The following is a 44,427-nucleotide window of genomic DNA, read 5'->3' as shown; positions in this document are numbered from 1 at the left end:
GATTTTCAGGTGAAGTTGCGGGGGCAGCGGATCGAGTTGGGGGAGATCGAGTCGGTCCTGCAGACCGCACCCGGGGTGACCCAGGTCGTGGTGTCCGTCATGGAGCTGCCGGCCGGGGAACAACTCGTCGCACACCTGACCGGTCCGGACGTCGACCTCGACACCGTCCGGACCGTCGTCGAGAAACTGCCCGGCTACATGCGTCCGACCTCATGGGTGATCCTCGACGAGATGCCGTCGAACACCGCCGGCAAGATCGACCGCAAGGCACTCCCGCTACCGGAGTTCGCAGCGGACGAGTACGTCGCCCCCGCCACGCCCGTCGAGTCCGCCGTCGCCGAGATCGTCGCCGACGTCCTCGGCGTCGAAGAGATCTCGGCCGGTACGAGCTTCTTCGACGCCGGCGGGAACTCCCTGGCGGCAACCCGTCTCGCCTCGCGACTGGGACGTGCACTCGGTGTCACCGTGACCGTTCGTGACGTGTTCGACGACCCGACGGTTCGTGGTCTCGCGTCTCGCATCGAGGCGTCGGACGATTCCGTCGCGGCACCCGGTTTCGCGACGGACGAGCGGCCGTCCGGACCGTCGCCCCGGCCTGCGGTCCTGCCGCTCTCCGGTGCGCAACGTCGCATGTGGTTCATCAACCAGTACGAACCCGAGGTCGCGTCGTACGTCATCCCGTTCGGGTTCCGGATTCGGGGACGGGTCCGCGCGGAGAACGTGCGCGCCGCGATCGGTGATGTGGTCGCGCGGCACGAGATCCTCCGGACCACCTATCCGATCGGACCGGATGGCAGACCGCATCAACTCATCGCCGACGACGTGGAATTCGACTGGCTGGTCGTCGATTCCGACGCCGAGGCGCTGGCCGTCACCGCGGTGCCGTACGACCTGACCCGTGACCGGCCGCTGCGGGCGCGCCTGCATTCCGACGCGATGGATGGTGCGCTGCTCGTCATCGCAGTCCACCACATCGCCGCCGACGGGGCGTCCGGCCCTGTCCTGGCCCGAGACCTGCTCACCGCCTACGTCGCCCGGCGAGACGACCGCGCGCCGGACTGGGCGCCGCTGCGTCGCCAGTACGCCGATCACGTCCTGGTACTCGGCCACGGCGACGCGAACGCGGCCGCACGGCGGCAGTGGTGGGCGGACCACCTCGCCGGCGCGCCCGCGCTCCTCGATCTCCCGACCACGTACCCGCGACCGGCGACCCGCGAGACACGCGGCGCCACGGTCGACTTCACCATCCCGGGCCGGACCGCCCTGGCCGCCGGCGAGCTCGCACGTGCCACCGGGACCAGCACGTTCATGGTGCTGCACGCAGCCCTCGCGGCCCTGCTGGGCCGGCTCTCCGGGAGCGGAGACATCGTCATCGGCACCGCCACCGCGGGACGCGACGGCGAGACCGACGACCTGATCGGCATGTTCGTCAACACCGTCGCACTGCGCAGCCGGGTCGCGCCGGAAGCCGGTTTCGCCGACCTGCTCGGCGAGATCCGCGACGGCGACCTCGACGCCCTCGCGCGCGCCGACGTTCCCTTCGACGAGGTGATCGACGCACTGGGCGTCGCCCGTGCGGAGTCGTACGCACCACTCGTCCAGGTCCTTCTCACGACCTCCGACGTCGCCGACACCGCAACGCTGTCCGGCGACCTGTCAGCGGAACTCGCCGGTCTCGACATCAGCCCGGTGTCCGTCGCGGACGACTCCGCCAAGTTCGACCTCACCGTCGCGGTCCGCACCGATCCGGTGGCTGGCGCCCCGTGGCGCGGCACCCTCACCTACGCCACCGACCTGTACGACGACGCCGACGCCCGGCGTCTGGCCGACCGCTTCGTCAAGCTTCTGGTCGCGGCGGTGGTCGACACGACCACGCCGGTCGGCGATCTCGACCTGCTCGCCGGAGACGAGGACTCGGGTCCGCTGAGCTCCGGTGACCCGGACCCGATCGTCGTGCTGCTTCCTGATCTGTTCGCCGCCGCCGTCCGGTCGCGCGGCGACCACCCGGCCGTCATCGATGACCTCGGTACCTGGACATACGACGAGTTGGACAACGCCAGTTCTCATCTCGCCGCCGAATTGGTCGAGCAGGGCGTCGGCCCGGACGACGTCGTCGTGTGTGCGTTGGGACGGTCGGCACGGGCACAGCTCGCACTGTGGGCGGTCGCCAAGACCGGGGCGGTGTACTGCCCGGTCGATCCCCGCTATCCGGCTGAACGCATCGCCCGCGTGGTGAGCGCGGCACGTGCGCGGGTGGGTCTCACCGACGGCTCGGTGGAGACTGCCGGCGAGGACCTGGTCTGGTTGCGTCTCGACGCCGACCGTGCCGCCGCACTCCGGTCCCGAGATCATCGGCGCCCGCCCTCGATTCGACGCCCGGTGCACCCGGATGACGGTGCGTACATGATCTTCACCTCCGGTTCGACCGGTGTGCCCAAGGGGGTGCTGGTCACCCACCGTGGCCTGGCGGGAGTGGCCGCGCTGCTCCGCGACCGTCACGGCTCGGGACCGTCGTCCCGATGGCTGGGCATCAGCTCACCCGCCTTCGACGCCGCAATCCTCGAGGTCCTGGGCGCCTACGGCAGCGCGGCGACCCTCGTCGTCGTACCGCCGGAGATCTACGGCGGACGCGAACTGGCGGAGTTCATCACGACGCACCGCACCACGCACGCGTTCCTGGTGACCTCGGTGGCCGCCTCACTGCCCGATCCGGCGTCGCTGCCGTTCACCAACGTGCTCGTCGGCGGCGAAGCCGTCCCCGACGCCGAGAAGGACCGGTGGGCCGGCCACACCTCCTTCCACAACGGTTACGGGCCCACCGAGACGACCATCATCAGCGTCACCTCGCCGGCGATCGGCGTCGACGAGTCGGTCCGGCTGGGTCGTCCCGTACCCGGCGTCACCGCACACGTCCTCGACGGGCGACTCCATGCAGTGCCGCCCGGCGTCGTCGGCGAGCTGTACCTCGCCGGTGGTGAGCTCGCCCGCGGTTACCACGAACGGCCGGCGCTGACGGCGGAGCGTTTCGTGCCGGCACCGTTCGGATCACCGGGCACCCGGATGTATCGCACCGGCGATCTCGTCCGTCGTTCGCGCACCGGCGAACTGACCTACGTCGGACGGAGCGACTTCCAGGTGAAGCTGCGAGGTCAGCGACTGGAGCTCGGGGAGATCGAGGCGACCCTGACGGCTCACCCGGCCGTCCGCAACGCCGTGGTCGTCGGCGTGGGCGACCCGGTCACCGAGCTGGCGGGTTACGTCGAACCCGCCGATCCGGGCGTCGGCCTCGAGATCGCGCACCTCCGCGAGCATCTGGCCGCACAGCTGCCGCCGTACATGGTTCCCGCGCGTCTCTGTGTCCTCGACGAACTCCCGCGCAATCCCGTCGGGAAGATCGACCGCGGCCGGTTGCCGGAGATCGACACCGACGACGCGGCCGGCGCCCACACTCCGCCGTCGGGTCACACCGAGCGAATCCTCACCGCGATCGTCGCCGACGTCCTCGGCCTCGAGAAGGTCTCGGCCACCGCGGATTTCTTCGACATCGGCGGAAACTCGTTGTCGGCGACCAGGTTGAGCGCGCGTGCCGGAGATCGTTTCGGCGTCCGGCTGGGTGTCCGCGACATCTTCGAGTTCACGACGGTGCGCAGGCTCGCTCGCCGCATCGACACCGCATACGACTCCGAACCACCACCGGCACCACTGGTCCGAGTCGTCGATCGGCCCGCTCGGATCCCGCTGTCGTACGCGCAGCAACGTCTCTGGTTCCTCAATCGTTTCGAACCGGATTCGGCCGCCTACACCATCCCGATGGCCGTGCGGCTGCGCGGTGCGCTCGATTCGTCGGCGCTGTTCGACGCCGTTGTCGATGTGCTCGCGCGGCACGAGATCCTGCGGACCGTCTTCCCCGCCGACGCGGGTGAACCCTTCCAGCGAATCCTGACCGTCGACGACGCCCGCGCGGCGTTGCGGTGGGATTCCGACACCGTGGCCGCCGACGCGCTCATCTCTGCTGACATGGGGGAGCTGTCCACCATGCTCGGTCCGCCCGGGTTCGACATCACCACCGAGATCCCGTTGCGTGTGCGGCTTCTGGGCGTGGCCCGGGGTGGCGAAACAGACGACGCCGAACACATCCTGGTGATCCTGGTCCACCACATCGCGGCCGACGGCGAGTCGATGCGACCGCTGCTGTCCGATCTGTGGACCGCGTATCTCGCGCGCGCCGAAGGACATCCACCGGCCTTCACCGAACTCCCGGTCCAGTTCGCCGACCACGCTCTGTGGCAACGACAGACACTCGGCAACGTCAACGCGTCTGACTCGGTCCTCGGGACGCAGGTCGGGTACTGGGTCAACCGGTTGTCGGGCCTGCCCGACCTCCTCCCGTTGCCGACGGACCGTCCGCGGCGCCCGGTCGCCTCCCAGCGTGGGGGACGCGTGACCGCGGAGATCCCGGCCGACCTCGCCGCTCGCATCTCGGCCTCGTCCCGGGACCGCGGGATCACCGACTTCATGACGATCCATGCGGCGCTGGCGATCCTGCTGGCCCGGCTGTCGGCGAGCCGTGACATCGCGATCAGCACACCGGTCGCCGGTCGTGGCCACGCTCATCTCGACGACCTGGTCGGCATGTTCGTCAACACCCTGGTCCTGCGCAGCGAGGTCGACCCGGCCCTCGACGTCCGCGACTTCCTGGACCGCGTCCGCATCGACGACGTCAACGCGCTCGCGCGCGCGGATGTGCCGTTCGACTACCTCGTGGACCGGCTGTCCCCGGCACGGTCGGAGGCGTTCGCCCCGCTGAGTCAGGTGATGTTGTCGGTGCTGCACGCATCCGCCGCCCCGGCGACCGCCGGCGGAGCCGGCACCACGGCGACGGCCGGGGCGGACGATGCGCTCGGTGCACTCCGGCTGGACCCGATCGCGGTGTCCACCGGGACGACGCAGCTCGACATGACGGTGGCGGTCACCGTCGACACGGGTGGGGCCTGGCCGGTCGAGATCGTCTATGCCACCGACCTGTTCGACGCGTCGACCATCGAGGTGATGATCACGCGGCTGGTACGGGTGCTCGAGGCACTCACCGCGCGCGAGATCGATGATCGGCCGGTCGGCGAGATCGATCTCGCCGACGATGCCGAACGCGCACGGATCGCCGAACTGGTCGCCGGTCCGCAACTGTCCGTGCCCTGGTCGACCGTCTCCGATGCCGTCGACGTGGCGGCCCGACGTGCACCGGATGCGGTCGCGCTGGTGGCGGGCGAGCGGACCTTGACGTACGCGGAGTTCACCGCCCGGGTGTCCGCCCTGGCGCACCGCTTGGCGGACCACGGTGTCGAGCCGGATGTCGCCGTGGGCGTGTGTATCCCGCGGTCAGTCGAGCTCGTCCTGGCGATCCACGGCGTGGTCGCCGCCGGTGGTGGTTATGTCGTCATCGATCCGGCGACGCCACCGGAACGTCTTGCGGCCATGATCGACGCCGCATCGATCTCGGTGATCCTGGCCGCGGACCCGCGGCCCGAGGTCCTGGTCGGCGTCGCGCCGGAGGTGCTGGTCGTCGACTCGGAAACCCCGGTCGCGGAAGCCCATGTCGCCGAGGTGTCCCGCACCGCATTCCGTCGGGTGGTGAATCCGGACAACGCGCTCTACACGTTGTTCACCTCGGGTTCGACAGGAACGCCCAAGGGGGTCACGGTGAGTCACCGAGCGGTGCTCAACCGGCTCGCGTGGATGCACGTCCGGGAACCCCTGAGTGCCGACGACGTGGTGATGCTGAAGACCCCGGCCACCTTCGACGTGTCGGTGCCGGAGCTGTTCGCGCCGCTGATGGCCGGAGCCAGGCTGGTGATCGCCGAAGACGGCAGGCACATCGACCCGGCCTACGTTCTGGACGAGGTCCGGCGACGGCGGATCACGTCGATCCACTTCGTGCCGTCGATGATGGCGGCTTTCGTCGAGTACGTCGGAGACGACGTTCGGCGGCGTGCGGCCCTGGCGTCGTTGCGCCGTGTCCACGCTTCGGGTGAAGCGCTGCCCGCGGCCACCGCGCATGCGATGGGTGCCCTCGTCCCCGATGCGCGCGTGGACAACCTGTACGGGCCCACCGAGGCCGCGGTCGAGGTCACCGCACACCGGCTCCGGCCCGACGACGTGACGGTCCCGATCGGCCGGCCGATCGCGAACACCACGACCTGGGTCCTGGACGACCGGCTGCAGCCCACGCCGATCGGGGTCATCGGCGAACTCTACGTCGGCGGCGGCCAGCTGGCCCGCGGATACGCCTCCCGACCGGATCTCACCGCCGAACGATTCGTCGCGGATCCCACCGGCGGCCGGGGTGGCCGGCTGTACCGGACCGGAGATCTGGTGCGGTGGAACGCGACAGGCGAACTCGAGTACCTCGGTCGCGCCGACTTCCAGGTGAAGCTCCGCGGGCAACGCATCGAGCTGGCGGAGATCGAGTCGATCCTCGCCCGGATCAGCGGAATCAGCCACGTCGCGGTCACCGTGCGCAGCGGAGCCTCGGGTGAGGTCCTCGTCGGATACCTCGCCGGCGACGTCGACCTCGACGCGGTGCGGACACGCGTGGGCGAGACCCTGCCGCAGTACATGCGACCGACCCAGTGGGTGGTCCTGGACGAGGTTCCGCTGACGTCCACCGGCAAGCTCGACCGCCGGGCCCTGCCTGCACCGACCGCGGTGACGACCGAAGTCGTCCCGCCGGCCGACGGGATCGAACGTGCCCTCGCGGGGGTCTTCGCCGATGTCCTGGCGGTCGACGAGGTCTCGGTGACGGTGTCGTTCTTCGACCTCGGCGGACACTCGCTCGCCGCGATGCGCGTCGTGGCCGGCGTCGCCGAACGTCTCGGCGTCGACATCGACATCCGCGACATCTTCCGTGCACCGACCGTCCGAGAGCTCGCCCGGACGTTGACCCAGCGGCGACTCGCGGCTCAACCGCTGCGCCACCGGCCGCGTCCGGACCGGATTCCGCTGTCGTATGCGCAGCAACGGATCTGGTTCATCAACCAGTTCGACGTGACGTCGCCGGTGTACAACATGCCCGTCGCCTTCGATGTCCACGGCGACCCGGACCTCGACGCGCTGCGTGCGGCCCTGCTCGACGTCGTGGCACGCCATGAACCTCTGCGAACCGTGTACCCGATGTCGCACGACGGTGTGCCCGAACAGCTCGTCGTCGACGCAAGTGCGGCGGCCGCCCTTCTGCGGTGGGACGAGGCAACCGGGATCGACGATGCGATGGCCCTCTGCGGCGAGGGATTCGACGTCACCACCGAACTGCCGATCCGGGTCGCGACGGCCACCATCGAGGGCGGCTACCGCGTCGTCGTGGTGATCCATCACATCGCCGGTGACGCAGCCTCCCTGCAGATCCTGACCACGGAACTGTTGGGTGGATACCGACAGCACACGGCGGGAACCGACCTCCCGGTGCCGGACCCGCTGCCGGTCGGCTACACCGACCACACCCTGTGGCAGCGCGAGACCCTCGGCGACCTCGACGACCCGACCTCGCTGATGGCAGCCCAGTTCGACTACTGGTCCACGGTGCTCGGCGGCATCCCGGCGGCGCTCGATCTCCCCACGGACCGTCCGCGGCCGCCCGTGGTCGACCATCGGGGCGGGCGACTGCCGATCGATCTCGGCCCGGAACGCAGCAGCGCGGTCGCCCGCGCCGCACGAGCGTCCGGCGTGACGCCGTTCATGGTGTGCCATGCCGCATTCGCCGCGACCCTGGCCAGACTCGCCGACGTCGACGACGTCAGCATCGGTGCCGCGGTGTCGGGTCGTGGGCAGGCCGCGACCGCGCGGATGATCGGCATGTTCATCAACACCGTCGTCCTGCGCACGACGTTCGGTCCCGACGACACCGTCGCCGATCTGCTCGAGCAGGTGCGGGAGACGGATGCGGCGGCGTTCGCCCACGCGAACATCCCGTTCGAGACGCTCGTCGAGCGTCTCACCCCGGTACGGTCGACAGCGCACGCACCTCTCGTCCAGGTCATGATCAACTACCTCGCGGACACCACCGGCGGGTCAGCCGAACTGCCCCTCGCACAGTTGGGTGAGGTAGACGGGTTGCGTGTGCAACCGGTCGATCCCGGCCCGCCGCCGGCGAAGGTCGACCTGACTCTCGGACTCGCCGAGACGAACACCGTCGACGGGATGGTCATCGCCGGTGAGATCGACTACGCGGCAGGGCTCTTCGATCCGGAGACGGTCGCGGTGTTCCGCGACGTCTTCCATCGCATGGTCGATGCGATCACCGCGGACGTCCCGACCGCCACGGATCTGGGTGAGATCGATCTGGTCACCGACGACGACCGTCGTCGACTCCGTTCTCCGGATGCACCGGGCGTCGTCGTCGATCCCGCCGGGCGACTCCTGCCGCCGCGGATCCCCGGTGAACTGCGTAGATCCGACGCGACGTCGGACGATTCCTCGACCGGACTGCTCGCACGGTGGCTGGAAGACGGTGGCGGACCGCGGATCGAGGTTCTCGGCCGCCTCGACCGTCAGGCCCGGATCGGTGGGTTGCGGGTCGATCTCGACCAGGTCGAGAGGATGCTCGCCGATCTCGACGGTGTGCGGTCGAGTGGCGTCGTCTCGATACCGTGCGCCGCCGGTGTCGAGATCCACGGTTGGGTGAGCGTCGACGCCGACATCACGGCGGACGATCTTCGTCGATCTGCCGTGGAAAGCATTGCCCCGCATTGTGTTCCGTCGACACTGACGATCGTCGACGAGATCCCGGTCGATGACGACGGACGGCCCGACCATGCGCGGATGTCGACGATGATCGGCACTGCCGCTCGCGATGCGGATGTCCCGGAGCGGCCCGAGGCGCCGGTCGGAGAGTGGGAGGTGCTCGTCGCCGAGTGCATGTCCGGAGTCACCGGCGTCCCGGTCACGACCGCGGTCCAGGGATTCTTCGACGTCGGCGGAACATCACTGTCCGCGGTGCGGCTCGTCGCGGAACTCCGCCGCCGCACCGGCCTTCCGGTCGAGGTCGCCTGGGTGTTCGCCGGGCCGACTCCTCGCGATCTCGGTGCGCGGCTGGCCGCACACCGCGACCCGGAACGCGCCGGTGGCCCCACCGCTGCGGCAAACGGCGGAGTCGTCGTGCCGCTGCGCCGCGAGGGAAAGCGGAGCCCGGTCTTCTGTGTGCATCCCGCAGACGGGTTGGCGTGGTTGTTCGGCGGTCTCGCACCCCACCTCGACGACCGGCCGGTGTACGGACTCCAGGACCCGTACGTGGTGGCCGGCGACCTCCCCGACGCCACCGTGCACGACCTGGCCGTGCGCTACGTCGACGAGATCCGGCGCATCGCCCCCGACGGCCCGTACCATCTCGTGGGTTGGTCGATCGGCGGTCTCATCGCGCAGGAAATGGCCGTCGAACTGCGTTTGCGCGGTGCGGAAGTCGGCGTCCTCGGATTGCTCGACAGCTTCCCGGCCGACGATGCCGAGCCGGCGACCGTCTGGACCGACGACGGGGAGATGTCGCTGGACATCGATGCGCGTGAGCTGGCCGCCGAGCTGCTCGGCGGCTGGCGAGCGGTCATCGACGTGGACGAGCTCGTCGACCCCGCCCATCCGGGGTCCGTCGCGCCGGAGACCATCGCGGCCGCGATCCGGGACAAGGCCATCGGACTCGGCCTGCTCGACGCGGAGTCCTTCGACCGGATGCTGCAGCGTATGACGAGTTCTGCGGAACGCACCATCGCCCACCGGCCGCGACCCTACGACGGCGACGCGATGCTCGTCGTCGCCACCGACGGCGAGGAGGACTCGACCGACGAGGCGCCCAACCGCTGGGCGCACTACCTGAGGGGTGACATCACCCGCATCGACATCGACACCGACCACCTCGGGATCGTCGGCAGCCAGGCGCTGGCGGAGTTCGGTCCGCGGATCGACGCGGCGCTCAACGACGCGGAGTCACGGCGCCGGTGACGGCCGGCAGGTCGGAGAGCACCTTGGGAAGAGGGTCGCCGTGAACGACCACGAGTCGCTGCGTCGCGCGGGTCAGTGCGACGTACAGATCGCTGAGACCCCGCGGTGACTGCGCGATGATCGCGGCCGGTTCGACGACGATCGTGGTGTCGAACTCGAGACCCTTACAGGTCCGGACCGTGTAGACCTTCGGGGTCTCGACGTCAGTCGCGTCGAATGCGTCCGGGTCCAGCGCGGCGTTCACCGCATCGAGAAGGGCGTCCGGGACGACGACCGCCGTGAGCCCCTGGGGTTCGGCCAGGTCGACGGCACGCAGGACACCGGTCGCGATGCTCTGCGCATCCCCGGCATCGGTCACCGGGATCGCGACCGGCTCGACACCGTTGCTGCGCAACGAGGTCGGCGCGGTCTCACCGTTGCCGATCTCGTCGAGGACACGCGCGGCGTAGGTCATGATCTCGCTGGGCGTCCGGTAGTTCACCGACAGTTCCTTGAACTGCCAGCGCTTGGCGACGTAGGGCTCGAGCACGTCACCCCACGACCGGGTTCCCGCCTCGTCGGAGGTCTGTGCGGTGTCACCGATGATGGTCATCCATCGGTTCGGGATGCGGCGCATCACCATCCGCCACGCCATCGGCGAGAGCTCCTGTGCCTCGTCGACGATCACATGGCCGAAGGTCCAGGTGCGGTCGCCGTAGGCGCGTTCGGCGGTGGTGGCGCGCCGGGTCTCGGTCTGGCGCGACGCTAGCTGTTCGGCGTCGATCAGGTCGTAGGCCATCAGGATCTCGGGATCGAGCTCGTCCTCGAGATCCTGTGGGGCCGAACCGGTCAGGATGTCGAGTGCGTCCTGGGCCTCGGCGAGCCGGCGACGCCAGCGGGCGCGCTCGGCACGTTCGGCGTCGTCGGTGCCGTACCCGATGAGTTCGGCCAACTCGTCGAGCAGCGGCACGTCGGCGGGGGAGAAGTCGTCCCCGGTGGTCGAGTACGTGCGCGGTTCACGCAGCAGGGCCGCCCGGTCCGCGTCGGACCAGCCGGGCGTGGCCTTGCGGATCGCACGCTCGTCGGTGAACAGCTCGCGCAACATGTCCTGCGGAGTCAGGGTGGGCCAGTATTTCAGCAGCGCCGCGCGGATGTCGGGGTCGCCGCTCATGTCGTCGCGGATGTCGGAGATGTCGGCGGGGCTCAGGAGCTGAGAACCGTCGAGCAGACTGGAGCCGATGGTCGAGGCGTGCCGCGCCGCGAGTTCGGCGAGGCCGGCCTTCAGGAAGGCCCTCTGGGACTGGTTGTGTGCACGCCGGGTCGCACGGGCCTTGGCACGCGCCGCCTTGATCAGGGCGGAGTCGATCTCGACCCGATAGCCGTCGAAGTCCACCGGTTCGGGACGGGACGGCAACGACTGCTTCGCGCGCACAGCGCGTTTGAGGACGTCGACCATCCGGAGCCCGCCCTTGACGCCGGCGGTGAACCGCGGGTCCTCGCTCCGTGCCCGCACGCCGGGGAACAGGTCGCCGATCGTCGATAGCAGGACGCCGGATTCGCCGAGCGACGGCAGGACCTGGCCGATGTAGCTGAGGAAGTCGTCGTTCGGTCCGATGATGAGAATGCCACTGCGTGAGAGGATCTCGCGGTGCGTGTACAGCAAGTACGCGGCACGGTGCAGCGCGACGGCCGTCTTGCCGGTGCCCGGACCGCCCTGGATGACCGTCACACCGCGGTGTGTCGACCGGATGATGAGGTCCTGCTCGCGCTGGATGGTCTCGACGATGTCGGTCATCTCGCCGGTGCGCGCCGCGTTCAGGGCGGCGACGAGAGCGGATTCGTTGACGACGTCGCCGTGGCCGAAGTCGTCGAGCAGGGCGTCGCCGGCGGTCAGTGATTCGTCGCTGACCCCGCGGACCCTGCGGCTGCGGGTCCGGATGTGGCGACGGCGGGCGACGTCCTCGGGGGCGGCCGGCGTGGCCAGGTAGAAGGGGCGTGCGAGTGGGGCCCGCCAGTCGAGCAGCAGCGTCGCGTCGGTCGCGGTGTGGTCGTGCGTCCCGTCGTCTCCCAGACCGTCGTCGAGGACACCGATGCGACCGATCCGCCGGATCTCGCCGTCGTCGAGGTCGAGGCGGCCGAAGTACAGGTTGTGTTCGGCGGCATCGAATTTCGCGAGATCCTCGTTGTACATCCGCTCGTAGGACTCACGTTCCGACCGTGCCTGCGGGGTTCCGCCGCGCTCGCTCAGGGTCGACGACAGGCGCCGCTGGGTGGTCTGCCGCATCCGGTCGAGACGGCCGTACACCCGATCGAGGTGCTCCTGTTCCTCGCTGATCCGCGAGTCGGTGTCGGTGTCTGGGGACAAGGCGGTCACGCCACACCTCCGCGCGCGTCGACGGGCCACCCCGGCCGTGCCAGCCCGGCGTCCTTGATCAGCCCGGTGATCCGTGCCGCGTGGTCCGGGGTCGCCAGTCGCGCGCAGACCTGTGGCGTCGAACCCTGAAGGCCGGGGTCGTGCAGATGCTGGTCCAGCCATCCGACGACGCGTGCCTGGCTGCCGAACGGCAGCGGCGTTCCCGTCGCGGGGTCGGCGAGGACTCCGTGACGCGACACGTAGATGTCGAACTCGTCCGGAGTGGCGGGACCGTCGTGGGGCAGCCGAGGGTCTCCGAGAATGAGGGGATGGTCGTGCGTGTTCACTGTCCGTCGATCGTAGTTGGGTTCGGTCAGGTCCAGCGCCTCGGTCTGGAGCGGTGACAGCCAGGCCGCCACCGTTTCCCATGTGCCGTGAGCTGTGCGAACAGGTGCCGCAGGGATGTATCCGCGGACTGCGACGTGGGCGGAGTGACCGACTGTGATGTTGGCGACCCGCACACGCCGGAGGTGGAGGAGGCCGGCAGCGTCGAGGTGTCCGAGTTTGCGGCGGAGGACGCTCGGCGCCGCGTTCGAACCGACCGCGACCACCAGACGCGTACCCGGAGGCGGGAGCGATGGGACGTGATCGACCACAACGGACGCGGACACCCAGGGATAGTTCTCTGGAGGGTGTGCCGCGTCCGCGTGGTGATCGGTGGTGGTCAGCGTCGTACTCGCATCCGGCTACCGGGCAGGACGGTCAGCCGCGCGCCTTGCGCCAGCGCTTGCGACCTTCGTCCGCGGTGTGCGATGCGGTTTCCTCGGCGGCGGCCGCGAGTTGCCGTGCGGACTCGGCGAGTTCGGCCGAACGGGCGCGGGCGAGTTCGGCGAACTCGGCCGAGCGGTCCCGGGCGAGTTCGGCGAGTTCGGCCGAGCGGTCCCGGGCGGCGTCGGCGATCTTCGGGGCGTTCTTCTTCGCCTGCTTCGTAGCCTTCTTCTGGGCCTTCTTGGCCTGCTTTGCCAGCTCCGGCCCGCGTTTGCGGGCGGTCTCAGCCAGGTCTGACGAACGTCCCACCGCGGCATCGGCGAGCACTGGTGCGCGATCCCGGATACGTTCGGCGACCTCGGCGGCAGTATCGGCGGCCTTACCCGCGAACTCTGCGGAGCGCTTCTGCGCCACTTCGGCGATCTCCGGTGCATGCTCGCGGAACTTCGCTGCGGCGTCCACCGAACGTTCGGAGACGAGGTGTGCGCCCTTGCTCAGGAGTTCGCCTGCCTCCGCGGACCGCTCGCCGACGACCTCAGCCCCTTCGTGGGTGCGCTCGACGAAGGTCTCCCAGGCCGACGATCCGGCGGACGCGCCGATGGGCAGCGCAGCAGCCACCGCGGTGGCCTTCTGCCGGCCGCGCCACGCGAGCGACGGCTTGCCCTCGGTGTCCACCGCCGCCAGCAGCACGCCACCGAGCAGGCCGACGTTCTTGATGAATGCGTTGCGCTGAGCTTCCTTGCGGACCGGATCGGCCTCGTTCCAGAAGTCCGTGCCGGCGGCTGTCGTCGGGATCAGCGTGCCGGCCAGCACCACCGAGGCGAGACGCGGGAACTTGCCGGTCGCCAGCAGGATGCCGCCACCGATCTGCGCCGCGGCGTTGATCTGCACGAGGGTCTCGGTGTTCTCCGGGACCTTGTCCGCGACTTCCGGCGGGAGGGCGGTGCGTGCCTTGTCGACGAGCGGCGCCGCGGACTGCGCGATCGGTTTCGGGCTCCGGATGGCGTCGACGCCACTGGCGACGAACGCAGACGCGAGGAGCGGGCGGGCGATACGGCGGAGAATCATCGGTCACAACCTTCTTCGATCGAGTGCGGTTCGAGATCCGTCTGGGTACAGCGCGTTTGTGCCTGATCAACGCTACCCGCCCTCCGGATCCATGCAGGTGAATCGACTCTTCGTGATCCGGTCGGGAACTGCGGGAGGCCCGAGGTCACGTTTGACAGAGCGCTTCGAGAACCAGGTATCCGGAGGGGGCGGGGCTCAAACCCGGCCGTCCCGACTTGACGCCAAACCCAGCCTTTTTCGACAAAGCCAGCGCCCTGGCCGGGGGTGGAAATGTCGAAAAACGGTGGGTGTGCGGGTGAGACCGGGACCGGCCTACCAGCGGCGTTCGCGCCACTCCGGCACCGAGGCGCGCTCGGCGCCGAGTGTCGTGTCTTTCCCATGGCCGGGGTACACGACGGTCGAGTCGCCGAAGCGGTCGAACAGCTTGGTGGAGACGTCCTGGATGAGGGTGTCGAAGTCCTCGGGCTTCCAGGTTTTGCCGATGCCGCCGGGGAACAAGCAGTCGCCGGTGAACAGATGAACCGTGTCGCCGTCCGACCCCGTGTCGGTCAGGGCGAGCGCGATCGAACCAGGGGTGTGGCCGACGAGGTGGATCGCCTCGAAGCGGAGGTCGCCGATCTCGATCACGTCGCCGTCGTCGACGAGACGATCCGGGGTGACCGGGAGTTCGGGGGCATCGAACCGGCCGGCGGCGGTGGGCACCCCGGTGTGCTGGGCCACCGCGGCCAGCGCCTGCACGTGGTCGTGGTGCTGATGGGTCGTGAAGATCAGGGCCGGCTTCCCGCCGATGGCGTCGAGCGTGGCGATGATCGTGTCCGCGTCGTTCGCGGCGTCGATGATGAGCTGGTCGCCGGTGGCCTTCGAGGTCACCACGTAGACGTTGTTGTCCATCGGACCGACGGACAGCTTGACGATCGTGGCCGAGCCGAGGGTGCGGCGCTGCGGGGTCTTGGACCCGGAGAGATCGCCGGTGTAGGAATCGCTGATCGGTGTCGCTGAGGTCATGCGGCAAGGCTATGACACCGGGCGGCCGACGTGTGACGCTCGCGACGGTCGGACCCGTCCGGCGCGCGGGTATCGTGGACTATCGGTCCGATGGTGTATGGCTCCGATGGTGTATGGCGCGGATGGCGAGACCGATCGTCCGGCTCTCGGACCACGAATCCCATCCGGGCCGACGCTTCCGGAGCAGTTTTGTCGGTGCCTGTCGTTACGGTGCCCATGCGCCACCCGTGCGCCCCGGTGAGTTTGAGAAGACTCTGACTCGAGAAGAAACGTTAGGACTGCAGTGGTTGATCGTCTGATCGTCCGAGGTGCCCGCGAACACAATCTTCGGGGCATCGATGTCGACTTGCCCAGGGACAGCCTCATCGTGTTCACCGGGCTGTCGGGATCGGGTAAGTCGTCCCTCGCCTTCGACACGATCTTCGCCGAGGGTCAGCGTCGTTACGTCGAGTCCCTCTCGGCCTACGCCCGGCAGTTCCTCGGCCAGATGGACAAGCCCGACGTCGACTTCATCGAAGGTCTGTCGCCCGCGGTCTCGATCGACCAGAAGTCGACCAACCGCAACCCCCGTTCGACGGTCGGCACCATCACCGAGGTCTACGACTACCTCCGGCTGCTCTATGCCCGCGCGGGTAAGGCGCACTGTCCGATCTGTGGCGAGGCGATCGCCAAGCAGACCCCCCAGCAGATCGTCGACCAGGTGCTTGCCATGGACGAAGGCACCCGCTTCCAGGTCCTCGCACCGGTGGTCCGGACCCGTAAGGGCGAGTTCGTCGACCTCTTCGCCGAACTCCAGACGCAGGGCTTCTCCCGCGCCCGGATCGACGGCATCGTCCACCAGCTCACCGATCCGCCGAAACTGAAGAAGCAGGAGAAGCACGACATCGAGGTCGTCGTCGACCGCCTCGTCGTGAAGGCAAGCGCCAAGCAGCGTCTCACCGATTCGGTGGAGACCGGTCTGCGTCTCGCGGACGGAATCATCGTGCTCGACTTCGTCGATCTCGACGAGGACGACCCGAATCGCGAGCGCCGGTTCTCCGAGAAGATGGCGTGCCCCAACGCCCACCCGATCGCCATCGACGACCTCGAGCCGCGGTCGTTCTCGTTCAACTCGCCCTACGGTGCGTGCCCGGAGTGTGACGGCCTCGGCATCCGCAAGGAGGTCGACGAGGAACTCGTCGTGCCCGACCCCGAGTTGACCCTCTCCGAGGGTGCGATCGCACCGTGGTCGACGGGCCACAACGCCGACTACTTCCTGCGCCTGATGTCGGGTCTCGCCGACCAGATGGGCTTCGACGTCGACACACCGTGGAAGAAGCTGCCGGTGAAGGCGCGTCGCGCGCTGCTCAACGGCAGCGATCACCAGGTGCACGTGAAGTTCCGCAACCGCTACGGACGCACCCGCTCGTATTACACCGAGTTCGAAGGTGTCATGTCGTTCCTCGCCCGGCGGATGGACCAGACCGAGTCCGAGCAGATGAAGGAACGCTACGAGGGGTACATGCGCGACGTGCCGTGCCCCGCCTGCCAGGGTGCGCGTCTGCGTCCGGAGATCCTCGCCGTCACCCTGAACCACCCCGAGTACGGCCCGAAGTCGATCGCCGAGGTCTGTGCGCTGTCGGTCGCCGAATGCGCCGACTTCCTCGACAACCTCCATCTCGACGAGCGTCAGGCCGCGATCGCCGGCCGCGTGCTCAAGGAAGTGCAGGCCCGCATCCGCTTCCTGCTCGACGTCGGCCTGGAGTATCTGTCGCTGTCGCGTGCGGCCGGGTCGCTGTCCGGCGGCGAGGCGCAGCGCATCCGTCTCGCGACGCAGATCGGTTCCGGTCTCGCCGGCGTCCTGTACGTCCTCGACGAGCCGTCGATCGGTCTCCACCAGCGTGACAACCGCCGACTGATCGAGACCCTCACCCGCCTCCGCGACCTCGGCAACACGCTGATCGTCGTCGAACACGACGAGGACACCATCCGCGCGGCCGACTGGATCGTCGACATCGGCCCGCGTGCCGGTGAACACGGCGGACACGTCGTGCACAGCGGCAGCTACAAGGATCTGCTGAAGAACCGCAAGTCGCTGACCGGTGCATATCTGTCGGGACGGGATTCGTTGCCGATCCCGGAGATCCGCCGGCCGATCGACCGCAAGCGTCAGCTGACCGTCGTCGGCGCCCGTGAGCACAACCTGCGCGGGATCGAGGTGTCGTTCCCGCTCGGGGTGATGACGGCGGTGACCGGGGTGTCCGGCTCGGGCAAGTCGACCCTCGTCAACGACATCCTCGCGACCGTGCTCGCCAACAAGCTCAACGGCGCACGACAGGTCCCCGGCCGCCACACGCGGATCAAGGGACTCGACAACCTCGACAAGCTCGTACAGGTCGACCAGTCGCCGATCGGTCGCACCCCGCGCTCCAACCCGGCGACCTACACCGGCGTCTTCGACAAGATCCGCACGCTCTTCGCGGCGACCACCGAGGCCAAGGTGCGCGGCTACCAGCCGGGCCGGTTCTCGTTCAACGTCAAGGGCGGTCGCTGTGAGGCCTGCACCGGCGAGGGCACGATCAAGATCGAGATGAACTTCCTGCCGGACGTGTACGTGCCGTGCGAGGTGTGTCACGGTGCCCGCTACAACCGGGAGACCCTCGAGGTCCACTACAAGGGCAAGACCATCGCCGAGGTCCTCGACATGCCGATCGAGGAGGCCGCCGACTTCTTCGAGCCGGTCACCTCGATCCACCGCTACCTCAAGACCCTCAACGACGTCGGTCTCGGATACGTCCGTCTCGGACAGCCTGCGCCGACGCTGTCGGGTGGTGAGGCGCAGCGCGTGAAGCTGGCCGCCGAGCTGCAGAAGCGGTCGATGGGCCGCACGGTCTACATCCTCGACGAGCCGACCACCGGCCTGCACTTCGAGGACATCAAGAAGCTCCTCGCAGTGATCAACGGCCTGGTCGACAAAGGCAACACGGTGATCACCATCGAGCACAACCTCGATGTCATCAAGACCGCGGACTGGGTCATCGACATGGGTCCCGAGGGTGGCAGTGGGGGTGGCACGGTCGTCGCCGAGGGCACCCCCGAGGACATCGCGGTCGCCCCGGGAAGCCACACCGGCAAGTTCCTCGCCGAGATACTCAAGGTCGACGAGACGGTCGCGTCGGCGGGCTGACACACCCCAGAAAAATCGCCACTTCCGTTGCAGCAGCCCTACTTACAGTCAGCGCTTCTGGAACGGAAGTGGCGATTGTGCTCTGTCTGGTGGAGCGGGGCTCACTTGCCCATCGACTTGCGGATCTCCTCGAGTCGCTTCTTCGCGGCCTCGTCGCGCTTGCGCATCATCTCGTCGACGCTCTGCCCCTCGGCACTCGCCTCGGCGAGTTCCTGGGAACCGATCGCGGTGGTGATGCGGTTCTCGATCTTGTCGCGGACGAAGTCGAAGGTCGGGACACCGCTGTCGGTGTAGTCGGGGTCGGGGAGGGTCCCCGGCACCGGGCCCGTGTGCACGACCTCGGCGTCGACGATGTCGTCCGTCTCGGCAGGCTTGTCCTGATCCGTCATGTGCCCAGGGTACGGCGTGTGGGCTTCGACGCGGTGCCTCGCTGCGCTCGGTACCCGGCTCAGCCGGCGGGGCTCGTTGTCGTGTGCGCTCGGTACCGGCTCAGCCGGCAGGGGCTCGGCCTACTTCTTGGGAACCCGAACCGGGCCGGTGTACTTCTCGCCGGGGCCCTCGCCGGGCTCGTCGGGGTAGGCGCTCGCCTCCCGGAAGGCGAGCTGGAGGCCCTTCAGGCCGTCGCGGATCGGTGCGGCGTGGATGCCGAGATCGGCCTTCGCCGCGTCGACGAGGCCGGCCAGCGCGGTGATGAGCGTGCGCGCCTCGGGCAGGTCGATCCGGTCCTCAGGGGTGCCCTCGGCCAGTCCGAGTTTCTCGGCGGCGGCACTCATGAGCATCACGATGGAACGGGTGATGACCTCGATCGCCGGAATATCTCCCAGGTCACGGACGTTGTCGAATTCAGTGTGTGCCGCATCATCCGTGTCGGCGCCACTGCCCGTCGCACCCCCCTGGGGTTCCGGTGCTGGTGACGAATTGGGGTTCTCGGCCATGGCTGTTAGACTCCCATAGCACGACCGCCCTGGTATGCGCCGGGGTCGTAAGTGGAGTTCCGCTCCCACCGTTCGACGCAGTGCTCGCCTCGCGAGATCACCGCAGTTGCACGGTCCGGTTCACGCCGATCGTCGCAGATCGCATCCTCGTCGATGCGACTGAGAGATCGGCCGCGCTGTGCCCTTGGGCGCAGTAGCAGAATCGGTCGGTATCGGAGCCCCGCGGACATCTGTCCCGGGGCTCGTTTGCTGAGGTTTGCGCTCGTTCTCCTGCACACGACCCTCGCACGACGCGACGGTTACCACTGCAGGATTGAACTAGGAGGCCCCATCAGCACTGAGACCCGCATCAACGAGCGCATCCGCGTCCCTGAGGTCCGACTCGTCGGACCCAACTCGGAGCAGGTGGGCATCGTGCGTGTTGAAGATGCGCTTCGCTTGGCCTACGAGGCCGACCTCGACCTGGTCGAGGTGGCTCCGGACGCCCGTCCGCCGGTCTGCAAGATCATGGACTACGGCAAGTTCAAGTACGAAGCGGCCCAGAAGCAGCGCGAATCGCGCCGTAATCAGCAGATGACCGTCATCAAGGAGCAGAAGCTCCGCCCCAAGATCGACGACCACGACTACGAGACCAAGAAGGGTCACGTCGTCCGGTTCCTCGAGGCGGGGTCAAAGGTGAAGGTGACCATCATGTTCCGCGGCCGCGAGCAGTCCCGTCCTGAGCTCGGCTACCGCCTGTTGCAGCGCCTGGGGAACGATGTCGCCGATTACGGCTTCGTCGAGACCTCGGCCAAGCAGGACGGTCGCAACATGACGATGGTCCTCGCCCCGCACAAGGGCGCGAAGACCCGCCAGAAGGCGCAAGAGAGCCGCGAACGTTCCGGCGGCCCGAAGAACGCGCCGGACGAGAGCTGAGCCGATCGGCCGGACGCGGGTGCATGCCCCGTCCCGGCCGAGATCACGAGACGTGAACCCGGATTCCAGCCGGACCTGATCAGGTTCGGCTGCCCGAGTTCGCCCGACAGAAGGAAAGACATGCCAAAGAGCAAGACCCACAAGGGCACCGCGAAGCGGTTCAAGGTGACCGGCAGCGGCAAGATCGTCCGCCAGAAGGCCAACCGCCGTCACCTGCTGGAGCACAAGCCCTCCAAGCGCACCCGTCGTCTCGACGGCACCACCGTCGTCAGCGAGAACGACGCCCCCCGCATCAAGCGCCTGCTGAACCGCTGACGCGCGCGAACCCGGACATCTGACAAGCAAAAGGATCTAACACATGGCACGCGTGAAAAGGGCAGTGAACGCCCAGAAGAAGCGTCGGTCCACCCTCGAGGCCTCGAAGGGCTACCGCGGACAGCGGTCGCGCCTCTACCGCAAGGCCAAGGAGCAGCAGCTCCACTCGATGACCTACGCCTACCGGGACCGTCGCGCCCGCAAGGGTGAGTTCCGGAAGCTGTGGATCGCGCGCATCAACGCTGCGGCCCGCGCCAACGACATCACCTACAACCGCTTCATCCAGGGCCTCAAGGCCGCTGGTGTCGAGGTTGACCGCAAGGTGCTCGCCGACATCGCGGTGACCGATCCCGAGGCCTTCACCGGCCTGGTCGAGGTCGCCCGCAAGGCCCTGCCGGCTGACGTCAACGCCCCGGCTGCCTGATTGCGCCACACCACACACGACCCGCGAGTCGCACGACGGATGATCCGATGACGGAGATCCTGTCCGAGCGATCCTCGCGGGTCGTGTCGTATGCCAAGCTCCATCGCGCCGCCGAGCGGCGCGACCAGGGGCGTTTCCTCGCCGAGGGGGCCAACTCGGTCGGCTCGGCCCTCGCTGTCGACCGCGCCGAGGTCGTGCTGGTCGCCGACGAGGAGCGTCTTCGGCACCGTGAGCTCACCGACGCCGCGGCGGCCGCCGGCGTCCCGGTCCTCGTGATCTCCGCGCGGGCGGCGTCGAAGCTCGCGGAGACATCGACCCCGCCCGGGATCTTCGCGGTCTGTCCGCTCCTCGACGTGCCGCTCGAGAGCGTCCTCGCCGACGAGCCGAGGTTGCTCGCGGTCGCCGTCGAACCGCGGGAGCCCGGCAACGCCGGCACCCTGATCCGATGTGCCGACGCGATGGGCGCCGACGCCGTCGTGCTGCTCGGCGACGCCGTCGACCCACACAACGGCAAATGTGTCCGTGCGAGCGCAGGGTCGGTGTTCACCGTGCCGGTGGTGCGTCACCGTGCCCTGACCGAGGGACTCGACGCCATCGCAGGTGCGGGTGTCACGTTGCTCGCCACCGCCGCCGACGGCGAGGTGAACCTCGATCACGCCGCCGAGGTGCTGTCCGGCCGGGTCGGCTGGCTGTTCGGCAACGAGGCCCATGGCTTGCCCGCCGACATCCAGGCCGCTGCCGACCACCGGGTGTCGATTCCGATCCGCGGTCGCGCCGAGAGCCTGAATGTGGCCGCCGCGGCGGCGATCTGCCTGTACGAGAGTGCGCGCATCCACAGTGCGGTGGGTCGCGGCTGACAGCTGTCCGAGGCGGCCGGTAGGGTCGGCGATCGTGTCAGAAACTGTGCCACCCGTATCCGTGCCCCCATCCGAGTCCGCTCCCGCAGCCCCCGCCCAGTCGGCTGCCGCGCAGTCGGATGCCGTCACCCCGCAGACGGTGCCTGCCCCCGACCCCGCGGTCGTGAACGCTCGCATCGCGTCGGCCATCGCCACCGAACTCGGCGTCGGCGTCGGACAGGTCCGGGCCGCGATCGAACTGCTCGACGGCGGATCGACGGTCCCGTTCGTCGCGCGGTACCGCAAAGAGGTCACCGGCGGGCTCGACGACACTCAGCTGCGCACGCTCGACGAGCGTCTCGGATACCTGCGCGACCTCGAGGCCCGGCGGCAGGCGGTTCGTGAGTCGATTGCCGCCCAGGGCAAGCTCGACGCCGAACTCGACGCACGGATCCTGGCCGCCGACACCAAGGCGCGCCTCGAGGACATCTACCTGCCCTACAAGCCCAAGCGGCGCACCAAGGCCCAGATCGCGCGCGAGGCCGGGCACGAACCGGTGGCCGACGCGCTGCTGTCGGACCCGATGACCGACCCGTCGACGTTCACCGCCGAGCAGCTCGACGGCGCTCGCGCGATCGCCGTCGAGCGTTTCGCCGAGGACGCCGACCTCGTGGGTGAACTGCGTGAACTGATGTGGCAGACCGGCGTGCTGCGGACCACCGTTCGCGAGGGCAAGGAATCGGCCGGCGCCAAATTCGCCGACTACTTCGAGTTCTCCGAGCCCTTCACCTCGATCCCGTCGCACCGCGTGCTCGCCGTCCTGCGCGGTGAACGGGAGGAGATCCTGACGGTCACCCTCGACGCCGACCCGGAGTCCGCCGACCGGCCGGCCGGACCCGGTCCCTACGAGCAGCGCATCGCCGCGCGCTTCGGGATCTCCGATCAGGGCCGTCCCGCCGACCGCTGGCTCGCCGACACCGTCCGCTGGGCGTGGCGCACCAAGCTGTTCGTCGGACTGTCGCTCGACGTGCGGATGCGTCTGCGTCAGGCGGCCGAAGCCGACGCGGTGGCCGTCTTCGCCACCAACCTCAAGGATTTGCTGCTGGCCGCACCTGCGGGCGCCCGCACCACCATGGGCCTCGACCCCGGCCTGCGCACCGGTGTGAAGGTCGCCGTGGTCAACGACACCGGCAAGGTCGTCGACACCGCCACCATCTACCCGCACGAGCCGCGTCGCGACAAGGCCGGCGCCCTCGCTGTGCTGGGTGCGCTCGTCCAGAAGCACGGCGTCGAGCTGATCGCGATCGGCAACGGCACCGCGTCCCGCGAGACCGACGCGCTCGCCGGTGAACTGATCGCGGCCATCAAGGACTCCGGCAAGAAGCCGCCGACCAGCGTCGTGGTCTCGGAGGCCGGCGCGTCGGTGTACTCGGCGTCGGCGTATGCCTCGAAGGAACTGCCCGACCTCGACGTGTCGATCCGCGGTGCGGTCTCGATCGCGCGCCGCCTGCAGGACCCGCTCGCCGAGCTGGTGAAGATCGATCCCAAGTCGATCGGCGTCGGCCAGTATCAGCACGACGTCTCCGAAACGCTGCTGGCCCGGTCGCTCGGCGCCGTGGTCGAGGATGCGGTGAACGCGGTGGGTGTGGACGTGAACACTGCATCGGTACCGCTGCTGTCCCGTGTTTCCGGTATCACCGCCGGGCTCGCGGAATCGATTGTCGCGCATCGTGACTCGAACGGCGCGTTCCGTAGCCGCAAGCAGATCACCGATGTGCCGCGACTCGGACCCAAAGCCTTCGAGCAGTGTGCCGGCTTCCTCCGGATCACCGACGGCGACAACCCCCTCGACGCGTCGAGCGTCCACCCCGAGGCCTACCCGGTCGTCACCCGGATTCTCGACAACGTCGGCACCGACGTCCGCTCGCTGATCGGCGACACCGCCACCCTCACCAAGCTGCGTCCCGACGACTTCGTCGACGAGACGTTCGGCCGTCCGACCGTCATCGACATCATCGCCGAGCTCGACAAGCCGGGTCGTGACCCGCGCCCCGAGTTCAAGACCGCGACCTTCGCCGCGGGCATCGAGAAGGTCTCCGACCTCACGCCCGGCATGGTGCTGGAAGGTCAGGTCACCAACGTGGCGGCCTTCGGTGCCTTCGTCGACGTGGGCGTCCATCAGGACGGTCTGGTTCACGTGTCCGCGATGGCGCACCGCTTCGTCTCCGATCCGCACGAGATCGTGAAGTCCGGTGACATCGTGAAGGTGAAGGTCATGGACGTCGACGTCGACCGCAAGCGGATCGGACTGTCGCTGCGTCTCGACGACGAGCCCGGCGCAGGTAACTCGGGCAAGGGTGGCACCCGCGCGCCGCGCCCTGACAACCAGCAGGGCAACCGTGGCGGTGGGCAGGGACGTCGCAACGATCAGCGTGGCGGTCAGGGTGCTCAGGGTGGTCGCGCCAACCAGGGCAACCGCGGTGGCGGCAACCGGAACGACCGTCGCCCCGCACCGAGCGGTGCGATGGCCGACGCCCTCAAGCGCGCCGGCTTCGGTAAATAGCCCCCGTCATCGCTTCGGTCCCGGCACGCAGAGTGCCGGGACCGTTGCCTTTCAGCCGGCCTCGGCGCCCGCGACGCCGTCCAGGAAGTCGATCAGGCCGCTGCTCAGAACGTCGTTGTCGTCGCCGCTGACCATGTGGCCCGCGCCGGTGACGTCGATCAGGCGGACACCGGGGATCAGTCGGAGTAGCTCGCGCACGCCGTCGTCGCTCACGACATCGGACTGTTTGCCCCGGATGAGGAGGGTCGGGACCCGTACCGCCCGCGCGGCCTCGCGCGCACGTTCCTCCCGGTCGGCGGCTGTCTGCTCCATGTGGTCGTGCGATGCGAGCATCCGCGGATCCCAGTGCCAGTACCAGCGTCCGTCGCGTTCCCGGAGATTCTTGCGCAGGCCCTCGATCCGGGGCGGGCGGCTCCGGTGCGGGTTGTAGGCGACGACGGCGTCGAGGGCGTCCTCGAGACTGTCGAAGCCGTCGAGGCCGTCGCGCATGAAGCCGGTGATCTTGGCGATTCCCTCGGGTTCGGCTGTCGGGGTGATGTCGACGAGGACGAGCGCCCGCGCGATCGACGGGTCGGCGCCCGCGGCGTGCAGCGAGGCCAAACCGCCCATCGACGCGCCGACCAGCACCGGTGTCTCACCCAGGTCGGCGACGATCTGCCGCAGGTCACGGGCGTGCGCGTCGTGGCTGTAGTCGCCGTCGTCGGCCCAGTCGCTGTCTCCGTGTCCGCGGGCGTCGATCGTCAGTGCCCGCCAGCCGTGCTCGGCGAGGCGGGCGCCGGTGCGCTGCCAGGAATGCCGGGTCTGTCCACCGCCGTGCAGCAACAGGGCGGTGCCGGCCGGCGTGCCGGAAGGCTCCCAGACGTCGGCGGCGAGTCGGATGCCGTCGCCTCGGAGCTGGGTGATAGTTGATTGCTTCACCTATCCGTCTCTACCGTGGTGGCGGCCGATGGTAAAGCTTTTCGGTGGCACGTGATGCGTGCCACAGGGCCCCGGAGGGTGCGGGGATCACCGACTCCGGCTGAGTAGTTCTGCTCAGGTCGAGGGCCACGGACCCGGCGAGACTCGGTGAATGCTCACGACCTCCCGCCGCCGGACGACCGACGGACCGACCAGTCTGCCGACCCCACACGAGCTCGCGGCACTCACCGGGGACCGCGATCGGGTCGTCGACCTCATCCGCATCTGCTCGCTGCTGGTGGTGGTCGCCGGCCACTCGATCATGCTCACCGTCGACACATCCGAGGGCGCGATCCGCCTCGGCAACACACTCGGCGACGTGCCGATCCTGCAGCCGGCCACCTGGCTGCTCCAGGTGCTGCCGTTGTTCTTCTTCGCGGGTGCCGCCGCGTCGACGCACGGGTGGATATCGCGTGCTTCCCACGACCACCCCACTGCCGGGCACTGGCTGTTCACCCGCGTGCAGCGACTGCTGCGTCCACTCGTGTGGTACCTCGGCGCCGTGCTGCTCCTGCTGGCCGGACTGACGACCGCCGGCCTCGACGCCGCGGCCGACGTCGTCGCGCGACTCGGCGTGCAGCTGCTCTGGTTCCTCGGTGCGTATCTCCTCGTGCTGGCCGTGGTCCCGCTGCTGCAGCGGATCTGCACACCCCGCCACGTGATGATCGCGCTCGGAACATGCTGGGGGAGTGCGGCGGTCATCGACGTGATGCGTTTCGCCGACGGCCCGTCGTGGCTCGGCTATCTGAACTTCCTCACGGTGTGGACGATCCCGGCCGTGCTCGGCGTCGCCTACGCCAAGCGCATCCTTCGTCCGGTGACTGCCGCGGCGGTGGCGACAGGTGTGCTGATCCTCGACGTCGGGCTCGTGTACCGAGGTCCGTATGAGGTCTCGCTCGTCACGGTGCCGGGGCAGCAACTGTCGAACATGAGCCCGCCCAGCCTGCTCCTCGCCGGTCATGCGGTCGTGCTGTGTGCGGGCGCGATTGCCGTGCGAAGGGTGCTGGCGAAGATCGCGGCCCGTCCGCGGGTCTGGTGGTGGGTCGTCCTCGGCAACCGGGGTGCGATGACCCTGTACCTCTGGCATCTGCCGGTGCTCGCCGCGATCATCGTGTCGGGCGCGGTGACGGGGCTGGACCGTGCCGATGTGCACTCCGCGTCGTTCCCGATCATCGTCGGTGCCCAGACGATGCTGCTCCTCGCGCTCATGGTGCCCGTCGTCGCGGTGCTGTCGCCTCTGGAGAACCGGCCGCTCCGGTGGTGGGACGACCCGGTCGCCCGCCGATCCGGACGCGCGCGTGACCTGGCCCTGGTGGCCGTGCTCGTGTGCCTCGGCGTCGCTGTTCTGATGGTGTCGCGGTACGGCCTCCTCGGCGACGGCGTCGGGTGGCTGATCGCCGGGATCGGATGTGCGACGACCGCTCGTGTCCTCGCTCTTCGGCCGCCCAGTCCGCGCGGAGCGGACACGGTTCCCGGAGACCATGCCTCCCTGCAGGTCAGCGCGTCGCGGCGGTCGACTACCCTCGATGAGAGTCATCGCCGCCGTCGACGGTCGTCTCGAGCCGGTTTCCGCGCCCGACCGGCCCTCCGCGTCACGACGACACCGTCCATCCACCGACCCATGCATGAGGAGCTCGCCGACCGTGGCCACTTCCGCCGACGAAACGGTATTCCCCGGACCCGACGACCTCGAGGCGGCCGCGGCGTCGGCCGTCGAGGCCTTCGATGCGGCGGCCGACCTCGAGCAGTTGTCCGCGGCGAAATCCGCGCACCTCGGTGATCGCTCGCCGATCGCCCTGGCCCGACGCGCACTCGGCAGCCTGCCGAAGGACCAGCGTTCGGAAGCAGGCAAGCTCGTCAACCAGGTTCGTGGCCGGGTCACCGCGTCTCTCGAGTTGCGCACCGCGGTCCTCGAGGCCGAGCGCGATGCGGCGGTCCTCGTCGCCGAGTCGGTCGACGTGACCCTGCCCAGCGGTCGACGCCCGGTCGGTGCGCGCCATCCCATCACCGTGATCGCCGAGCAGGTCGCCGACGTCTTCGTCGGCATGGGCTGGGAGATCGCCGAGGGTCCAGAGGTGGAAACCGAACACCACAACTTCGACGCCCTCAACTTCCTGCCGGATCACCCGGCGCGGTCGATGCAGGACACCTTCTACATCGCACCCGAGGGTTCGCGTCAGGTGCTGCGTACCCACACCTCACCGGTTCAGGTGCGCTCGATGCTCAACCGCGACCTGCCGATCTACGTGGCCTGCCCGGGTCGTACGTTCCGCACCGACGAACTCGACGCCACCCACACCCCGGTCTTCCACCAGATCGAGGGTCTCGCCATCGACAAGGGCCTCACCCTGGCGAACCTGCGCGGCACCCTCGAGACCTTCGCCCGGGCACTGTTCGGGCCGGAGACCACCACCCGGATGCGCGCGTCCTACTTCCCGTTCACCGAACCGTCGGCCGAGGTCGACGTGTGGTTCCCCGCCAAGAAGGGCGGGCCCGGCTGGGTGGAGTGGGGCGGCTGCGGCATGGTGAACCCGAACGTACTGCGCGCCAGCGGGATCGACCCGGACGTCTACTCCGGTTTCGCATTCGGCATGGGGCTGGAGCGCACTCTGCAGTTCCGCAACGACATCTCCGACATGCGCGACATGGTCGAGGGCGACATCCGGTTCACCCTCCCGTTCGGTCCGGCCGCCTGAGCGGCGCGACCCCTCCAGACTCCTCACGACGCGACGAAAGTAGTTGATACACAGTGCGTGCACCACAGTCCTGGTACACCGAGGTCCTGCGCGCGGGCGACCCGACGTGGTCGGCCACCACGGAGGAGATCGACGCGGGTTTCGTCCGCGTGGGTTTCGAGATCGAGGACATCGAGAAGTTCCCGGAGATCACCGGTCCGCTGGTGATCGGTCGCGTGGAGACGATCGAGGAACTCACCGAGTTCAAGAAGCCGATCCGGTTCTGCACCGTCGAGGTGGGCGAGGCACAGCCGCGCGGCATCGTCTGCGGTGCCCGGAACTTCGCCGTGGGTGACCTGATCGTGGCCGCACTGCCCGGCGTCGTGCTGCCCGGTCCGTTCGAGATCGCTTCCCGCAAGACCTACGGTCGCGTCTCCGACGGCATGATCTGCTCGGTGTCGGAGCTCGGCATCGGCAACGACCACAGCGGCATCCTGGTGCTCGCCCCCGGCACGGCCGAGCCCGGCGCCGACGCACGCGAGGTTCTCGGACTCGACGACGCCGCGATCGACGTGAACGTCACCCCCGACCGCGGTTACGCCTTCTCGATCCGCGGTCTCGGTCGCGAGTTGGCGAGCAGCTTCGAGGTGCCCTTCGTCGACCCGGGCATCACCGAGGCGGACGTGACCGCCGAGGGCACCCCGTGGCCCGTCGCCATCGAGGACGGCTCCGGCGCCACCCGCTACACCGCGCGCGTGATCAGCGGCGTCGACCCGTCGGCCGTCTCGCCGTGGTGGATGCAGAAGCGACTCATGGTCGCCGGCATTCGGCCGATCTCGGCGATCGTCGACGTCACCAATTACGTGATGATCGAACTGGGACAGCCGCTGCACGCCTTCGACGCCGATCGCATCACCGGCACCGTCACCGTCCGTTCGGCGAAGCCGGGTGAGAAGCTCCGAACCCTCGACGACGTCGACCGTGTGCTCGACCCCGAGGACGTCGTCATCGCCGACGAGACCGGTCCCATCGCCCTCGCCGGCGTCATGGGTGGCGGCGCCACCGAGGTGGGCGAGGAGACCACGACCGTCCTGCTCGAGTCGGCCACCTTCGATCCCGTCCGTGTCTTCCGCACCGGTAAGCGCCACAAGCTGACCTCCGAGGCCAGCAAGCGCTTCGAGCGCATCGTCGACCCGGAGATCACCGCGGTCGCCTCCGACCGCGCCGCCGAGCTGATCGTGGAGATCGCCGGCGGCACGATCTCCTCGCCGCTGTCCGAGGCGCGGGTCGTGACCCCGCTCCCGTCGGCGATCGGCATCGCCGCCGACGAGCCCGACCGCGTCGCGGGCATCAGCTATCCGGCGGGCACCACCGCCGCGCGCCTCACCGAGGTGGGGTGTGTGGTCACCGGCACCGATACGCTCGACGTCGTCCCACCGTCGTGGCGTCCCGACCTCAGGCAGCGCGCCGACCTCGTCGAGGAGGTGCTGCGTCTCGAAGGTCTCGAGGACATCCCCGCCGTCGTGCCGCGAGCACCCGGCGGCACGGGCTTCACGCCGAAGCAGCGTCGACGCCGCAGCGTCGGGCGCACACTCGCGCTCGACGGATACGTCGAAGTCCTCCCGTACCCGTTCATGCCGGCCGGGGTCTTCGACCTCTGGGATCTGCCCGCCGACGACGAACGTCGCCGTACCGTCAAGGTGCTCAACCCCCTCGAGTCGGATCGGCCCGAACTCAACACGACGCTGCTGCCGGGTCTGCTCGAGATGGCCGCACGCAACATCTCCCGCGGCCAGCGTGACCTGTCGCTGTTCACCATCGGCCAGGTCGTCATCGCCGGCGACCACGTCGCGCCGGTTCCCGCACTCGACGTGACCCGTCGCCCGACCGACGAGGACATCGCGGCGCTCGACGCCTCGCTGCCGCATCAGCCGCTGCACGTCGGCGTCGTCCTGACCGGTCTTCGTGATCCGGCGGGTCCCTGGGGTCCGGGCCGTGCCGCCGACTACCTCGACGCCTTCGAAGCGGCTCGCACGATCGCTCGGGCCGCGGGCGTGGAGGTCGAACTCTCCGCTGCCGATCACCGGCCGTGGCATCCGGGTCGGTGCGCTCGCCTGACCGTCGACGGACGCACGGTCGGGTACGCCGGTGAGCTCCATCCGGCGGTTCTCGAACGCGCCCACCTGCCCAAGCGTGCGTGCGCGGTGGAGATCGACATCGACGCGCTCCCGCTCGGCGAGGTGCTGCCCGCTCCCGCGGTGTCGGTGTTCCCCGCCGTGCTGCAGGACGTGAACGTGGTGGTCGCGGTCGACGTACCCGCTGCCGAGGTCCGGTCGGCGCTGCGCGACGGCGCGGGGGAGCTGCTCGAGGACATCGCACTGTTCGACGTCTTCACCGGTGAGCAGGTCGGCGAGGGGAACAAGTCGCTGACATTCTCGCTGCGCTTCCGTGCGAGTGATCGCACGCTCACCGAGGACGAGGCCAACGCCGCGAAGCTCGCCGCGGTGGACGCCGCTGCCGACCGAGTGGGCGCCCGACTCCGCTGACCGAAGGGCACTTCGACGCCCACGCACCCGGCGATGAATTGATTTGCAGGCTGCTGCATAATGATTGCATGGCTTCGACAAGCTCAACCAGCAGCGGGACAAGCTCAACCAGCAAGGTGAAGGTCGCGGTGGCCGGCGCGAGCGGCTACGCGGGTGGTGAGATCCTCCGACTCCTGTGCGGGCATCCCCGTCTGCGATCCGGTGAGCTCGAGATCGGTGCGCTGACGGCGGGCGGCAACGCCGGCACCACGCTCGGATCCCACCATCCGCACCTGTTGCCGCTGGCAGACCGGGTTCTCGAGGAGACCACACCGGAGATCCTGGGCGGTCACGACGTCGTCTTCCTGGGCCTGCCGCACGGCGCGTCGGCCGTCATCGCCGACGCACTGCCGCCGACGACCCTGATCATCGACTGCGGTGCCGACTTCCGACTGCGCGACGCCGGCGACTGGACCGCCTACTACGGCGGCGATCATGCAGGAACCTGGCCGTATGGACTGCCCGAGCTGCCGGGGAATCGCGACGTCCTCAAGGACGCCAGCCGGATCGCCGTCCCGGGTTGCTACCCGACGGTGTCGATCCTGTCGCTCCTCCCGGCGATCGCCGCAGGCCTGGCCGAGCCGCACGTGACCGTGGTCGCGGTCAGCGGCGCGTCGGGTGCGGGTCGCTCGCCGAAGGTCGATCTCCTGGCCTCCGAGGTCATCGGTTCGGCCCGCGCCTACGGCGTCGGCGGTATCCACCGGCACACCCCGGAGATCTCGCAGGCACTCTCGGCGGCGGCGCAGCAGCCCGTCACCGTCTCGTTCACCCCGATCCTCGCGCCGATGGCGCGGGGCATCCTCGCGACGTGCACCGCACGGACCACCGCGACCGGCGACGAGGTACGCGCGGTCTACGAAAAGGCCTACGCCGACGAGGAATTCATCCACGTACTGCCGGAAGGTCGTCTGCCGGCCACCGGTTCGGTCATCGGGTCGAACGCGGTCCAGCTGGGCGTGACCGTCGACGAGCGCGCCCAGACCCTGGTGGTCGTCGGCGCCGTGGACAACCTGACCAAGGGGACCGGCGGCGCCGCGGTCCAATCGATGAACCTGGCGCTGGGCTGGACGGAGAACGAGGGACTGAGCACCGTGGGAGTCGCACCGTGACGGGAATCGAGAACACCCAGCAGGATCCGGAGCGGATCGAGGGCGGCGCCCCGGGCGATCATCCGCGGCTCGTCCGCGGACAGGGTGTCACCGCGCCGCTGGGATTCCGTGCAGCGGGAATCGCGGCCGGTATCAAGGCATCCGGTGCCGCCGACCTCGCTCTCGTCGTCAACGAGGGTCCGGACTGTTCGGCCGCGGGTGTCTTCACCACCAATCAGGTCAAGGCGGCTCCGGTGCTCTGGTCCCAGCAGGTCCTCACCACGGCCAGGCTGCGGGCCGTGATCCTCAACTCCGGCGGTGCCAACGCGTGCACCGGACCGGGTGGATTCCAGGACACCCACAAGACGGCCGAGGCCGTCGCGGAGGCGCTGAGCAACTGGGGGACCAGCACCGGTGCGGTGGAGGTCGCGGTCTGCTCGACCGGTCTCATCGGCGATCGCCTCCCGATGGACAAGGTCCTCGCCGGCGTCACCGAGATCGTCCAGGAGATGGGCGGCGGACTCACCGGCGGCACCGATGCCGCGCACGCGATCATGACCACCGACACCGTGCCGAAACAGGCTGCGCTGCACCATCCCCAGGGATGGAACGTCGGCGGTATGGGGAAGGGCGCCGGGATGATGGCGCCGTCGCTCGCGACGATGCTCGTGGTGCTCACGACCGACGCTGCGGCGACCTCCGAACAGCTCGACACCGCGCTGCGCCGGGCGACGGCGCGGACGTTCGACCGGCTCGACATCGACGGCTCCATGTCCACCAACGACACGGTGCTGCTGCTGAGTTCGGGCGCCAGCCAGATCCCGGTCGACCAGGCCGACCTCGACGAGGCCGTGTTCGCGGTCTGCGACGATCTGGCCGCCCAGATGCAGGCCGACGCCGAAGGCGTCACCAAGCGGGTCACCATCACCGTCACGGGCGCACCGACCGAGGAGGATGCGCTGACCGTCGCCCGGTTCGTCGCACGCGATTCCCTGGTCAAGACCGCGTTGTTCGGCTCCGACCCGAACTGGGGCCGGGTGCTGGCCACGGTCGGCGCCTCGCCGGTCCGCATCGACCCGGACGTGATCTCCGTGTCGTTCAACGGATCGCCGGTGTGCGAGAACGGCTGTGGCGTGCGGGGTGCGCGTGACGTCGACCTGTCCGACGCCGACATCGACGTGCTCGTCGACCTGAAACTCGGCGACGCATCGGCGTCGGTCCGGACCACGGACCTCTCGCACGCCTACGTCGAAGAGAACTCGGCGTACTCGTCATGACCGGCACCACACCGGAATCCGGTGCCACTGAAAGTGTCCCGGGGGCGATCGACCCGGCCGCAGGTCTGCAGAAGGCGACGATCCTTGCCGAAGCGCTCCCCGCACTGCAGGAACTCGCCGGCGCCACGATCGTCGTCAAATACGGCGGCAACGCCATGGTCGACGACGAGCTGAAGAAGGCGTTCGCCGCGGACATGGTGTTTCTCCGTGCCTGCGGCATGCACCCCGTCGTCGTGCACGGAGGCGGACCGCAGATCTCGGCGATGCTGAAAAAGCTCGGCCTCCAAGGGGAATTCAAGGGCGGCTTCCGGGTCACCACCCCGGAGGTGATGGACGTCGCCCGGATGGTTCTCTTCGGTCAGGTGGGTCGTGAGCTCGTCGGCCTCATCAACGCGCACGGGCCCTATGCGGTCGGCATCACCGGCGAGGACGCCCACCTGTTCACCGCGACGCGGCGGACGGTTCTCGTCGACGGCGTCGCGACCGACATCGGGCTCGTGGGCGACATCTCCTCGGTGAACACCTCGGCGGTGCTCGATCTCATCGGGGCGGGCCGTATCCCGGTGGTGTCGACCATCGCTCCCGATCGTGACGGCGTCGTCCACAACATCAACGCCGACACCGCGGCGGGAGCGCTCGCGGAGGCGCTCGGCGCGTCGCGGCTCGTGATGCTCACCGATGTCGAGGGGCTCTACACCGACTGGCCCGACCGCGGGTCGCTGGTGTCCCAGATCGACACCGATGCGCTGGTCGAGCTCCTGCCGTCGCTGGATTCCGGCATGGTCCCGAAGATGGAGGCCTGTCTGCGTGCGGTGACCGGGGGAGTCGAACGCGCCCACGTGATCGACGGCCGCGTCGCCCACTCGGTGCTCGCCCAACTACTGACCGGAAGCTCCACCGGCACCTCCGTCGTCGACCCGGCCGAGTCGGGGGCGAAGGCGGCCGCCGGAACCCATGAGGAGGACCTGTGACCGCACCGCTGCAACAGCGCTGGGGCCAGTCGCTGATGAAGAACTACGGGACCCCGCCGATCGCCCTGGTCGGTGGCTCGGGGCCGTATGTCACCGATGCCGACGGGAAGCGTTACCTCGACCTGCTCGGCGGGATCGCGGTCAACTCCCTCGGCCACGCGCACCCGGCGATCGTCGAGGCCGTCACGACCCAGCTGCAGACGCTCGGGCACGTGTCGAACCTCTACATCTCGCCGCCGGTCGTCGAACTCGCGGAGAAGCTGCTCGACCGTTTCGGTCATCCCGGCCGGGCGTTCTTCTGCAACTCCGGCACCGAGGCCAACGAGGCCGCCTTCAAGCTCGCGCGCCGCACCGGCCGGCCGGAGATCGTGGCCGCCGAGAAGGCATTCCACGGTCGCACGATGGGTGCGTTGGCGATGACCGGACAGCCGGCGAAGCGTGCTCCGTTCGAGCCGATGCCGCCGGGCGTGCGGTTCGTGCCCTACGGCGACATCGAGGCGCTCGACGCGGTCGTCACCGACCAGACCGCCGCGGTGATCCTCGAGCCGATCCTCGGTGAGGCCGGCGTGATCGTCCCGCCCGCCGACTATCTCGCCGCGGCCCGGCGCATCACCAGCGAGCGCGGCGCGCTGCTGATCCTCGACGAGGTGCAGACCGGTGTCGCGCGAACCGGCACCTTCTTCGCCCACCAGCAGGTGGGTGTGGTTCCCGACGTGATGACGCTCGCCAAGGGACTCGGCGGCGGACTGCCGATCGGTGCGTGCATCGCCACGGGTGCGGCCGCCGATCTGTTCGAACCCGGTCAGCACGGCACCACCTTCGGTGGCAATCCGGTCGCCGCGGCCGCGGCACTCGCCGTGCTCGGTGTCATCGAGTCCGAAGGTCTCACCGATCACGTCGCCGCCGTGGGCAAGACGATCGCCACCGGGATCGAGGGCCTCCACCATCCGCTGATCGATCACGTGCGGGGCGCCGGTCTGCTGCTCGGCATCGTGCTCACCGAGCCGCTGTCGGCCGGCGTCGAGGCCGCGGCCCGCGACGCCGGATTCCTCATCAACGCACCGGCACCCGACGTGCTGCGGCTCGCACCGCCGTTGATCATCACCGAGGAGCAGGGGCAGAGCTTCGTCGAAGCGCTGCCCGACCTGCTGGACGCCGCTGCGCACGCTGCACAGAAGGACAAGGGAGACAGTGTGAACAAGGGAGACAGCGTGAACAAGGGAGATGGGGCATGACGCGGCACTTCCTGCGCGACGACGACCTCACCCCGGCCGAACAGGCCGAGGTGCTCGCGCTCGCCGCCGAGGTGAAAGCGAAGCCGTTCGCCTTCCGCCCGCTCGAAGGGCCCCGCGGGGTCGGGGTGATCTTCGACAAGAACTCCACCCGCACCCGGTTCTCGTTCGAGGTCGGCATCGCCCAGCTCGGCGGTCACGCGGTCGTCGTGGACGGTCGCACCACCCAGCTCGGCCGCGAGGAGACCCTCGAGGACACCGGACGGGTGCTGTCGCGCTTCGTCGATGCCGTGGTGTGGCGCACCTTCGGGCAGGACCGTCTCGAGGCGCTGTCGTCGAGCGCGACCGTGCCGGTGGTCAACGCCCTGTCGGACGAGTTCCACCCCTGCCAGGTGCTCGCGGACCTGCAGACGATCATCGAGCACAAGGGGTCGCCCACGGGGCTGAAGATGACCTACCTCGGCGACGGTGCCAACAACATGGCCCACTCGCTCGGGCTGGGTGGCGTCACCGCCGGCATGCACGTCACGATCAGCGCACCGGAGGGTTTCCAGCCCGACCCGGCGATCATCGCCGACACCGAGCGTCGTGCCGCCGAGACCGGGGGGTCGGTACAGCTCGTGACCGACCCGGTCGCCGCGGCCACGGGAGCCGACGTCCTGGTCACCGACACCTGGGTGTCGATGGGTCAGGAGGAGGACGGCAAGGACCGCACCGCGCCTTTCCGGCCGTACCAGATCAACGACGAGCTGCTCGCCCACGCCGCCGACGACGCGATCGTGCTGCACTGCCTGCCGGCGCACCGTGGCGACGAGATCACCGCGTCGGTCATCGACGGCCCGCGCAGCGTCGTCTTCGACGAGGCCGAGAACCGTCTGCACGCGCAAAAGGCACTGCTGGTCTGGCTTCTGGAGCACCAGTGAGATGACATCCCCAAGCCAGGACGAACAGTGACCCAGGACGAACAGTGACACAGGACGAGCGATGACCGCCGGCGCCGAACCCACGGAGAACCGCCTCGCCGCGACCCGCGCGGGGCGGCATGCGCGGATCATCGACATCCTGTCGACCAACCAGGTGCGTAGCCAGTCCGAGCTGCAGCGACTCTTGGCCGACCAGGGGATCGATGCCACGCAGGCCACGCTGTCGCGCGATCTCGACGAGCTCGGGGCCGTCAAACTGCGGGCCGCCGACGGCGGTGCGGGTGTCTACGTGGTTCCCGAGGACGGTTCGCCGGTGCGCGGCGTGTCCGGCGGCACCGACCGGCTGTCCCGCCTCGTGTCGGAGCTGCTGGTCTCCACCGACAGCAGCGGCAACCTGGCCGTGCTGCGCACTCCGCCGGGCGCCGCGCACTATCTGGCGGCCGCCCTCGACCGTGCTCGGCTGCCCGACGTGGTCGGCACGATCGCCGGCGACGACACGATCTTCGTGGTCGCCCGGGAGCCGCTCGACGGAGCCGAACTCGCCCGACGGATCGAGGGCCTCGTGTAGCCCACGTCCTGCCCACCACCACCGGACGCACTCACCGCGGCCGGACACGACGAGAACCGCAATTGACCACACCGCCAACCGAGACCCGGACGGTGTGGTCGGAACCCCGGGGCCGATGATGGACTCGGGTCATCGCTTAGAACAGGAGCTTCACCTCATGGCAGAACGTGTCGTACTCGCATACTCGGGCGGCCTGGACACCTCGGTCGCGATCAGCTGGATCCAGAAGGAGACCGGCAAGGAGGTCGTCGCCGTGGCCCTCGACCTCGGGCAGGGCGGCGAGGACATGGATGTCATCCGCCAGCGCGCCCTCGACTGCGGCGCGGTCGAAGCGGTCGTCGTCGACGCCCGTGACGAATTCGCCGACGAGTACTGCCTCCCGGCGATCACCTCGAATGCCCTCTACATGGACCGCTACCCGCTGGTCTCGGCGCTGTCGCGTCCGCTGATCGCCAAGCACCTGGTGACCGCCGCCCGCGACCACGGCGGCACCGTCGTCGCCCACGGTTGCACCGGCAAGGGCAACGACCAGGTCCGGTTCGAGGTCGGTTTCGCCACCCTCGCACCCGATCTGGAGGTCATCGCACCGGTCCGCGACTACGCGTGGACCCGTGAGAAGGCCATCGCCTTCGCCGAGGAGAACGACATCCCGATCAACGTCACCAAGAAGTCGCCGTTCTCCATCGACCAGAACGTGTGGGGCCGCGCCGTCGAGACCGGCTTCCTCGAGGACCTGTGGAATGCGCCGACCAAGGACGTCTACAGCTACACCGAGGACCCGACCGTCAACTGGAACACCCCCGACGAGGTCATCATCGGCTTCGAGAAGGGCCGCCCGGTCAGCATCGACGGCCGTCCGGTCAGCGTGCTGCAGGCCATCGAGGAGCTGAACCGCCGCGCCGGTGCGCAGGGCGTCGGCCGCCTCGACGTCGTCGAGGACCGTCTCGTCGGCATCAAGAGCCGCGAGGTCTACGAGGCCCCGGGCGCCATGGTCCTGATCCGCGCCCACGAAGAACTCGAGCACGTCACCATCGAGCGCGAGCTCGGCCGGTACAAGCGCGGCACCGACCGCAAGTGGGCCGAGCTGGTCTACGACGGCCTCTGGTTCTCGCCGCTCAAGCGGTCGCTCGACGCCTTCGTCGACTCGACCCAGCAGCATGTGTCCGGTGAGATCCGGCTCGTCCTGCACGGCGGCAACATCGCGGCCACCGGACGTCGCAGCTCCGAGTCGCTCTACGACTTCAACCTCGCGACCTACGACGAGGGCGACAGCTTCGACCAGTCGGCAGCCCGCGGCTTCGTCGAGCTGCACGGCCTGTCCTCGAAGATCTCGGCCAAGCGGGACCTGAATCTGTGAGTGACGAGCAGACCGGCGGAACGACCAACGAGGGTTCGCTCTGGGGCGGCCGTTTCGCCGGCGGTCCGGCCGCGGCGATGGCCGCCCTGAGCAAGTCGACCCATTTCGACTGGGCCCTGGCGCCGTTCGACATCCAGGCTTCCAAGGCCCACGCCCGGGTGCTCAACAAGGCGGGGCTGCTCACCGGGGACGACCTGAAAGGCATGCTGGACGGTCTCGACCGACTGGCAGCCGATGTCGCCGACGGGACGTTCGGTCCCGCGGAGTCCGACGAGGACGTGCACGGTGCGCTCGAACGGGGACTCATCGAACGGGTCGGTCCCGAGCTCGGTGGGCGGCTGCGTGCCGGCCGGTCACGCAACGACCAGGTCGCCACGCTGTTCCGGATGTGGTTGCGCGCCGCCATGCGTCGCGTCGCCCTCGGTCTGCTCGACGTGGTCGACGCGCTGACCGCCCAGGCGGCCGCTCATCCCGACGCGATCATGCCCGGCAAGACGCACCTGCAGGCCGCTCAGCCTGTCCTGCTCGGCCACCACCTGCTCGCCCATGCGCAGCCGTTGCTCCGCGACATCGACCGGCTCGCCGACGCCGACCGCCGGACCGCGGTGTCGCCGTACGGGTCCGGCGCGCTGGCCGGCTCGTCGCTGGGTCTCGACCCGGCTGCCATCGCGGCCGATCTCGGGTTCGACGCACCGGCCGAGAACTCCATCGACGCCACCTCGTCCCGCGACTTCGCGGCCGAGGCGGCGTTCGTGTTCGCGATGATCGCGGTCGACCTCTCCCGGCTGTCCGAAGAGGTGATCATCTGGAGCACACCGGAATTCGGATACGTGACACTGGCCGATGCCTGGTCTACGGGCAGCTCGATCATGCCGCAGAAGAAGAACCCGGACGTCGCCGAGCTGATGCGCGGCAAGGCCGGCCGGCTGATCGGTGACCTGACCGGTCTGCTCGCGACCCTCAAAGCGCAACCACTGGCATACAACCGGGACCTCCAGGAGGACAAGGAACCGGTCTTCGACGCGGTGGCGCAGCTCGAACTGCTGCTGCCGGCCGTCACCGGCCTGGTCGCGACGCTCGAGTTCCACACCGACCGGATGGAGGAGCTGGCCCCGGCCGGCTTCACCCTGGCCACCGACATCGCCGAGTGGATGGTGCGGCAGGGTGTGCCCTTCCGCGTTGCACACGAGGTCGCCGGAGCCTGTGTCCGCGAGGCCGAGTCGCGGGGTGTCGGTCTCGACGAGCTCGACGACGAGACGCTGGCCGGCATCAATCCCTCGCTCACCCCTGCGGTTCGCGACGTGTTGACGGTGCGTGGATCGGTGGAGTCGCGTGACGCGCATGGCGGGACCGCGCCGATTCAGGTACGACGGCAGATAGAACTGGTGTCGTCGCAATCGGCCGACCTGCGGACACGCTGGAACGCGGGGCCCGGAGGACGACGCTGATCCACTTCTGAGTGGGTAGAGTGACGTATGTCACCGATGTTGGTGGTGCACGTCACGCTGACGACGGGAGGATTCGACGCGATGGTGGGTTGGGACGGTATCCCCGATGTGGGGGGAGTGGTCAGCCGGGTGGTGGCGACCGCTCAGAACGGGCTCGAGGTCCTGCGGTTCGGCGGACTCGAGACCGGGACGGAACCGGCGCCCTTCGCGATCGTCGAGACGCGCAAGATGTTCCGCCTGCGGCGGTACTTCCCGAACGATCCGTCCACCGGCCCCAACATCGTCCTCGTGCCTCCGATGATGGTGTCCGCCAACGTCTACGACGTGACCGAACACAACGGTGCGGTGTCCGTCCTCCATCGCAACGGCATCACGCCGTGGGTGATCGACTTCGGGTCCCCGGACACCGAAGAGGGCGGGATGGAACGCAATCTCGCCGACCATGTGGTCGCCATCAGTCAAGCGATCGACCTGATCATCGAGGCGACCGGACGCGACATCCACCTGGCCGGGTACTCCCAGGGCGGCATGTTCGCGTACCAGACCGCGGCGTACCGGCGGTCGAAGGGGATCGCGAGCCTCATCACCTTCGGCAGCCCGGTCGACGTCCTCGCGGCACTGCCCCTCGGATTGCCGGCGGGGTTGGTGGCGCCGGCTGCCGAGTTCCTCGCCGAGAGATCGTTCGTGCGGAATCTCTGGGTGCGGGACTGGATGGCACGCACCGGCTTCCAGTTGCTCGATCCGGTCAAGACCGTCCGCAGCCGCATCGACTTCCTCCGCCGTCTCCACGACCGCGAGGCGCTTTTGCCGCGTGAGGATCAGCGCAGGTTTCTCGAGGCCGACGGCTGGGTCGCGTGGTCGGGTCCGGCGATCGCCGAACTGCTGCGTCAGTTCGTGGCCCACAACCGCATGGTCTCCGGTGGCTTCGTGATCAACGGTGACCTCGTGTCGCTCACCGAGATCACCTGTCCGGTACTGGCGTTTGTCGGCGAGGCCGACGACATCGGTCAGCCGGCCGCGGTGCGCGGGATCGTGCGTGCCGCGCCAGACGCCGAGGTATACGAATCCACGCTGCCCGTCGGTCATTTCGGGCTCGTGGTCGGTTCCTCGGCCGGTCAGCACACCTGGCCCACGACGGCCGACTGGGTGAACTGGTTGTCGGCCAACGGGACCCGCCCGGAGCTCATCAGTGAGATGACGGTCGCGGAGCCTGGCCACGGCAGTGGCGTCAGTCTGTCCTCCCGTATCACCCACGGGATGGGTTCGGTCGCCGATGCCGGCACCGCCGCGTCCCGCGAGCTGCTCGGACTGGTCAACTCCCTGCAACGGACGTCGCGAGCGGTCGCCTCCGAGTCGGTGCGTACGGTGCCGCGGCTGCTCCGCCTCGGTCAGATCCAGGGTGGCACGCGGATCTCCCTGTCCAAGCTGATGGCGGAGAACACCAAGAAGCACGGCGACAACGAGTTGTTCCTCTTCGAGAACCGCGTGCTGACCCATGCGCAAGTCGACGCCCGCATCAACAACGTGGTCGCCGGTCTCATCGACTGCGGTGTGCGGCCGGGGCAGCACATCGGCGTTCTGATGGACACCCGCCCGAGCGCACTGGTCGTGGTCGCGGCACTGGCCCGGCTCGGAGCCGTCTCCGTCCTCCTCGCCGCCGACGCCGACGTGCGGGAGATGATGCGGCTCGCCGACAGCTCGGTCATCGTCACCGACCCCAACAACCTCGACCTCGCCACCGCGGCGTCGGGTCGGGTGCTGGTCCTCGGCGGCGGCAGTGGCGACTCCCGCGACATCGACGGTGTCGACGGCGCCACCATCATCGACATGGAGCAGATCGATCCCGACGCGGTCGTCCTGCCCACCTGGTACCGGCCGGATCCCGGCCTGGCCGGTGATCTCGCGTTCATCTTGTTCAGCCGTGCGCGCGGCAAACTCGTCCCGTGGCCGGTCACCAACCACCGGTTCGCGATGTCGGCGTTCGGTGCGGCATCGGCGGCGGCGCTGTCCGACCGGGACACGGTGTACTGCCTGCCGCCCCTGCATCACGCCTCCGGCCTGCTGACGACTCTCGGCGCCACCGTGGTCGGCCGATCGCGGATCGCCCTGTCCAACGGCATCGACCCGGAGACCTTCGCCACCGAGGTGCAGCGGTACGGCGTCACCGTCGTGTCCTACACCTGGTCGATGCTCAGCGGCGTCGTGCGCGATCCCCGTTTCCGGATCAACCAACACAACCCGATCCGACTCTTCATGGGTTCGGGGATGTCGGCCGGTCTGTGGGAGGACGTGTGCAGCAGCTTCCCACGCGCCCGCATCCTCGAGTTCTTCGCGACCGCGGACGGCTCGGCAATCCTGGCCAACGTCTCCGGCGACAAGCTGTCCTCCGTCGGGCGGCCCCTTCCGGAGACCAATCCCGTCGAGGTCGCGGCCTACGACATCGAGAACGACCGCCTGCTCATCGACGAGTCCGGATTCGTCCGGCGGGCCGAGATCGGTGAAGCCGGGTTGCTGCTCTCCAAGGCCAAGCACAAGTTCGACACCAACGGCACGGTGCTCCGCGACGTGTTCACCAGCCGCGACCGGTGGGAGGTGTCGGGACATCTGTTCGTCCGCGACGCCGACGGTGATCTGTACTTCCTCGGTGCCATCGACCGCGTGATCCGGACCGAGGCGGGCCCCGTGTTCATCCCGCCGATCACCCACGCTCTGTCGCGTATGCAGGGTGTCGACCAGGTGGTCACCTACGGGGTCGGAGAACCGGGTCATCAGGTGGCCGTCGCCGCGCTGACGCTACGTCCGGACGCGAAAGCCGACTCACTCACCGTCACCCAGCTCCGCATCGCACTCGGGGAGTTCCCCGCCGAACTGCGACCACACCTCATCCGCGTCGTCGACGAGATCCCGCACTCGGCGTCGTTCCGTCCGCTGAGCACCGCCTTCGCGGCCGAAGGTCTGCCGAAACCCGGTCCCCGGACCTGGTATCGCGATGAGGAGGGCCGGTACCGGCGCTACACCAGGACGATCGCCCAGAAGCTGGACTGGGGCCATTCGTCGATCGACGATGCCCTAGGCTGAGCCGCGTGACGACACGCGCTGAGGCCATCGACCCGATCGTGCGCGAACGGCTGGCCTGCCCGCAGGACCACGGCCCGCTGATCAACGCCGGCGACGAGCTCTACAACCCGCGGCTCCATGTCGCGTACCGGATCGACGCCGACGGAATCCCCGTCATGCTCATCGACGAGGCACGCAAGGTCGACGACGCCGAGCACGAACGCCTGATCTCCGAGCAGTAGCCGACGCCTGCCGGCAGCCCACTCACGAGTCACCTCGTCCGAGCCCCGATCTCGATGGATGACAAGATCGGGGGGTGAGTGCTGAGACTGAGGGAACCGCCAACACGACCGACGAAATCGTCCGGGCCGCGACCGCCCAGAGCGGAACCGCACCCGTCGACATCCTCGACGAACTCGAGTGGCGAGGTCTGATCGCGCAGTCCACCGACCTCGACGCACTGCGTGAGGCCCTCGCGGGCGGGCCCATCACGTTGTACGCGGGCTTCGACCCGACGGCGTCGAGTCTGCACGCAGGTCACCTCGTGCCGCTGTTGACCCTCAAACGCTTCCAGCTCGCGGGCCATCGGCCGATCGTTCTCGCGGGTGGGGCCACCGGTCTCATCGGTGATCCCCGGGAAGTGGGGGAGCGGGCCATGAACGCTCCCGACACGGTCGCCGAATGGGCCGGCCGGATCGACGCCCAGCTCCGTCGCTTCGTCGACATCGACGAGTCGCCGACTGGTGCGCTCGTCGTCAACAACCTCGAGTGGACCGGACAGCTCTCCGCCATCGAGTTCCTGCGCGACCTCGGGAAGCACTTCTCGGTGAACGTCATGCTCGCCCGGGACACCGTGAAGCGACGTCTCGAGGGGGACGGCATCAGCTACGCGGAGTTCAGCTACCTGCTCCTGCAGTCCAACGACTTCGTCGAGCTCAATCGGCGGTACGGCTGCCTCCTGCAGATCGGTGGCTCGGATCAGTGGGGGAACATCGTCGGCGGTGTGGACCTGGGACGCCGACTCGACGGGTTGTCCCTGCATGCACTGACCGTGCCGCTCGTGACGTCGTCGGACGGCAAGAAGTTCGGCAAGTCCACCGGTGGCGGCAGCTTGTGGCTCGACCCCGAGCTCACCAGCCCGTACGCCTGGTACCAGTACTTCGTGAACACCGCCGACGCGGACGTCATCCGCTACCTGCGGTGGTTCACCTTCCTCGGACGCGAGGAGATCGCCGAACTCGAGCAGGCGACGAAGGAGAAGCCACACCTGCGTCTCGCGCAGAAGAAGCTCGCCGCCGAGATGACCACCCTGATCCACGGGGAAGGGAACACGCGCGCAGTCGAGCTCGCCAGCCAGGCCCTGTTCGGTCGCGCCGAGCTCGACGAGCTCGACGAGTCCACGCTCGCGGCGGCAGTGGGGGAGACCGTCATCGCGGAGTACGTGCAGGAGCGACCCACGATCATCCAGTTGCTCGTCGACACCAAGCTGTCCGAGAGCAACAAGGCTGCGCGTCGTGCCGTGTCCGAGGGCGGCGCGTACGTGAACAACACGAAGATCACCGATCCGGAGTGGCAGCCGGCGGACTCCGACCTGCTCCACGGGCGATGGTTGGTCGTGCGCCGCGGCAAGAAGAGCTTCGCCGGCGCGAGACTGGGCCGCTGACGCAGCCAAGCCGTAGCGAACCACGCCTCTGACCAGGCGATTTGACGCGTTGTTCGCGCCTGTGTAACTTAATCGACGCACCGCAGAGAGCAACTCCCCCGGAGCCGCAAGCACCGGGGAAGCAAAAGTGCCCGAGCTACTCGCTCGGGCCGCCTGTGCGGGGCCACTCCCGAGAACAAGAGCGTGAGAATTTCTCACGCTCTGGGAGAGGCTCACCGGAGCCGGACTCGTCAAGAGGACGTCTGGTGGGTGTGTGTTCTTTGAGAACTCGATAGTGTGATGATGAATTGTCTGATGCCATTTTGGCATCGTGCATTC

At 68.8% G+C, this 44,427-nt stretch carries 27 protein-coding genes and 1 pseudogene; 21 read left to right on the top strand and 7 right to left on the bottom strand.

The window, feature by feature from the left end:
• The first annotated feature begins 15 nt into the window (after positions 1–15).
• The gene (locus tag BPODLACK_RS21970; protein WP_236577750.1) at positions 16–9,981 is read left to right on the top strand and encodes a non-ribosomal peptide synthetase; all 9,966 of its coding nucleotides are present in this window, start codon (positions 16–18) and stop codon (positions 9,979–9,981) included.
• On the opposite strand, the gene BPODLACK_RS21965 is transcribed toward BPODLACK_RS21970, so the two are convergent.
• From BPODLACK_RS21965 to BPODLACK_RS21950, 4 genes are all read right to left on the bottom strand, one after another.
• Positions 9,953–12,334 carry a HelD family protein gene (locus BPODLACK_RS21965; RefSeq protein ID WP_024499508.1) on the bottom strand — a complete coding sequence of 794 codons (2,382 nt, stop codon included), beginning with the start codon at positions 12,332–12,334 and terminating at the stop codon, positions 9,953–9,955. The genes BPODLACK_RS21970 and BPODLACK_RS21965 overlap by 29 nt on opposite strands.
• Entirely contained in the window at positions 12,331–12,984 is a 654-nt protein-coding gene (locus tag BPODLACK_RS21960; protein WP_159406237.1) for a hypothetical protein, read from the bottom strand. Before BPODLACK_RS21960 ends, BPODLACK_RS21965 begins: the two co-directional genes overlap by 4 nt.
• A gap of 91 nt (positions 12,985–13,075) precedes the next feature.
• Positions 13,076–14,149: a DoxX family protein gene (locus BPODLACK_RS21955; protein WP_159406236.1), complete on the bottom strand. Its 1,074-nt coding sequence runs from the start codon at positions 14,147–14,149 to the stop codon at positions 13,076–13,078.
• A gap of 312 nt (positions 14,150–14,461) precedes the next feature.
• Complete coding sequence (locus BPODLACK_RS21950) at positions 14,462–15,154, bottom strand: MBL fold metallo-hydrolase (RefSeq protein WP_159406235.1); 693 nt, start codon at positions 15,152–15,154, stop codon at positions 14,462–14,464.
• Between the two features lie 283 nt (positions 15,155–15,437).
• Here BPODLACK_RS21950 and uvrA point away from each other — a divergent pair, with 283 nt between their 5' ends.
• Complete coding sequence (gene uvrA / locus BPODLACK_RS21945; protein WP_159406234.1) at positions 15,438–18,320, top strand: excinuclease ABC subunit UvrA; 2,883 nt, start codon at positions 15,438–15,440, stop codon at positions 18,318–18,320.
• 101 nt (positions 18,321–18,421) lie between these two features.
• On the opposite strand, the gene BPODLACK_RS21940 is transcribed toward uvrA, so the two are convergent.
• Together BPODLACK_RS21940 and BPODLACK_RS21935 are read right to left on the bottom strand one after the other, a co-directional pair.
• Entirely contained in the window at positions 18,422–18,709 is a 288-nt protein-coding gene (locus BPODLACK_RS21940) for a hypothetical protein (protein ID WP_006437354.1), read from the bottom strand.
• A 120-nt stretch (positions 18,710–18,829) separates the two neighbouring features.
• On the bottom strand, positions 18,830–19,255 hold the full coding sequence (locus BPODLACK_RS21935; RefSeq protein WP_159406233.1) for a DUF1844 domain-containing protein: 426 nt from the start codon (positions 19,253–19,255) through the stop codon (positions 18,830–18,832).
• A gap of 312 nt (positions 19,256–19,567) precedes the next feature.
• Between BPODLACK_RS21935 and infC the strand changes: the two genes are divergently transcribed.
• The 5 genes from infC (at position 19,568) to BPODLACK_RS21910 (ending at position 24,308) form a co-directional block, all read left to right on the top strand.
• A complete protein-coding gene (infC, locus tag BPODLACK_RS21930) occupies positions 19,568–20,170 on the top strand; it encodes a translation initiation factor IF-3 (RefSeq protein ID WP_081712428.1) in 603 nt (200 codons plus the stop codon).
• A 120-nt stretch (positions 20,171–20,290) separates the two neighbouring features.
• On the top strand, positions 20,291–20,485 hold the full coding sequence (gene rpmI, locus BPODLACK_RS21925) for a 50S ribosomal protein L35 (protein ID WP_159406232.1): 195 nt from the start codon (positions 20,291–20,293) through the stop codon (positions 20,483–20,485).
• 43 nt (positions 20,486–20,528) lie between these two features.
• Entirely contained in the window at positions 20,529–20,909 is a 381-nt protein-coding gene (rplT, locus tag BPODLACK_RS21920; protein ID WP_005178731.1) for a 50S ribosomal protein L20, read from the top strand.
• A gap of 47 nt (positions 20,910–20,956) precedes the next feature.
• A complete protein-coding gene (locus BPODLACK_RS21915) occupies positions 20,957–21,766 on the top strand; it encodes a TrmH family RNA methyltransferase (protein WP_159406231.1) in 810 nt (269 codons plus the stop codon).
• Positions 21,767–21,812: 46 nt separating this feature from the next.
• Entirely contained in the window at positions 21,813–24,308 is a 2,496-nt protein-coding gene (locus tag BPODLACK_RS21910; RefSeq protein ID WP_442903280.1) for a Tex family protein, read from the top strand.
• A 51-nt stretch (positions 24,309–24,359) separates the two neighbouring features.
• Here BPODLACK_RS21910 and BPODLACK_RS21905 read toward each other — a convergent pair whose 3' ends face one another.
• Complete coding sequence (locus tag BPODLACK_RS21905) at positions 24,360–25,226, bottom strand: alpha/beta fold hydrolase (RefSeq protein ID WP_159406229.1); 867 nt, start codon at positions 25,224–25,226, stop codon at positions 24,360–24,362.
• 151 nt (positions 25,227–25,377) lie between these two features.
• Here BPODLACK_RS21905 and BPODLACK_RS21900 point away from each other — a divergent pair.
• The 14 genes and pseudogenes from BPODLACK_RS21900 to tyrS form a co-directional block, all read left to right on the top strand.
• Positions 25,378–26,811: pseudogene (locus tag BPODLACK_RS21900) on the top strand (acyltransferase family protein); the annotation flags it as partial.
• Positions 26,812–26,908: 97 nt separating this feature from the next.
• Positions 26,909–27,961 carry a phenylalanine--tRNA ligase subunit alpha gene (pheS, locus tag BPODLACK_RS21895; protein WP_159406228.1) on the top strand — a complete coding sequence of 351 codons (1,053 nt, stop codon included), beginning with the start codon at positions 26,909–26,911 and terminating at the stop codon, positions 27,959–27,961.
• Positions 27,962–28,014: 53 nt separating this feature from the next.
• Complete coding sequence (gene pheT / locus BPODLACK_RS21890; RefSeq protein ID WP_159406227.1) at positions 28,015–30,486, top strand: phenylalanine--tRNA ligase subunit beta; 2,472 nt, start codon at positions 28,015–28,017, stop codon at positions 30,484–30,486.
• A 68-nt stretch (positions 30,487–30,554) separates the two neighbouring features.
• Positions 30,555–31,634 (top strand): N-acetyl-gamma-glutamyl-phosphate reductase, encoded by a 1,080-nt coding sequence (gene argC, locus BPODLACK_RS21885; protein ID WP_159406226.1) that lies wholly within the window; start codon positions 30,555–30,557, stop codon positions 31,632–31,634.
• A complete protein-coding gene (argJ, locus tag BPODLACK_RS21880; RefSeq protein ID WP_159406225.1) occupies positions 31,631–32,890 on the top strand; it encodes a bifunctional glutamate N-acetyltransferase/amino-acid acetyltransferase ArgJ in 1,260 nt (419 codons plus the stop codon). The genes argC and argJ overlap by 4 nt, the downstream gene beginning before the upstream one ends.
• On the top strand, positions 32,887–33,861 hold the full coding sequence (argB, locus tag BPODLACK_RS21875) for an acetylglutamate kinase (protein ID WP_159406224.1): 975 nt from the start codon (positions 32,887–32,889) through the stop codon (positions 33,859–33,861). Before argJ ends, argB begins: the two co-directional genes overlap by 4 nt.
• Complete coding sequence (locus tag BPODLACK_RS21870; RefSeq protein WP_159406223.1) at positions 33,858–35,096, top strand: acetylornithine transaminase; 1,239 nt, start codon at positions 33,858–33,860, stop codon at positions 35,094–35,096. Before argB ends, BPODLACK_RS21870 begins: the two co-directional genes overlap by 4 nt.
• The gene (gene argF / locus BPODLACK_RS21865; RefSeq protein WP_024498586.1) at positions 35,093–36,016 is read left to right on the top strand and encodes an ornithine carbamoyltransferase; all 924 of its coding nucleotides are present in this window, start codon (positions 35,093–35,095) and stop codon (positions 36,014–36,016) included. Before BPODLACK_RS21870 ends, argF begins: the two co-directional genes overlap by 4 nt.
• A 61-nt stretch (positions 36,017–36,077) precedes the next feature.
• Complete coding sequence (locus tag BPODLACK_RS21860) at positions 36,078–36,584, top strand: arginine repressor (RefSeq protein ID WP_006437368.1); 507 nt, start codon at positions 36,078–36,080, stop codon at positions 36,582–36,584.
• A 157-nt stretch (positions 36,585–36,741) separates the two neighbouring features.
• Complete coding sequence (locus BPODLACK_RS21855) at positions 36,742–37,941, top strand: argininosuccinate synthase (RefSeq protein ID WP_159406222.1); 1,200 nt, start codon at positions 36,742–36,744, stop codon at positions 37,939–37,941.
• Positions 37,938–39,389 (top strand): argininosuccinate lyase, encoded by a 1,452-nt coding sequence (gene argH / locus BPODLACK_RS21850; RefSeq protein ID WP_159406221.1) that lies wholly within the window; start codon positions 37,938–37,940, stop codon positions 39,387–39,389. The genes BPODLACK_RS21855 and argH overlap by 4 nt, the downstream gene beginning before the upstream one ends.
• Before the next feature lie 81 nt (positions 39,390–39,470).
• Positions 39,471–42,467 (top strand): AMP-binding protein, encoded by a 2,997-nt coding sequence (locus BPODLACK_RS21845; protein ID WP_159406239.1) that lies wholly within the window; start codon positions 39,471–39,473, stop codon positions 42,465–42,467.
• Between the two features lie 5 nt (positions 42,468–42,472).
• Positions 42,473–42,688 (top strand): Trm112 family protein, encoded by a 216-nt coding sequence (locus BPODLACK_RS21840; RefSeq protein ID WP_024498583.1) that lies wholly within the window; start codon positions 42,473–42,475, stop codon positions 42,686–42,688.
• Positions 42,689–42,762: 74 nt separating this feature from the next.
• Entirely contained in the window at positions 42,763–44,109 is a 1,347-nt protein-coding gene (gene tyrS, locus BPODLACK_RS21835; RefSeq protein WP_024498582.1) for a tyrosine--tRNA ligase, read from the top strand.
• Positions 44,110–44,427: the final 318 nt, after the last annotated feature.

Source organism: Gordonia sp. YY1, from assembly GCF_009872315.1.
In the GTDB taxonomy this organism is placed as follows: Bacteria; Actinomycetota; Actinomycetes; order Mycobacteriales; family Mycobacteriaceae; genus Gordonia; species Gordonia amicalis.
Note: the sequence above shows the minus strand (reverse complement) of the source record. Positions and strands in the feature narration are given on the sequence as shown.

Excerpts from the sequence above, each read along its gene's own strand:
- BPODLACK_RS21845 (WP_159406239.1), top strand. The coding sequence starts at position 39,471 with ATGGTGGGTTGGGACGGTATCCCCGATGTGGGGGGAGTGGTCAGCCGG.
- BPODLACK_RS21915 (WP_159406231.1), top strand. The coding sequence starts at position 20,957 with ATGACGGAGATCCTGTCCGAGCGATCCTCGCGGGTCGTGTCGTATGCC.
- BPODLACK_RS21935 (WP_159406233.1), bottom strand. The coding sequence starts at position 19,255 with ATGGCCGAGAACCCCAATTCGTCACCAGCACCGGAACCCCAGGGGGGT.
- BPODLACK_RS21855 (WP_159406222.1), top strand. The coding sequence starts at position 36,742 with ATGGCAGAACGTGTCGTACTCGCATACTCGGGCGGCCTGGACACCTCG.
- BPODLACK_RS21950 (WP_159406235.1), bottom strand. The coding sequence starts at position 15,154 with ATGACCTCAGCGACACCGATCAGCGATTCCTACACCGGCGATCTCTCC.
- argF (WP_024498586.1), top strand. The coding sequence starts at position 35,093 with ATGACGCGGCACTTCCTGCGCGACGACGACCTCACCCCGGCCGAACAG.
- BPODLACK_RS21955 (WP_159406236.1), bottom strand. The coding sequence starts at position 14,149 with ATGATTCTCCGCCGTATCGCCCGCCCGCTCCTCGCGTCTGCGTTCGTC.
- BPODLACK_RS21940 (WP_006437354.1), bottom strand. The coding sequence starts at position 18,709 with ATGACGGATCAGGACAAGCCTGCCGAGACGGACGACATCGTCGACGCC.
- argC (WP_159406226.1), top strand. The coding sequence starts at position 30,555 with ATGGCTTCGACAAGCTCAACCAGCAGCGGGACAAGCTCAACCAGCAAG.
- argB (WP_159406224.1), top strand. The coding sequence starts at position 32,887 with ATGACCGGCACCACACCGGAATCCGGTGCCACTGAAAGTGTCCCGGGG.
- BPODLACK_RS21860 (WP_006437368.1), top strand. The coding sequence starts at position 36,078 with ATGACCGCCGGCGCCGAACCCACGGAGAACCGCCTCGCCGCGACCCGC.
- rpmI (WP_159406232.1), top strand. The coding sequence starts at position 20,291 with ATGCCAAAGAGCAAGACCCACAAGGGCACCGCGAAGCGGTTCAAGGTG.
- rplT (WP_005178731.1), top strand. The coding sequence starts at position 20,529 with ATGGCACGCGTGAAAAGGGCAGTGAACGCCCAGAAGAAGCGTCGGTCC.